36 protein-coding genes, 1 pseudogene and 1 riboswitch are annotated in these 40,762 nt (G+C 50.9%); of the genes and pseudogenes, 13 read left to right on the plus strand and 24 right to left on the minus strand.

All coding sequences use genetic code 11. The annotated features are described in order from the left end of the window. The first annotated feature begins 46 nt into the window (after positions 1 to 46). Positions 47 to 313 (plus strand): type II toxin-antitoxin system TacA family antitoxin, encoded by a 267-nt coding sequence (locus AC4PME_RS17005; protein ID WP_491044744.1) that lies wholly within the window; start codon positions 47 to 49, stop codon positions 311 to 313. Continuing rightward, entirely contained in the window at positions 313 to 837 is a 525-nt protein-coding gene (locus AC4PME_RS17010; protein ID WP_491044745.1) for a GNAT family N-acetyltransferase, read from the plus strand. The genes AC4PME_RS17005 and AC4PME_RS17010 overlap by 1 nt, the downstream gene beginning before the upstream one ends. Before the next feature lie 34 nt (positions 838 to 871). On the opposite strand, the gene AC4PME_RS17015 is transcribed toward AC4PME_RS17010, so the two are convergent. The 11 genes from AC4PME_RS17015 to AC4PME_RS17065 form a co-directional block, all read right to left on the minus strand. Beyond that, positions 872 to 1,789 carry a sugar kinase gene (locus AC4PME_RS17015; protein ID WP_491044746.1) on the minus strand — a complete coding sequence of 306 codons (918 nt, stop codon included), beginning with the start codon at positions 1,787 to 1,789 and terminating at the stop codon, positions 872 to 874. Beyond that, positions 1,786 to 2,424, minus strand: a complete 639-nt coding sequence (gene eda / locus AC4PME_RS17020) for a bifunctional 4-hydroxy-2-oxoglutarate aldolase/2-dehydro-3-deoxy-phosphogluconate aldolase (protein WP_119499736.1) — start codon at positions 2,422 to 2,424, stop codon at positions 1,786 to 1,788. Before eda ends, AC4PME_RS17015 begins: the two co-directional genes overlap by 4 nt. After that, complete coding sequence (locus AC4PME_RS17025; RefSeq protein ID WP_491044747.1) at positions 2,424 to 3,884, minus strand: mannitol dehydrogenase family protein; 1,461 nt, start codon at positions 3,882 to 3,884, stop codon at positions 2,424 to 2,426. Before AC4PME_RS17025 ends, eda begins: the two co-directional genes overlap by 1 nt. A 4-nt stretch (positions 3,885 to 3,888) precedes the next feature. Next, positions 3,889 to 5,304 (minus strand): glucuronate isomerase, encoded by a 1,416-nt coding sequence (gene uxaC, locus AC4PME_RS17030; protein ID WP_490709887.1) that lies wholly within the window; start codon positions 5,302 to 5,304, stop codon positions 3,889 to 3,891. A 13-nt stretch (positions 5,305 to 5,317) separates the two neighbouring features. Beyond that, on the minus strand, positions 5,318 to 6,805 hold the full coding sequence (locus tag AC4PME_RS17035) for a UxaA family hydrolase (RefSeq protein WP_119499739.1): 1,488 nt from the start codon (positions 6,803 to 6,805) through the stop codon (positions 5,318 to 5,320). A gap of 132 nt (positions 6,806 to 6,937) precedes the next feature. Beyond that, positions 6,938 to 7,960 carry a LacI family DNA-binding transcriptional regulator gene (locus tag AC4PME_RS17040; RefSeq protein ID WP_119499740.1) on the minus strand — a complete coding sequence of 341 codons (1,023 nt, stop codon included), beginning with the start codon at positions 7,958 to 7,960 and terminating at the stop codon, positions 6,938 to 6,940. A gap of 201 nt (positions 7,961 to 8,161) precedes the next feature. Beyond that, positions 8,162 to 9,457 carry a TRAP transporter large permease gene (locus AC4PME_RS17045; protein ID WP_474843735.1) on the minus strand — a complete coding sequence of 432 codons (1,296 nt, stop codon included), beginning with the start codon at positions 9,455 to 9,457 and terminating at the stop codon, positions 8,162 to 8,164. Continuing rightward, positions 9,457 to 9,945, minus strand: coding sequence for a TRAP transporter small permease (locus tag AC4PME_RS17050; protein ID WP_490709885.1), 489 nt, complete (start codon positions 9,943 to 9,945; stop codon positions 9,457 to 9,459). The genes AC4PME_RS17045 and AC4PME_RS17050 overlap by 1 nt, the downstream gene beginning before the upstream one ends. Positions 9,946 to 9,947: 2 nt before the next feature. Then, complete coding sequence (locus tag AC4PME_RS17055) at positions 9,948 to 10,934, minus strand: TRAP transporter substrate-binding protein (RefSeq protein ID WP_491044748.1); 987 nt, start codon at positions 10,932 to 10,934, stop codon at positions 9,948 to 9,950. Positions 10,935 to 10,948: 14 nt separating this feature from the next. After that, positions 10,949 to 11,794 (minus strand): 5-dehydro-4-deoxy-D-glucuronate isomerase, encoded by an 846-nt coding sequence (kduI, locus tag AC4PME_RS17060; protein WP_119499744.1) that lies wholly within the window; start codon positions 11,792 to 11,794, stop codon positions 10,949 to 10,951. Between the two features lie 30 nt (positions 11,795 to 11,824). Continuing rightward, complete coding sequence (locus AC4PME_RS17065; RefSeq protein WP_474866302.1) at positions 11,825 to 12,586, minus strand: SDR family oxidoreductase; 762 nt, start codon at positions 12,584 to 12,586, stop codon at positions 11,825 to 11,827. 210 nt (positions 12,587 to 12,796) lie between these two features. On the opposite strand from AC4PME_RS17065, the gene AC4PME_RS17070 reads away from it, so the two are divergent. Next, a complete protein-coding gene (locus tag AC4PME_RS17070) occupies positions 12,797 to 14,041 on the plus strand; it encodes a DUF4861 family protein (RefSeq protein ID WP_491044749.1) in 1,245 nt (414 codons plus the stop codon). A 329-nt stretch (positions 14,042 to 14,370) separates the two neighbouring features. On the opposite strand, the gene thiH is transcribed toward AC4PME_RS17070, so the two are convergent. The 6 genes from thiH to thiC are packed head-to-tail and all read right to left on the minus strand — an operon-like array spanning position 14,371 to position 20,618. After that, entirely contained in the window at positions 14,371 to 15,486 is a 1,116-nt protein-coding gene (gene thiH, locus AC4PME_RS17075) for a 2-iminoacetate synthase ThiH (RefSeq protein WP_491044750.1), read from the minus strand. Next, positions 15,483 to 16,253, minus strand: a complete 771-nt coding sequence (locus tag AC4PME_RS17080) for a thiazole synthase (RefSeq protein WP_491044777.1) — start codon at positions 16,251 to 16,253, stop codon at positions 15,483 to 15,485. The genes thiH and AC4PME_RS17080 overlap by 4 nt, the downstream gene beginning before the upstream one ends. Positions 16,254 to 16,255: 2 nt before the next feature. Next, positions 16,256 to 16,456 (minus strand): sulfur carrier protein ThiS, encoded by a 201-nt coding sequence (thiS, locus tag AC4PME_RS17085; protein ID WP_491044751.1) that lies wholly within the window; start codon positions 16,454 to 16,456, stop codon positions 16,256 to 16,258. Beyond that, positions 16,440 to 17,210: a HesA/MoeB/ThiF family protein gene (locus AC4PME_RS17090; RefSeq protein ID WP_491044752.1), complete on the minus strand. Its 771-nt coding sequence runs from the start codon at positions 17,208 to 17,210 to the stop codon at positions 16,440 to 16,442. The genes thiS and AC4PME_RS17090 overlap by 17 nt, the downstream gene beginning before the upstream one ends. Next, positions 17,197 to 18,735 (minus strand): thiamine phosphate synthase, encoded by a 1,539-nt coding sequence (gene thiE, locus AC4PME_RS17095; RefSeq protein WP_491044753.1) that lies wholly within the window; start codon positions 18,733 to 18,735, stop codon positions 17,197 to 17,199. Before thiE ends, AC4PME_RS17090 begins: the two co-directional genes overlap by 14 nt. Beyond that, on the minus strand, positions 18,735 to 20,618 hold the full coding sequence (gene thiC, locus AC4PME_RS17100; RefSeq protein ID WP_491044754.1) for a phosphomethylpyrimidine synthase ThiC: 1,884 nt from the start codon (positions 20,616 to 20,618) through the stop codon (positions 18,735 to 18,737). The genes thiE and thiC overlap by 1 nt, the downstream gene beginning before the upstream one ends. 94 nt (positions 20,619 to 20,712) lie before the next feature. Then, positions 20,713 to 20,826, minus strand: a riboswitch (TPP riboswitch). Between the two features lie 203 nt (positions 20,827 to 21,029). Between thiC and AC4PME_RS17105 the strand changes: the two genes are divergently transcribed. Both AC4PME_RS17105 and feoB read left to right on the plus strand, forming a co-directional pair. After that, positions 21,030 to 21,263: a FeoA family protein gene (locus AC4PME_RS17105; protein ID WP_119499751.1), complete on the plus strand. Its 234-nt coding sequence runs from the start codon at positions 21,030 to 21,032 to the stop codon at positions 21,261 to 21,263. Between the two features lie 44 nt (positions 21,264 to 21,307). After that, positions 21,308 to 23,121 (plus strand): annotated as a pseudogene (gene feoB, locus AC4PME_RS17110) (ferrous iron transporter B). Positions 23,122 to 23,198: 77 nt separating this feature from the next. Here feoB and AC4PME_RS17115 read toward each other — a convergent pair. Together AC4PME_RS17115 and AC4PME_RS17120 are read right to left on the minus strand one after the other, a co-directional pair. Continuing rightward, complete coding sequence (locus AC4PME_RS17115; protein ID WP_491044755.1) at positions 23,199 to 24,338, minus strand: FecR family protein; 1,140 nt, start codon at positions 24,336 to 24,338, stop codon at positions 23,199 to 23,201. Further along, positions 24,335 to 24,877, minus strand: a complete 543-nt coding sequence (locus AC4PME_RS17120; RefSeq protein ID WP_491044756.1) for an RNA polymerase sigma factor — start codon at positions 24,875 to 24,877, stop codon at positions 24,335 to 24,337. Before AC4PME_RS17120 ends, AC4PME_RS17115 begins: the two co-directional genes overlap by 4 nt. A 220-nt stretch (positions 24,878 to 25,097) precedes the next feature. Between AC4PME_RS17120 and AC4PME_RS17125 the strand changes: the two genes are divergently transcribed. Both AC4PME_RS17125 and AC4PME_RS17130 read left to right on the plus strand, forming a co-directional pair. After that, positions 25,098 to 27,701, plus strand: coding sequence for a TonB-dependent receptor (locus tag AC4PME_RS17125; RefSeq protein ID WP_491044757.1), 2,604 nt, complete (start codon positions 25,098 to 25,100; stop codon positions 27,699 to 27,701). Between the two features lie 87 nt (positions 27,702 to 27,788). Beyond that, positions 27,789 to 29,189 carry an amidohydrolase gene (locus AC4PME_RS17130; RefSeq protein ID WP_491044758.1) on the plus strand — a complete coding sequence of 467 codons (1,401 nt, stop codon included), beginning with the start codon at positions 27,789 to 27,791 and terminating at the stop codon, positions 29,187 to 29,189. An 86-nt stretch (positions 29,190 to 29,275) separates the two neighbouring features. Here the strand turns inward: AC4PME_RS17130 and AC4PME_RS17135 are convergent, their stop codons facing one another. Genes AC4PME_RS17135 through AC4PME_RS17155 form a run of 5 tightly spaced genes read right to left on the minus strand, consistent with a single transcriptional unit; the run spans position 29,276 to position 33,978 of the window. Beyond that, a complete protein-coding gene (locus AC4PME_RS17135) occupies positions 29,276 to 30,460 on the minus strand; it encodes a heme biosynthesis HemY N-terminal domain-containing protein (RefSeq protein ID WP_491044759.1) in 1,185 nt (394 codons plus the stop codon). Next, positions 30,457 to 31,620: a uroporphyrinogen-III C-methyltransferase gene (locus tag AC4PME_RS17140; protein WP_491044760.1), complete on the minus strand. Its 1,164-nt coding sequence runs from the start codon at positions 31,618 to 31,620 to the stop codon at positions 30,457 to 30,459. The genes AC4PME_RS17135 and AC4PME_RS17140 overlap by 4 nt, the downstream gene beginning before the upstream one ends. A gap of 3 nt (positions 31,621 to 31,623) precedes the next feature. Beyond that, positions 31,624 to 32,334 (minus strand): uroporphyrinogen-III synthase, encoded by a 711-nt coding sequence (locus tag AC4PME_RS17145; RefSeq protein ID WP_491044761.1) that lies wholly within the window; start codon positions 32,332 to 32,334, stop codon positions 31,624 to 31,626. Between the two features lie 12 nt (positions 32,335 to 32,346). Further along, positions 32,347 to 33,288 (minus strand): hydroxymethylbilane synthase, encoded by a 942-nt coding sequence (hemC, locus tag AC4PME_RS17150; protein ID WP_491044762.1) that lies wholly within the window; start codon positions 33,286 to 33,288, stop codon positions 32,347 to 32,349. Positions 33,289 to 33,306: 18 nt separating this feature from the next. Next, entirely contained in the window at positions 33,307 to 33,978 is a 672-nt protein-coding gene (locus AC4PME_RS17155; RefSeq protein WP_491044763.1) for an alpha/beta hydrolase, read from the minus strand. A gap of 85 nt (positions 33,979 to 34,063) precedes the next feature. On the opposite strand from AC4PME_RS17155, the gene gmk reads away from it, so the two are divergent. The 6 genes from gmk to recG all read left to right on the plus strand — a co-directional run bounded on the left by gmk (position 34,064) and on the right by recG (position 40,691). Continuing rightward, complete coding sequence (gmk, locus tag AC4PME_RS17160; RefSeq protein ID WP_491044764.1) at positions 34,064 to 34,702, plus strand: guanylate kinase; 639 nt, start codon at positions 34,064 to 34,066, stop codon at positions 34,700 to 34,702. Between the two features lie 108 nt (positions 34,703 to 34,810). Next, positions 34,811 to 35,083, plus strand: coding sequence for a DNA-directed RNA polymerase subunit omega (rpoZ, locus tag AC4PME_RS17165; RefSeq protein ID WP_119499763.1), 273 nt, complete (start codon positions 34,811 to 34,813; stop codon positions 35,081 to 35,083). 143 nt (positions 35,084 to 35,226) lie between these two features. Then, a complete protein-coding gene (spoT, locus tag AC4PME_RS17170; RefSeq protein WP_474849004.1) occupies positions 35,227 to 37,335 on the plus strand; it encodes a bifunctional GTP diphosphokinase/guanosine-3',5'-bis pyrophosphate 3'-pyrophosphohydrolase in 2,109 nt (702 codons plus the stop codon). 17 nt (positions 37,336 to 37,352) lie between these two features. Then, entirely contained in the window at positions 37,353 to 37,739 is a 387-nt protein-coding gene (locus AC4PME_RS17175) for a RidA family protein (RefSeq protein ID WP_119499765.1), read from the plus strand. A gap of 155 nt (positions 37,740 to 37,894) precedes the next feature. Beyond that, positions 37,895 to 38,509 (plus strand): peroxiredoxin-like family protein, encoded by a 615-nt coding sequence (locus tag AC4PME_RS17180; RefSeq protein ID WP_491044765.1) that lies wholly within the window; start codon positions 37,895 to 37,897, stop codon positions 38,507 to 38,509. A gap of 109 nt (positions 38,510 to 38,618) precedes the next feature. After that, entirely contained in the window at positions 38,619 to 40,691 is a 2,073-nt protein-coding gene (gene recG / locus AC4PME_RS17185; protein ID WP_491044766.1) for an ATP-dependent DNA helicase RecG, read from the plus strand. Positions 40,692 to 40,762 lie beyond the last annotated feature (71 nt).

Raw genomic sequence — 40,762 nt, forward strand, 5'->3', positions numbered from 1 at the left:
GGTGTGTATGATAGGCTTTGTTCTCTGTACAGAGAGGTAAACGATCATGGCGACGTCACGCATAGATATGAGAATCGACGAGGTTCTTAAAAGCTCGGCAGAGAAAGCTGCGGCTCTGAAAGGTATGAAAAGTTTGACAGAGTACGTAGTACGTTTAATCGAGGAAGATGCAAAAAAAGTTATTCGCGAACATGAAAGTATGGTTATTGCGGATGATGTTTTTGATCGATTTATTGCTGCATGTGATAAAGCTGAACAACCCAACAAGAAGCTTCAGGACGCCGTTGCGTTCACCCGACGTGAGCGTGTTTAATGGTTCCGGCATTGCCTTTTGTCGAGCTTGATAAGGTTGCCCATAATCGAAAAGGCTTTGATTGTGGACAGCCGGATCTTAATACATTTCTTCAGTTGTTTGCGCAACGACACCGTGATGCCGGAATTAGTAAAACCATGGTTTTACAGGATCACTCAGATTATTCGCAAATCTGCGCTTATTACACGCTTTCGCATACCGAAATTAAAAGGCAAAGTTTACCCCAATCCCTTGCCAAAAAACTTCCTTACTATCCCATTCCCGTAATGTTGATTGCTCAACTTGCGGTGGACGCCCGATTACATAGTCAGGGGCTGGGTAAAATCACCCTCGTAAGTGCGCTTGAGCATGCTTACAATATCAATATTCATCTTCCATCTTACGCTGTAGTCGTTGATGCAATAGACAAGCAGGTTCAAAGCTTTTACGAACAATACGGCTTTAAATTGTTAAATCATGATGCGTATCGCACGCGTCTTTTCCTGCCGATGAAAACTGTGTCTCAGTTATTCGAAAGTAAATAGGCGCTGCCGGGAAAAATATTGCCACGCCCTCCAATCAGGAGAGCGCTGCTATATGCTTATAAAACGCGTCTTTTTCCACAATCGCGCCGGGATAGCTGATGACTGTGGCGGCGACTTTTGCGCCGAAGCTGGCAGAGTCGGTAACATCGTTACCCGATAAGCGTGCTGACAGGTAGCCGCCATTAAACGCATCACCGGCTGCGGTGGTATCGACAACGGTCTCTACACGCTCAACCGGTACGATGCAATGGCAGTCCTGTTCGTAGATGTGCACGCCGACAGCGCCGTTTTTCACAATGATTTCTTTAACGCCCAGGTCAGCAACATGCTGGTGGATAGCATCCACGTCAGTGTGGCCATATAACGCCAGATGATCATCACCGCCCGGAAAGGCGATATCTGAATGAGAATAGGCTTTGTCTGTCCATAACTGAGCGTGCTCAGGACCCGGCCAGAGGCGTGGGCGATAATTGGGGTCAAAGACCACTTTGCCGCCTTTCGCACGAAAACCATCAATTAAATCGAACAGCTTCAGGCGCTGTACTTCATCCAGAATGGCCAGTGAAATGCCGCTGAAATAAAACACATCCGCGTTGCTTAAATCGCCGCGCATGAGGTTCAGTGTTTGTGTTGCCGCTGAGTTTGCCCGCCAGTAGGCGAAAGTACGTTCGCCGTGCTTATCCGTGCGCACCATGTAAAGGCCGAGATTCCGGTCTTCGCTGCGGTATACCTGGTCGGTATTAATTTCCTCGTCACCCATTTTAAACAGCAACTCGTCACTTAAGAAGTCCGCGCCGATAGCGGTTAAGTAGCTTACTGAAATATCACGGGCGCAGCGCTTCAGGTACACAGCGGTGTTGTAGGTGTCGCCGGCGTAACCCTTAGACAGTGTGTCGGCACCACGGTTAACCAGCTCAACCATGCACTCGCCGAAAATGACAATGCGGCTCATGGTCTTAACCCTTCAAATGCCTCCAGCGCCTGCTTGCAGGTGTCTGTGATGCCTTGCCAGTTTTCTGCTTTTACCATATCAGACGGGATCATCCACGACCCGCCTACGGCAAACACATTTTTCAGGCTCAGATAGTCGTTCAGGTTACTGCCGGAAATACCGCCGGTGGGGCAGAACGAGATATTCTGAAAGATACCGCCCAGTGCTTTAAGCATTGGCGCGCCGCCGCTTAAGTGTGCCGGGAAGAATTTAAGTTCGGTAAGGCCGTATTCACTGGCCATCAGAATGTCTGCAGGATTGCTGGTGCCGGGAATAAACGGCACCCCTGACGACATTAATCCGTCCAGTAAACGGGGGCTGACGGTGGGCGTCACCAGAAACTGGCTGCCGGCTTCTACCGCTTCCTTTGCGTGCTCAGGGCTGAGCACAGTACCCATGCCTACAACCATATCCGGAAATGCTTCACGGATAGCGGTTACAGAAGCCGCCGCAGCGTCTGTACGGCGCACCACTTCCAGGTTTTTTAGTCCGCTGGCTTCTACTGCCTTTGCAATATTCAGGGCTTGTTCAACCGAATCTGCCTGCAAAATTGGCAAGATCGGGGCGCCTTTCACAATGTGTTTAATGCCTTTCATTATAACTCTCCCAGGCATGCAGCCATTGTTTCAGGTGTAATGTTGCTGAGTTTTTCAACCTGACCGTGCACAGTGTCACGAAATGCCTGGTTGTCAGACAATTCAGCAAACACGTCACGTTCATTCAGTACTGCATCTGTCAGTGCTTTCGTATCGCCGCTGTGTTTTTCAGCCAGCGACAATAAACGCTCAGCCATCGGGTCGGTAATGGTTTCACCCGCCGCCTGACGCTTAGCGATAAACAGAATCCACGCAGCAACAGGCACGCTCAGCAGGTTAAAGCTGGCTTTGGCTTTAATGCGGTCTCGTACGGTATTCAGAATGCGGAAAGGCAGCTTTTGTGAGCCGTCCCAGGCAATCTGCGCCAGTAAATGACGGATATGTTTGTTGTGATAGCGGTTCAGAATGTCATCGGCGTAGGCTGATAAATCCATTTTGTCACCGGCATCAATAGTCGGCAGTATTTCTTCTTTCAGCAGGCGGCGGATGAAGGCTTCCATATCAGGCTTGCTGATGGCTTCAAATACCGTGTCGATACCACATAATGTGCCGGTGTAGGCCAGCGTGGAGTGGGTGCCGTTAAGCACACGCAGTTTGGCTTTTTCAAACAGATGCACATCGTCGGTGAAGGTCACGCCTACTTTGTCCCAGGCAGGGCGGGGACCGCTGAATTTGTCTTCTACGACCCACTGGGTGAAGGCCTCGCGCTGAATCGGCCACTCGTCGGTAACACCCAGAGCAGCAGCCGTCTGGCTTACCAACGCATCGTCGGTAGCCGGCGTAATGCTGTCTACCATGGTGTTAGGGAAACAAATATTCTTGCTGATCCACGCTGCCAGTTCGCTGTCGAGTAACTGTGCGAATGCCACGACGGCCGCGCCCAGTTTGCTGCCGTTATCAGACAGGTTGTCGCAACTGACGATGGTGATTTCGCTGGCGCCGTTTTCTTTGCGTACTTTAAGTGCAGCAACCAGTAATCCGATTGCCGATACCGGCTCTCCCGGAAAATCTTTATCGTGCAGGATATCCGGATGGGCGGCATCGAGCTTGCCCTGGTTGTCCAGGCAATAGCCTTTCTCAGTGATGGTCAGCGTAACGATATGTGTTGCAGGTGCAGTCAGCGAGGCCATGATGGCATCGCGGTCTTCACCTAACACATACACGTTATTCATTGCGCCGATGATCTGGGTGTACGGCTGATTATCCAGTACAACCAGTGTATACAGATTATCCTGGCCGGACAGTTTTTCTTTCAGGCTTTTACTGCGCATAGACACGCCGTCAATACGCCAGTTGCCGCCGTGGGCCATGGCCAGATCGGTATACACTGCCTGGTGGGCGCGGTGAAATGCGCCCGGGCCAATATGCACAATGCCGCTGGTGGTGGCATTCACATCGTATTGAGGCTGTTTTACCTCTGACGGCAAGTCCGCCAGCGTAGAGAAATTCAGACGTGCCATGCGGTTACCCCAGTTTGTAAGCGTTTTTCGCCAGATTATAAGACAGCTGCTGTGCCAGTTCGGCGGCTTCCCAGTCGGCAACGCGGTGTTCAACCACCAGTTGCGCCAGGAAACGGCAGTCGATACGACGGGCCACATCGTGACGGGCCGGAATAGACAGGAACGCGCGGGTATCGTCATTAAAGCCAACGGTGTTATAGAAACCGGCAGTTTCGGTAACGTTGTGACGGAAACGCAGCATGCCTTCCGGGCTGTCGTGGAACCACCACGCCGGACCCAGCTTCAGGCACGGATAGTGACCGGCCAGCGGTGCGAGTTCACGGGCATACACGGTTTCATCCAGGGTAAACAGGATGATATTCAGATTCGCTTCGTTACCGTACTTGTTCAGCAATGGCTTCAGTGCGTTAACGTAGTCAGTCTGCATAGGAATATCGTGGCCTTTATCGCGGCCGAATTTCTTAAACAGGCTTTCGTTATGGTTACGGAATGAACCCGGGTGGATTTGCATCACCATGCCGTCTTCCACACTCATGCCGGCCAGTTCGGTAAGCATCTGTGCACGGAACAGTTCCTGCTCTGCGGCTGAGGAATCCCCTGACAGCACTTTCGCAAACAGGCTTTCGCATTCAGCGACAGATAAATCTGCGGTGGCGGCAGTCGGGTGGCCGTGGTCTGTCGCGGTAGCGCCGTGTTCACGGAATACCTGACGGCGCTGACGCAATGCGGCCAGATAACCCTGCCAGCTGGTAGTGTCTTCGCCGGTGATATCACCCAGTTTAGCGATGTTATCAACGAAGTCTTCGCGGGAAGCATCTACCACGTCGTCAGGACGGAAGGTGGTGATAACGCGCTTGTCCCAGCCGGTGCCTTTAATCGCGCCGTGATGAGTCAGCGGATCCAGTGCACCTTCAGTGGTGGCAATTAACTCAATGTTAAAGCGGTCCATCAGTGCACGGGGTTTGTATTCAGGCTTCGCCAGCTCTTTGGTGATGAACTCGTAGTAGTCCATGGCGTTGTCTGAGCACAGCATGTCGGTAAGACCGAACACGTTTTTAAATACGGTGTCGAGCCACATGCGCGACGGTGTACCCGGAAACAGATAGTAGTGGTCAGCGAACAGCTGCCAGATTTTACGCGGATCTGCTTCAGACTCACCGCCATCCCAGCGGCGGATGCCTAACTGCTCAAGGGTGATACCCTGAGAATACAACATACGAAACACGTAGTGATCAGGCAGAATAAACAGTTCGGTAGCGTTACCGAAGTTTTCGTCGTAGGCAAACCAGCGCGGATCAGTATGTCCATGAGGGCTGATAATAGGCAGGTCCCTGACAGACTGATACAACTCACGGGCAATGCCGCGGGTCTTTTCATCAACCGGAAAAAGCCTGTCTTCATGAAGTAAAATCGGTTTCATAACATTCTCTTTTTTAAAGGGTTACGCCTCGTTTCCAAATAGCAATTTCATGACTGCCATTCTTCTCATTACAGGTAAGTTGTCCTGACGCTGTAGTGAGACAAAGTTGGTACAACTGTGCTGCGCAGTCGTCAATACTGACGCCTTGCAGCACTTGTCCCGCATTGAAGTCAATCCAGTGTGGTTTTTGTTCTGCTATTCTGGAATTTGACGATATTTTTATTGTGGGTACAGGGAACCCGAGCGGTGTACCGCGCCCGGTGGTGAATAAAACGATATGAGCGCCACTGGCGGCCAGAGCCGTTGAGCTGACAGCGTCGTTACCCGGCGCCTGCAACAGTGACAAACCTTTCTGGTGAACAGGTTCACCGTATTTCAGTACGCCGCCGACAGCCGCCTGGCCGCCTTTCTGCACCGCACCGAGGGATTTTTCTTCCAGTGTCGTTAAACCGCCGGCTTTGTTACCCGGGGACGGATTTTCGTAAACTGGCTGATTATGGTCGAGGAAGTATTGTTTGAATTCGTTGACCAGTGAAACAATGTCGTTGAACACGGGCTCAGACACCGCGCGGTCCATCAGCAACTGCTCTGCACCGAACATTTCCGGGGTTTCTGTTTGCAGTACAGTACCGCCGATGCCGGTTAAAATGTCGGTCATGCGGCCAACCAGCGGGTTAGCGGTAATACCGCTGAACGCATCGCTGCCGCCGCATTTTACGCCCAGAACCAGTTCCGAGGCGGGGATCAGTTCCCGTTTATCGGCACCCACCGGTTTCAGCATTTCGTAAACCAGGCGGATCCCTTCTTCAATTTCGTCGCCTACCTGCTGTGAATTGTAATAACGCAGGCGGTCTTCAGGTTTATCTACCAGCTCCAGCATGGCTGAAAGCTGGTTGTTCTCGCAGCCAAGACCAACGATTAAAACAGCACCGGCATTAGGGTGGGAAGCCAGTGCTGCCAGAATTGCGCGGGTATCTGTTAAATCGTCGCCCAGCTGCGAGCAACCAAAGGGGTGAGTAAAAGCGCGGAATCCGTCACATTCGTTGGCAAAACGGCGCTCACACTCTGAAGCAATGCGCTCTGCAGTGCGGTTTACGCAGCCAACGGTATTGATAATCCATATTTCGTTGCGGATCCCAACCTTGCCATTTTCTCTGCGATAGCCCATAAACGTGCCATCTGTGGCATTGCTCCCGGTGGCACTTTTCTTCAGGTCTTTCCACGTGTATGCTTCCTGACCGCTGAGATTGGTTTTCAGGTTGTGGCTGTGAATATGGGCACCGGCGGCAACATCTTCTGTTAAATGACCAATGGGAAAGCCATATTTAACAATGTTTTCACCGGCCTTCATGGCCTTCAGGGCAACCTTATGTCCCGCAGGGATAGCATCAGCCAGGGTAAGCTCAAGATCATTGTTTTGGATACCCGCCTCTAAGTCCATTGTTGCTACAGCAACATTGTCCTGCGGATGAACCTGAATCAATTGGGTTTGGTCTTGCATACTTACACTCCTGCTGGCGAAAGGCACCGTTAATTCTGTTAAGACAATGGGAACAGTTTCTTAACATGAATGCCACCGGTGGCATTGTAGGTCAGAATAAACAGCGGATCAATCTTCATCAGCGAAATTCTTTTACTTTTCTGCTTTGCGGGTGGACTCACGAATGATCAGGTGAGGTTTCACCAGATAACTTTCCATGTCGTCCGTCGGTTTGTTCTCGATCATCGCAATAATTTTCTTCGCAGCCAGTGATGCCATGGCCGTTACCGGGCGCTTCACTGTGGTCAGTGACGGGATCACTCTGGCAGCCAGCAAGTTATCATCGAATCCGGCAATAGACAGTTCTTCCGGCACGCGTATACCCATTTCGTGAGCGACTTTCAGTACGCCGGCGGCCATTTCGTCGTTGTTGGCAAAAATGACTGCAGGGCGGGATGACTGAATAAGCAAACTGCGGGCACATTCGATACCGCTTTCGTAACTGTTTTTACCTTCGATAACGCGGTTGTCGGGTAAATCGATGCCCAGCTCGCGCAGGGTATCGCGGAAACCTTCAAGACGCTCAATGGAAGAGTAGTAAGCCTGCGGACCACTGATGATGGCAATGTCGCGGTGTCCCAGAGACACCAGATAACGGGCGAGATCGCTGATGGCAGCACGGTCGTCAGACACCACAATGTTCGCGTGGTCGTCTAAATCCACTGACGCCATACGCACATAATTGATAGCCTGGTCGCGCAGGGCGGCAGCCAGTTCTTTGGCTTCAGATACCGGCGGCAGGATCACCACGCCGTCGATATTCGAGCGTTTGACGAACTTAATACAGTTGTCGATGAAATCCGGTGAGTTGTAGTGGCAGGGATGAACAACCAGTTCATAGCCTTTTTCTGAGCAGACGTTCAGAACGCCCCGTTGCACCTGGTCGATATACAGGGCATCCGGGTTATCGTAAATCATACCGAGCAGAAATGAGCGGGAGGCAGCGAGGCCACGGGCCTGCTTATCCGGAGAAAAGCCTAACTCATCAATGACTTTCTGGATTTTTTCCCGGGTGGCCGCACCCACATTGGTGGCGCCGTTGATCACGCGGGAAACCGTACGTTTAGACACCCCTGAAAGGCGGGCTACATCATTGATAGTCGGACGTTTATCCATGTTTTTCACTTATTATTATTAGCGTTATCGCTGCTCGTTTTATTTAATCATTGTTGCTCTTTGCACCTCTGACACCAGCTGTTCCCCCTGTAGGGTATCCTGCGGAACGGTCAGGTCGGGTAAGTTTAGCCTTTTACACTGCGGATTCACAATCTTAATACGTACAAGCCCTACCAGTGGCAGGGCTTGTTAAAGCGCATATCAGAATCCCAGTGCTGCGGGCAGTGCTTCTGAGAACCACGCCACATAGGTGACTAACATCAGTACCACAAACATCGCGGCATAAAGTGGCAACAATGGCCGGATTATATTTTCCAGTTTAGTTTTTGCGATGGCACAGGTGATAAACAGTACTGCACCTACCGGCGGTGAACACAAACCAATAGATAAATTAAGCACAATCATAATGCCGAACTGCAACGGAGACATACCCAGCTGCATGGCAACCGGCAGAAAGATTGGCGTAAAAATAAGAACGGCCGGTGTCATATCCAAAAATGCACCCACCACAATCAACAACAGGTTGATGAGCAGTAAGATGACAATAGGATTGTCACTGAGTTCCAGTAATGCGGCACTGAGCGTTTGCGGAATATTCTCAAACGACAGTAACCATGACATCGCCGTAGACGCTGCAATCAGCAACATAACAATAGCGGTGGTCTCTGCAGACTTAAGCAGAATGCCGGGCAGTTCTCTGGTTTTTACCTCGCCGTAAACACCCACAGACAGAATGAGTGAATACACCACAGCAATGGCGCCGGCTTCCGTTGCGGTAAATACGCCGCCGACGATACCACCGATCACCAGCACGATAAGAAACAAGCTGGGAATAGCGGCCAGTAGTTTTTCGGCTACTACTTTCATGGGTAAGCGGTCTGAAAGCGGGTAGCCTTTTATTTTTGCCCAGATGTAGCACACCACCATGAGTGCCAGGCCCACCATGATGCCCGGAATGTAACCAGCCATGAACAATGCAGCAATAGACACACCGCCGCTGGCAATCGCATAAACAATCAGGATATTACTTGGCGGGATAAGCATGCCGGTCGTTGCAGCCGCTGCGGTAACCGCCGCTGAAAAATTAGGGTCATAGCCTTTTTTCTTCATTTCCGGCAGCATGAAGCTACCGATAGCTGAACAGGCCGCAACTGCAGAGCCTGAGATGGCACCAAACAGCATGCAGGACACTACGTTCACCAGTGCCAGTCCACCCGGCAGCGCACCGATAAGTGCCATGGCACATTCAATCAGCCGTTTGGCAATTCCACCGCGCCCCATGATCAGACCTGACATTACGAAAAAGGGTATTGCAAGCAGCGCAAAGCTGTCCAGTCCGCCAGCCATACGCTGAGCCATCGTAGTCACTGCCGGTTCAAACTCGATATTTATCAGCATGGCTACCATGGTTGCGAGACCAATGCTGATAGAAACGGGCACATTAATCAGTAAAAAGAAAAAGAAGCCAACGATGAGGATTATTGCAGTCATTTCCATTACAGCGGCTCCTGTGACTCGTCTATCCAGAGGTTATAAATATTGATGATGCTGTAGAACACCATGATGACGCCGGAAACAGGCAGAACGGTGTAAATCCAGCCCATTTTTACGCCAAGTGCTGCAGAAATCTGATTAAGATCCAGAGTCAGGCTGACCAGTGCGTTACCGCCGACAATGAGTACCAGCACACAAAAGGTAACAACCAGCAGTTCAACGAAGGTCATAATGAGTCTGCGCATAGTTTCAGACTGACGGTTTACGATGAGATTAAAGCCCAGATGGACTTTCTGACGGTATGCGTAAGCAGAACCTAAAATGCCAATCCAGATAAGCAGGAAGCGGGATAGCTCTTCAGTTACCGAAGCGGGATCTTTCAGCAGGTAGCGGGAAATAACCTGCCACACCACCACCAGAAGGATAGCGGCCATGGCAGCAATCAGCGACGCTGCAAGACTCTTATCAATTAACTTTACTAACTGTCGCATGATCACATCGCCTTAATTTTATCTAGCAGGTTGCCCACTTCCGAGCCGGCATAGCTGTCGTGGAAAGGTTTTACTGCATCCACAAAGGGTTGCTTGTCGGGATAAATCACTTCCACGCCATCAGCAATCACTTTTTCCAGAGACTCTTCTGTAGACGCCTGCCACAATTTACGCTGATAAACCACAGAGTCGGCCATGGCCTGATTGAGCCAGCCCTGCTGCTGAGGTGTAAGATTGTTCCAGGTACGCAGCGACATCAGCATGACGTCAGGTACAGAGGTGTGCTCATCCAGCGAATAGTAACGGGCGATTTCGTAGTGGCGGGACAGGTAATAGCTGGGCGGATTGTTTTCCGCACCGTCAACAACACCCTGCTGTAAAGCTGTGTACAGTTCGCCCCAGGAGACCGGTGTGGCTGCTCCGCCCAGCGCACGTACGGTTTTCACCGCTGTAGGGCTGTTCAGTACACGGATCTTTAATCCTTTTAGATCTTCCGGCGTGTGGATAGGGCGGTCAGTAGTATAGAAGCTTCGGCTGCCGGCATCGTAGTAACCCAGACCTTTCAGCTTGAACGCTTCCACACCGGAGAGCAAATCTTTACCCACGTCACTGTTTAGTACGTTCCAGTAGTGCTCATTGTCACGGAACACATAGGGAATACTGAAAATCTGCATTTCCGGCGCGAAGCCTTCCAGCGGACTGGCAGACACTTTGGTCATATCCAGCGAGCCGATTTGCAGCAGTTCAATCATTTCCCGTTCGGTGCCTAACTGGCTGCCGGGATAAATGGCTACCTGCATGGTGCCGCCGGAATATTCATCCAGACGTTCACCTAAAAATACCATGGCTTTGTGCACAGAATGCTGGGGATCCAGAGAATGCCCCAATCTGAGTACCACCACGTCACTGTCCTGCTTACTGCCACAGCCGGCAATCAGGCTTGTGATGAATACAAGCAGCAGTACCGGCACAACTTTAAGGCGCAACATACTTACCTCAATACTTATCTGAGCTGGTCTGGCGGGAACTTGTCCATATCGTCATAGTCGAGGTTTTCCCCGGCCATGCCCCAGATGAACGCATAGTTCGCAGTGCCCACACCGCAGTGAATTGACCAGGGCGGTGACAGCACAGCCTGCTCATTAGAAACAAAGATATGACGGGTTTCCTGTGGCTCACCCATAAAGTGACAGACTGCCTGTCCGTCGGCTAAGTCGAAGTAGAAGTACACTTCGTTACGACGGTCGTGCTGGTGGGCCGGCATGGTATTCCACACACTGCCCGGTGCCAGACGGGTTAACCCCATTTGTAACTGACAGGTATCAACCACGGTGTTGATAAGCAACTGATTGATATCACGTTCGTTACTGGTTTCCTGACTGCCAAGATGCAGCACATTGGCATCGCCTTTACCCACTTTTTTGCATGGGTAAACATGGTGCGCCGGTGCAGAATTCAGGTAGAACTTCGCCGGATTAGCCGCATCGTCTGAAGCAAACACAACGGATTCGTTATCTTTACCGATATACAGGGCTTCTTCTTTTTCCAGTGTGTAGGTGGTGTCGCCTACAGTGACTGTGCCGGTGCCGCCGATGTTAATAACACCCACTTCACGACGGGCGGTGAAGTAACTCATTTTCAGCTGGTCATCCAGTGTTTCCAGTTTCAGCGGCGCAGAAGTTGGTACTGCGCTGCCCACCATGAAACGCTCATAGTGGCTGTAGACCCAGTAAATTTTGCCGTGCTGCATGAGTTTGTCAGCCAGAAAGGCTTCACGCAGTTCATTGGTGTCGTAAGACTTAACTTCCCGTTGTCCTACGGCGTAACGGATTTCGTGTTCAGTAGTCATGGTGCCTGTCTCTTGTAGGGTTTGTGAGGATCAGCGGGCAAGGAAGCCGCCGTCGACGGCTAACACATGGCCGTTCACGTAATTGCTTGCATCACTGGCCAGAAACACCAGTGCGCCTTTTAAGTCTTCCGTTTCGCCCCAGCGTCCGGCCGGGATCCTTGAAATAATTTCCTTGCTGCGGCCTGCATCGTCCTGCAGAGCCTGCGTGTTATCGGTGCGGATATAGCCGGGCGCAATAGCGTTCACCTGAACGTTGTGCTTGCCCCATTCATTAGCCAGTGCTTTGGTTAATCCGGCAATGGCGTGCTTGCTGGCAGTGTAGGCAGGCACTGTGATGCCGCCGCTGTAACTGAGCATAGATGCAGTATTAATGATTTTGCCGTAACCCTGCTCAATCATGTTGCGGCCGATTTTCTGGCTGAGCAGAAACGCTGAGTCTGTATTTACGCGCAACACGTTCTGCCATTCCTCCAGCGGGAAATCTACGGCCGGGCTGCGGAAAATCGTGCCGCCGTTATTCACCAGAATATCGATACCACCCCAAACAGCCTGTGCGTCATCAGCCAGCTTCTGAACCGCTGCCATGTCTGACAGATCGGCATGCAGGGCGGTAACTTCCACGTTGCTGACGGCGCGGATTTTGGCGAGGGTTTCTTCACATCCGCCTTCACGGGAACTGGCACAAATAACACTGGCGCCGGATTCGGCCAGAGCGACGGCCATGGCTTGTCCGATACCGCGGCTGGCACCGGTGACCAGCGCACGTTTTCCCGTCAAACTGAAGTTAGGCATGACATTTCCTTTTAGCGTAAAAACGATGAATTTTGCGGGTGTTGTAAATGAACCGGAAACGCATTTTCCGGATAAGCGATGAAACACCACACACAGTTTACAATGTTAACAATATTTAAAATAATTGCCACCGGTGGCAATTGTCAATATATTAGTGCAAAGTATTTCCCCGAATAACGACCACTAAACGACGAAATCACGGAGCGCAATATGAAGAAATCAACCCTGCCACTGAGTATCATTCTGGCGTTATCCGCTGCCGCATGCAGCCCTGATAAAACCCCGTCTTCTAATCAGGAAAGTCAGGAAAAACAATCATCTGCAGAATCTGTTGTCAGTAAGGTCAGCGTGAGTAATCCGGCCGGCGGCGCAGCGCTTCCGCAACTTCTGCGTTTTCCGGCAAGCGCATTTGATGACGACAATGCAGTGACAAAAAAAGTGACAAACTTTCCTTCTGAGTGGACAAAAGATCAGCAGGGAAATGATGTTCTTAACGTTTTAGTCACATTGGATGCCGGTGAAAAAGCCACAATTGCTCTGTCAGATTCAGCCCCGGATGCACCGGATGTTGCTTACACTGAATTGTCAGTTCGTCAGGGCGGTGAATGGGATGGCAAAGAATATAAAGCAGATGGTTTCAGCTTTGAGAATGTAGATTCTTTTACTGCGCCTCCGCAACTGACTGATCACTCATACTATTTGCGTTATGAAGGACCAGGCTGGGAAAATGACCTTGTTGGATACCGCTTATATCTGGACTGGCGTAACGGCACGGATATCTTCGTAAAAACCGGTAATGAACCCGTGCTGCATCAGGTAGGGCAGGATGGTTACGACAGCTATCATGATCTGTCTGACTGGGGCGGCGATGTGCTGAAAGTGGGTAAGGCGCTGGGTCTTGGTTCTTTTGGCCGTATGGAAGGCGACACGGTAATGCATATGCAGAACGTGGACGAGATGTCCTGGGCACTGGGCCATGACGACAAGCTGTCAGCTGGCTTCACTGTGAATTACGATGGCTGGGATGTGAATGGTAAGAAGCTCAATGCCAGTGCAGATTACGAAATTCATGCCGGTGACCCGTCAACTACGGTAACGGTGTCGTTAAGCGAAACAGCAGATGACCTGGTGACTGGTATTGTTAAGCATGACAACACTCAATACATCGAACTGGAAATGAACGGCTGGGGTGTCATTGCCACTTACGGTAAGCAAAGCTTGCTGGGCGAAGATGACGAGCTGGGCATGGCACTGTTCTACAAGGTTGACGATATCTCCCGCAAGTTTGAAGCGGAATATGACTATTTAATTCAGTTCAAGCCGGCAACAACCATGGAATATCAGTTCATGGCAGTATGGCCTTCACACCCTGACAGCCCGGATGACGAAAGCGGCTTCACAGAACTGCTGAAAACCAAACTCAAAGCACTGGCAAGCCCTGTAACTGCGGGGTAGGTTGATTCGGGCCAGGTTCGGAAGCAACCCTGGGGAAGCAAACCCCGGGGAAACAAAGCCCGGGGAAGCAAGCCGGACGCCCGGGCGGGGAATCTTTAATGCGTTTCAAACACGCTGTGAACCCATCCATGGGAGCTCCACAGCCGCATCCCTGCGGCTGAGGGTTTGAAACGCATTAAAAGCTTCCCTTTTGCCCGGGCTTGACCAGCTTGCTTCTCCTCCGGTTCCTACCCGTGCATCCGAACTCTTCTCTTACTTTTGATGACTTGAAAGCGGCGTGTTTGAAGCGAACTTCTTTCCCCACGTCTCCTCCCCGGGCACCCGCCAACTTAACGACCGAATGCATTCAGCCAGTCTGTCCATACCGGGTCGAGTCCGCGGGCGGTTAGGCTGTTTGCCACTGCACTGGCTGAGCGGGTGTCTTCGGTTGAGAATTGCTCCAGTGCTGTTGTGGGAGCGCTGTATCCGCCAGGTTGAGTTTGCGATGCGGCAGACAATTGATTAATGGCCAGTGGCACTACGTTGTCGCGAAATGCCGGGGATTCCCTGGTGGAAAGGCTTAATTCCACTTCCGGAAAACACAGTCGGTAAGCGCAAATCAGTTGTATGAGCTGCTTATCTAATACCTGACTTTTCTGCGTTGCCCGGTCACCGGCGCAGGGCTTGATGCGGGGGAACGCAACGGAGTAGCGACTTTTCCAGTAGCGTTGTTGTAACAGGCAGAGATGTAATGCGGTAAATGCGCTGTCCGTCCGCCATTCGGATAGCCCGAGCAACGCGCCCAGACCGATTTTGTTCATACCAGCTTCGCCAAGCCTGTCCGGTGTTGATAACCGCCAGTCGAAATCCTGCTTTTTGCCCCGCAGGTGATACTCCGCATAGTGAGCGCGATGATAAGTTTCCTGATAAACCAGCACACTGTCAGTTCCGGCTGCTGCAAGGGCACGGTACTCATCTGTGGAAAGCGGTTGTACCTCCATAGCAACATGGCTGAAGTGAGCTCTTACTAACTCTATTGCCTCTAGAAAATAATCCATGCCTGCTTTTGTTTCGTGCTCGCCGGTAACCAGCAACACGGAATCAAAACCCATTTTCTTAATGGCATTAACTTCCTCTGATATTTCAGCCATGGTCAGTTTCGTGCGCTTAATTTTATTGCTCATGGTAAAGCCACAATAGGTGCATTCGTTGGCGCACAGGTTCGACAGATACAATGGCACGAACAAAGACACGGTATGGCCGAAACGCTGGCGTGTGAGGGCCTGTGCCTTAATTGCCATATCCGGCAGAAATGCCTCTGCGGCAGGGGATATCAGCGCAAGAAAATCCTGCCAGTGCCGGACGGGGCGTTGTAGTGCCGACATCACATCTGCCGCGGTTTTGCTGTAAAGCGCAAGCCTGACATCGTCCCAGTCTGTGCTGGACAGCTCTTCTGCCACCGTCATGATAAGCCAGCCAGAAACTGTGTGAACGGGCTGGTGGCAGAAGCCCGGGAGTTAACCGGTGCAGTACCGGCCAGCCAGGCCTGGCGACCGGCTTCCACGGCCTTAGCAAACGCGGCGGCCATGGCAACAGGTTGTGCAGCGGCGGCAATGGCGGTATTTACCAATACTGCATCAGCCCCCATTTCCATGGCTTCGCAGGCATGAGAGGGAGCGCCAATTCCGGCATCAACCACCACCGGCACTCCGGCCTGTTCAATGATAATGTGCAGGAAATCGCGGGTTTGCAGGCCCTTATTGGAGCCGATAGGCGCGCCTAGTGGCATCACGGCAGCGCATCCGGCTTCTTCTAAACGCTTGCAGAGGACAGGATCCGCATGACAATAGGGCAGTACATTGAAGCCTTCTTTACATAACACTTCAGCGGCTTTGAGAGTTTCCACGGGGTCGGGAAGTAAGAAGCGCTGATCGGGATGAATTTCCAGTTTCAGCCAGCTGGTTCCCAATAGCTCTCTGGCCAGACGGGCCGCATAAACTGCTTCTTCCGCTGTCGCCGCCCCGGAGGTGTTCGGCAGCAGTGTAACCGGCAGCGAACGCAAAACGCTGAGGGTAGGGTCGGGCACGTCGCCTTTTGAGAGCCGCTTGAGTGCCAGCGTAACAAGACCGGTCTGGCTGGCGACCAGGGCATCTTTCATGATGTCAGGGTGACTGAATTTCCCAGTACCGGTGAATAATCTGGATGTAAAAGTGGTGCCGGCAATTGTCAGCATCATTAACCTCCCGCTACCAGAGTAAAGAGTTCAACGGCATCGTCAGGTTGCAGCGTATGATGTTGCCACTGGCTGGCCGGTATGATTGTCTGGTTTACCGCCACAGCCACTGACGGAGTTTGCTGCAGATAATCACTGATCGCATCGGCGAGCAGGCTGCCTTCTGGCAGAGTAAGCTTGTCACCGTTACACAATATGTTCATGATGTTCCCCGATATTGTTTGAGCATGCCGGACACGCCGGATTTTTATTTACCCTGAAGTGGCGAAGAGTGAGAGCGCGGCCGTCATAGACGTGAAGTTGTCCGAAATCCACAGGCTGAATACCGCACAGGTAACTGAGTGCAAGGCTGGCCTGAAACTGACCGGCAATGGCTACTACAGGACTGAATATTCCCTGCTCCATGCATGTTTGTGAGTGCTCACCAATCTGTTCCATGCATTCATAACAGGCCGAGCCGGATGCAGGGTTCAGCGCCAGCGCCGTGGCGGAAAAGCCTGCAGCACTGGCGGAAATGAGCGGCAGCTTATGTTCAAGGGCCAGTCCATTGACAAATTTTCTGCTGGACACGCTGTCTGTGCAATCCAGCAGCAACGAACAGTACGGCAGGTGGGTGGCAAGTCTGACGGGATCGGCCGGGTCATCAATGCATCTAATCTGACACCCGCCATGCATGGCTGCCAGTCGCGACCGCGCAGCATAGACTTTCTTTTGTCCCGCATCGGCTTCGGTAAACAGCCACTGGCGGGGTAAATTGCTGAGTTCTACGGTGTCGTGATCGACCAGCACAATTTCGCCAACACCGGCAGATACCAGCGCCATGGCTACCTGACAGCCCAGTCCGCCGCAGCCGAACAGCATGACTTTTGATTGCATGAGTTGGAGTTGGGCTTCCTCATCAAAATTATCCAGCAGTAAATGACGACTGTAGCGTGAATACAGTTCAGTGGTCAGCACGGCGGCACCTCCCGCGCAATGCGTTGACGGCGTCTTCCGGGTTATCGCTTTCTGTAATGGCCGTCACCACGGCAATGGCATCTGTGCCTGTGGCAGCCACGGTGTCGATATTGCTTAACTTAATGCCGCCGATGGCCACAGTGGGAATGCCGTGATATTTGCAAAGTGACACGTAGTCCGCCAGCCGCGCCGGTCCTTGTGGTGCAGAGGGCATATCTTTCGTTCTGGTAGGAAAAATATGACCTAGTGCTATGTAAGAAGGCCGGATTTGAATGGCGCGGCAGAGCTCAGCATATCCGTGAGTGGAAATGCCCAGCCGCAACCCTGCACGGGCAATGGCACTCAGATCGGCAGATGCGAGATCTTCTTGCCCGAGATGAACACCATACGCCCCGTGTTCGATAGCCAGTTGCCAGTGGTCGTTGATGAAAAGCTGGGTGTTGTATCCGGCAGCCATGGTTACTGCCTCGCGGATGATTTCACTCAGTTCTGCACCTTTGGATTTAATCCGCAACTGGATGATCTTAAGATTTAAAGGGAGAAGGCGCTGCAGCCATTTAATGCTGTCCACCACGGGATAAAGCCCGGGCGCAGAGTCCAGTAATTCCGGTAAAAAATAATCATTCTCTACTGGTAACAAGCCTTCGAAAACCGCAGGGAAGTGAGGAAGCAGTGAGGCGGGAAGCAACGGTGTCTGTTGTTCAGCGTGCCCCTCACGTTCAGACGGCGGGCGACGAAGGACAGCCGTTTCAGGTAAAACCAACTCTGCCTGTTGCCAGGCTGCGGCAACCACAGCTTCGGCCAGCGAAACTGCATCTTCTGTGATGTACTGCTCAGCCATTGCTCCGGCGATGGCCGATGCCAGCAGACAACCGGAACCCCGTAAGTTAAAAGGCTGCCGGGCTTTGTGCACAAAGCGCCGGACGTTTTCTTTGCTGTACAGCACATCACAGATTTCCGACGTGTTCCCGGAGTCGGGCCGGAGCGATGAGTCTGGTCTGTGACCGCCTTTTACCAGCACCTGATCGCAGCCGGAAGCGATAAGCTGATGGGCGGCAGCCAGTTCATCCCTGGCTTGCCGTAACGTAAAGCCTGTCAGCCAGGCCAGCTCATCATAGTTCGGCGTGATAAGCGTGATGTAGGGCAATAGCCCGGCGATAGCATCAAACGACAAGTCACCGAGTTTACTCTTTGATGATGTCTGTAATACAGGGTCCCAAATCACCGGAATTTGCGGATATTCAGACAGTTTCTTAATGAGCACATGGATCTGTTCATCATTCGCCAGCGCACCCACTTTTATTACCGCAGGGATCTGCGGCTGAAAAGCGACTTGCAGCTGTGCCGAAAATGACGCCGGCGATACCGGAGAAACGTGCAGCACACTGTCATGAGTTTGCGCGCTGACCAGCGAGACCACACTAATCTGGTGGACAGCAAAACATTGCAGCGCACGCTGGTCCTGCTGTAAACCGGCGGCGCCGGAGCTGTCGGTGCCGCCAATGGTTAAAACACGGGGTAACATTATTCGCCCTCAGCAACGGCAGCATCAACGTAGAGAGCGCGGCCGGAGGCTGAAAACTTCTTCGCCATATCGGCCATGCCCTGTTGCTTCGCTTCTTCCGCCTGTGCATGGTCACGGACTTCCTGAGAAATCTTCATGGAGCAGAATTTCGGACCGCACATGGAGCAGAAGTGCGCCACCTTGCTTGAAGCCTGTGGCAGGGTTTCGTCGTGATAGGCGCGGGCGGTAAACGGATCCAGTGCCAGATTAAACTGGTCTTCCCAGCGAAACTCAAAGCGGGCTTTCGACATGGCATTGTCGCGTATTTGTGCGCCCGGGTGACCTTTTGCCAGGTCTGCTGCGTGGGCGGCAATTTTGTAAGTAATCAGGCCCTGCTTCACATCTTCTTTATCCGGCAGGCCAAGATGCTCTTTGGGGGTGACGTAGCAAAGCATGGCACAGCCATACCAGCCAATCAGTGCTGCGCCGATCCCGGACGTGAAATGGTCATACCCCGGGGCGATATCCGTTGTCAGCGGACCGAGGGTGTAAAACGGTGCGCCATGACAATGAGATAACTGCTCATCCATGTTCTCTTTGATCAGGTGCATAGGCACGTGGCCCGGGCCTTCTATCATCACCTGAACATCATATTCCCACGCGATAGCTGTGAGTTCGCCTAAGGTGCGCAGTTCGGCAAATTGTGCTTCATCGTTGGCGTCAGCAACGGAACCGGGGCGCAGACCGTCACCCAGTGACAGGCTTACGTCATATTGAGCGCAGATTTCACAGATTTCGCGGAAATGTTCATACAGAAAACTTTCCTGATGATGATACAAACACCATTTCGCCATAATAGCACCACCACGGGACACGATGCCCGTAACACGCTTAGCGGTTAACGGTACGAAGGGTAAGCGAACGCCGGCGTGGATAGTAAAATAGTCCACCCCTTGCTCAGCCTGTTCAATCAGGGTGTCACGAAAAACCGGCCAGTCGAGATTTTCAGCGACACCATTGACCTTTTCCAGCGCCTGATAAATGGGCACTGTGCCAATGGGCACCGGACTGTTACGCAGTAACCATTCACGGGTTTCGTGAATATTGCGGCCGGTAGATAAGTCCATGATGGTGTCTGCGCCCCAGCGTGTGGCCCAGACCAGCTTTTCCACTTCCTCTTCAATGGACGAGGTCACCGCGGAATTACCGATGTTGGCATTCACTTTGACCAGGAAGTTTCGCCCGATAATCATCGGCTCAGCTTCAGGGTGGTTGATGTTGGCCGGAATAATCGCCCGGCCTTCTGCGACTTCGCGGCGTACGAACTCACCGGTGATTTCCGGTGGTATGTTTGCACCGAAGGCTTCCCCTTTGTGCTGCTGGTTCAACAGTTCATTTTTGATCGCAGCGCGACCCATATTTTCGCGGATGGCGATGTATTCCATCTCCGGCGTCACTATGCCCAGGCGGGCATAGTGCAATTGCGTTACTACCTTGCCGGAAGCGGCTTTACGGATAGTATTTTTCGCCTGAAAACGAATGGATTCTGAGGTGATGTCTGCATCCCGCGCCTGCGTATAGGATGATTCAGATGCAGCAATGGCTTGCGTATCGTTTCGTGCGTTAATCCACAAAGCGCGGCAATGCGGAATGCCTCTGGTCACATCGACTTCACAGGCCGGGTCGCCAAATACGCCGGAGGCGTCGTATACGGGAATATCCGGATTAATTTCTTCTTCCTGCTCGCTGATGCGGGTAGGAGACTGGGCAATCATCCGCATGGGCACACGGATTGACGGGTCTGACCCTTCTTCGTACTGGCGGAAAGAATTAGGAAAAGCTTCACCTTTCAGTGATTGTATAAATGTTTGTGCCTGCTGGCGTTTCTCGCGTCGTGTTGACATAGCATTTTTTCCTTTACGGGTGATAAATGCTTGTCAGGAGTGAGTATACAAGGGCAATACCGGCAAGCAGACGGTTGTCTGTTGTGATGGTGGAACGGTGTTGCTGCTTGTTCCCTTCGCAGGTATTAGCCTGATCAGGTTCTACGGATCCCGCAATGCGGTCTCAGCTTGCTTTCATGTGAAAGACGAAGCACTCCGACAAGTTCTGTTTTTACTATAATCATGGATTAGAAAAGAAAACAAGCCTTGTCTTAACGCGCTGATAAGTATCTTTAGCGAGTTTGCTGCCAGATCGCTGGTCGGTTTGTGAAGTTTCTGGTAGGCTGAATAGTAATTATTGTCATTAGGCTCTTCAATGTAGCCGAACACTCAACACCAGGTGTAACACGTTGAGTAATTAGAGATTTTTGTATGACATTGTGGGATTTACCAAGCAAACAACAAGCAATTATTATCTCTGTAAAAGAGAGTTTATGTGTCAACGTAAAGGAACGTTTATCTGAAATGGGCGTTCAGAATGGACGTGAAGTTCAGTGTGTCAGAAAAGGCCCGCTGGGTGGACCTATCGTGATGCAACTGGGTGGCAGCGTGTTTGCTATCGAAGAAAATCTCGCCGCACAAATCGAAGTTGAAGTGCGTAACTAACGCTCACTTTTCCGCTGTCGCCAGTAACAGGATACCCTTTTTTCATGCAACGCATTTTAATGGTCGGAAAGCCCAATTCCGGTAAGAGTCTTTTATTCAATCAATTAACCGGTCTGCGACAAAAAGTCGCTAACTATCCCGGTGTTACCGTGGAAGTTAAACGGGGTCAGTGTCAGGATTTTGAAGTGGTAGATTTGCCGGGCACTTACACGCTTCGTGGTCTTAGCCGTGATGAAGAAATCGCAATTAAAGAAATCACCGCATCGGTAGAACGTGACGATACCTCTCTGGTGGTTTGTGTACTTGATGCCACCCGTTTAGAGCGCAGTTTAGTGCTGGGTCTGCAGGTGCAGAAACTGGCAAAAGCCAACAATAAAGCTGTACTCTTTGCCCTCAACTTCATCGACGAAGTCCGCAGGATCGGCGAAGATATCGACACAGAGGCGCTGAGTAAAGAATTGGGCAGTCCGGTAATGGCACTGTCGGCAAGAACCCTGGACGGGTTACACGAATTTAAGCAGACCATGCTGTCTGTTGCCAAAGCGCCGTCAGGTCATGTCCCGACGACATCCCTGGCAGAAGGGGAGTCTGCGGTAAACCAGAGTCAGGCACTGGCTTCAAAGTACGGTCTGCAACTGGATGTTGTGCTGAAAAATCAGAACAGCGTCGACCGCTTCCTGTTAAACAGCTGGACCGGCTCTCTGGTATTCCTCGGCGTCATGTTCGTACTCTTCCAGAGTATTTTTACCCTCGCAGCCCCCCTGATGGACGGCGTGGAAACGCTGATCGGCAGCGTTGCTGAAGGTGTCAGTGCCATTACGCCGGAAGGTATCGTTACCGACTTTTTTAACGACGCCATATTCGGCGGTTTAGGCTCTTTCCTGGTGTTTGTACCGCAAATTATGGTACTGACATTCATTATCGGCTTGCTGGAAGACAGCGGTTATCTTGCCCGTGCCGCGCTGATGTGTCACCGCCCGTTGAGCGCAGTGGGTTTATCAGGCAGAAGTTTTATTCCTTATCTTTCGGGTCATGCCTGCGCCATTCCTGCCATCATGGCGGCCCGTACCATCGAGTCGCCGCACAAGCGCCTTATCACTATGCTGACCATCCCGCTGATGTCCTGTTCAGCCCGTTTGCCGGTTTATGCCTTGCTGGTTGCGGTACTGGTGCCGGAAGACGGTACTTTCCTGGGCATTTTTGGTCTGCAGGGTGCTGCCTTCTTCGGCCTGTATTTCTTCGGCATTATCACAGCCCTGATTGTCAGCCAGTTTCTGTCACGATTCTTACCGAGAGATCTGGAAGAGTCAGACATGCCGTTCATTCTTGAATTACCCACTTACCGTTTACCACACTGGAAGCCGTTAACCTTCCGGGTTATCGACAGTGGTATGCAGTTTGTCCGCCGTGCTGCACCGATTATTTTCGTGGTGTCGGTGGGGATCTGGATCCTGGGTTATTTCCCGATGGGTTCTACTCTTGAAAACAGCTGGCTCGGGCAAATCGGCCATGTTATCCAGCCTGTATTCGAGCCGATGGGTCTGGACTGGCGTTACGGCGTGGCAATACTGATGTCGTTTCTCGCCCGTGAAGTATTCGTCGGTGCGCTGGGTACACTGTTCGGTATGGATGACGCTGAAGACAATGTGAATGGCTGGCCGAACGTATTCAGGCTGACGGACTGACAACCGGCGCCGGCCTTGGCCTGGTGCTGTTCTACGTTGTGGCGCTGCAATGTGTGGCAACCGTTGCCATGCTGAAAGGTGAAACCGGCAGTAATAAGCTCGCCTGGGGCCTGTACGTCGGATACGGTATCCTGGCCTACGTTATCGCCGTACTGGTGAATATGTTGTTCTGATAACGGGTAAACAGCACTTCGTTGAGTAAGCTAATCAAAGAGCCGGGAGCTTGATGAGGTGCTGTTTACAACAACCACTAACGGTCATACACCGTTACTTTGTTTATATCCGTTTTTTCAATTCTTGCTTTGCCTGAACTTTCCAAAAAATTCAGCAGAGACATCGGGTCATTGGTTTCAAATACACCGGTTACAGACATACCTGATAAGTCCGCAGAGGCGATGGTGACCTGCAATGCATTATAGCGATTAAATTCGCGAACTACGTTATCTAAACGGTCGTTCCGGAAAATCATTTCTCTGGATTTCCACGACGTCTCTCTGGCTACATCTACCGATGCTTCTGTATGAATATTACCATTGTCCTGAAGCACAGCTTTTTGTCCCACAGTCACCAGCAGAGGCCTGTCTTTGGTTAAGTCCGGTGCAGTAAAGTCAGTCAGTTTGATACCGGTGGAGCGAAACGGAATCAGCTGTTCTTTTTTCGCTTCTCTTGCCAGTGCGACTTCTCCGGTAAGCACCGTCAATGCAACACTTCCAGGCTCACTTCGGACGTTAAATTCGGTTCCCAGCGCCTGAAACATTGTGTTGTTAACCCAGACCCTGAAGGGCTTTTGAGGATTATGTGCAACTTTGAAAATTGCTTCTCCCTGATGCAGGACGATGTTTCTGTATTTCTGCGTATAGTTAATATCTACAGCAGTCAGCGTGTTCAGGTAGATAATCGAGCCATCTTCCAGCGTGATGCTTCTTTGCTCACCCAGTGATGTTTTGTATTGTACAGGCTGATTTTGCGCTACAGGCGTTTCGCCGGCGCTTTCAACCGGCAGCATCTGATAAGCGAAAATAGCGCCTGCCAGCAGACAGGCAGCAACCGGAAGCCAGCGGGTTTTCCGGGGGCGCCCGGAGCTTTCGTGATCCGAATTATTACCGGTCAGCTTCTGATGTTGAGTGATAGGAGTCACCTTACTGCCCGCTGCTGATTCTACCTGAGCAAGTAATTTGTCGACGGATAGCTTTTTACCCTGATCAACATCTGACATCAGATCCAGCAACACGCATGCGTGGATAAATTCCTCCACGTGAGCAGGTCCCATCAGCAGCCAGTGCGTCAGTTCACGGCGATCTTTTTCGCTCAGTTCGCCATCGTCCAGCAACACCGCCCAGTAGCTAGCTTGTTCAATGATCAGAGAATTAGATTGTTTAACCATATTCATGATGCATCACTCGCAATTTGCGCTTTGCGACATTCTGTCACAGCACGGGTTAAGTATTTTCTGACGGTGTGAATAGAAATTCCCAGTTTTTCTGCAATTTCCGCATGATTAAGGCCATCGCGCTTCCTCAGTAGTAACACTGACTGATAAACAGGTGGAAGTGTAACTAGTATTTTCTCCAGTTCTTGTATAGCTTTCTGCCGCTCAAGTTGCAGGAGAGGGTCTTCATTGCCGGGAAAATTTTCCAGACCTTCAGTAAACGGTGTTTCATTTTGAGCAATCCGCTCATTCTTTGAACGCATTTCATGCACAAGATTTGCGGCAATACGAAATAAGTAGGCTTTGGGTTGTTCTATGAGATCTTTTCTGTCTACATTCATCAGCCGCAGGTAAGTCTCCTGCGAAAAATCCTGAGCCTGCTGATTGTTATTCGATCGACGCATGAAGAAGGCAAACAGTTCCTTATAAGAACTGTCGTAGAGCCCTTTTACAAAGCTGCTGCATTTACTCTTTTTATTCGTCGCAGTGTGGTTGCCCATAGAGAAAGATGTCTTGTGCCGGAATTCTGAGGGGAAGATGAATTAATACTTATCAAAATCAGATTAAAACTTCGCGGAAGTTTCAAGATAAAAAAAATAAGTACCTAAATCCAGCACTTTCACACTCTTTATTTATTAGTGGGTTTTCGGCCCGCATAAATAAAGGCTCGCAACGAAGCCAATGATAATTATATGTAGTACGGATATAGGAAATACAAGCATGAGAACTCGTGTCCCCAAATTTAAGAAGAAGCCAGTCGTCTTGTCAGTGATGCTGTCACTGGCCGGCAGCTTTGGCGTTGCTGCAGAGAATATTGAAAATCACGAGCAGTTACAGGTTACGGTGGGGCAGGTTCCGCTGGACCGGGCTTTGCAGAGCATCGCAAAACAATATGGAAAGCAGATTGTTTTCTTCTCCAATGTTGCAGACGGCCTGACAACTGAAGCGTTTTCCGGAACGTATAGCGAAGAAGCTGCTTTTAATAAGCTCCTGGAAGGGACTGCGCTTAGTTATCGCTATATCAATAAGAAAACCATCGCTATTGAAAAGAAAAATGTGGATGAAACCGTTGAGGGAAAAAAGCCCGCAGCGTCTACTGACGCCTCTGCGCAGCCAGCCAAAGCGAATAGCGGGGCCGTTAGCAAAACAAGTAAGGGGAAGGTTGAGAACATTACCGTTACCGCACAACGCCGTACTCAAAATTTACAGGAAGTACCCGTTTCCGTTTCTGTCATGAAACGTGACCTGCTTGAAAGTGCGTCGACCGCCGGTGACGATATCCGTTTCATGTCAGCCCGCATTCCAAGTCTGAAAATTGAATCTTCGTTTGGCCGTTCTTTCCCCCGTTTTTATATTCGCGGTCTGGGCAATCAGGATTATGATGTAAATGCCTCTCAGCCGGTATCATTGATCACTGATGATGTGGTTCAGGAGAACCCGCTTTTAAAAGGTTTCCCCGTCTTTGATGTGGAGAGTGTTGAAGTGTTACGGGGTCCTCAGGGTACGTTGTTTGGCCGTAACACACCTGCAGGACTGGTAAAGTTCACTTCGAACCGTCCTACGCAGGATTTCGAAGGTTATATCAGCGCGTCTTATTCGTCTCTGGACACATTGTCTACTCATGGTGCTATTAGCGGTGGCCTGACTGACACCGTGTCTGTGCGTGTGTCTCTACTTAACCAGACGCGTTCAGACTATATTGATACCCGTGCGCCGGGTTTTGAACAAAACGATATTCTGGGCGGTTATGACGATCGAGCCGCCAAAGTGCAGGTGCTCTACGAACCGAACAGTCAGTTTTCGGCATTGTTTAACTACCACACCCGTGATTTAGACGGTACGCCCACGGTGTTCAGAGCCAGTGCAATAAAGCCCGGAACCAACGACTTCGTTGATGGTTTCGACCGCAATGTGGTTTACCACGATGCCGCGCAACGTGCTACGCAAACGGTGAAAACCGAGGGCGGAAGTATGAAATTGGAATATTTCACGACTGATTACACGTTTACCTCTGTAACGGGCTATGAAACTGTGGAAATGTACTCACAGGCCGATGTCGATGGTGGTTACCGGGTAAGTAGTTTTGCTGATCCTTCCGGCTACACCGGCGAATTGGGCACTGTTCCTTCTTTCTCAGTTGAAAGTGCCGACGGTATTCCTGACCACAGCCAGTTCACTCAGGAGTTGAGAATGGCTTCAAACGAGTTGGGTGCGTTTGATTATCAGGCTGGTGTGTTCTTCTTCACAGAAGATCTGGATATCGACACCTTCCACTACAACGAAGACGGCAGCTTAAAGCGGTATCTGACCCAGAACCAGAAAACTGATGCATGGGCTGTGTTCGCCTCCGGTGATTACGAAGTCAATGACAGAACCAGCGTGACTGCGGGTATCCGGTACTCGAAAGATAAGAAAGATTATTTCTCTCAGCGAATTATCTCTACCGCCAGCGACGGTGAGTTTTTTGACCCTATGTATGCTGATACGAAAGATTCTGCTATCAGCTGGGACTTGAGCGCAATGTATCAGTATTCAGATGACACTAATCTGTATACCAGGCTGGCAAAGGGGTTCAGAGCACCAAGTATTCAGGGCCGTGTTGTCAGTGGCAGCGACCCTAAACTCAGCGTTGCAGACTCAGAAGTTATTCACTCGGTAGAAGTGGGTGCTAAATCAGACCTGCTGGACAATGCCGCACGGGTAAACTTCAATCTGTTTTACTTCCAGATGAATGATCAACAGTTAACGGCTCAATCGTCTTTTGATGAAGGGGCTGCCAAAGAGTTAGTTAATGTTGATAAGACAGTAGGCTACGGGTTTGAATTTGAGGGCGAATACGCTATCACTTCTGACCTGCTTACAACGTTAGGGGTCAGCTACAACAACACTGAAATTAAGGATGAAAACGTAGCTATCTCAACCTGTAGTTTCTGTACAGTGTTGAACCCGGTGGATGAAAACGGGCTGATTAGTGTTGACGGTCTTTCTCTTCCGCGGGCACCTGAGTGGATTGGTAATTTCACTATGCGCTACAGCACCGAACTTGGCGATGGTGAATTGTATTTCTACACCGACTGGTCCTATGCAAGTGAAGTGCGGTTCTCACTTATTGATGCACTGGAAATGAGACAGGACCCTTACCTTGAAGGCGGCGTGCGGGTTGGCTACCTGTTCATGGTCGACAATTATGATGTGGAAGTTGCAGGTTACGGTCGTAACATCACAGATGAAACCGCGTTAATTGGTGGCGTGACGATCAATAACCTTGCCGGTGTGGTGAATCAGGGCAGAACCTGGGGAGCCGACGTTAAGGTGAAATTCTAATCTGTTGCTCACTCTCTGATGGTTGTACTGCCGGGTCAGCCCCCGTAGCGGTACAACCTTTTTCATCTCCCCGTAAGGTGTTTTCTTATGAAATTTACCCGCGTTATTACACTTGTCTCACTTATCGGCGCTTCATTGTCTGCATCAGCGGCGCAATCAGTCGATATTCTTATTACCCGTGGGCATATCCTCTCTATGGACAGTACTTTGACAGAGTATGAATCCGGTTTTGTGGCCGTTAAAGACGGCCGTATCGTGGCTGTCGGTCCACAAGAAAAAGCATCAGATTACCGTGCCGGCACTCTCCTTGATGTTGACGGTGATCTGGTTTTGCCCGGGTTTATCAACACACATACTCATGCCTCAATGTCCTTATTGCGTTCACTCGGTGATGATGTGCCTGACCGGCTGCACAAGTATATGTTTCCTCTTGAGAAGCAATTCGTTTCCCGTGAAATGGTAAGGTTGGGGGCTGAGCTCGGTAATGTTGAAATGCTTAAAGGTGGCGTGACCACTTATGCGGATATGTACTATTTTGAAGATGAAGTCGCAAAGGCAGTCGACGAAATTGGTATGCGTGCTGTTTTAGGACAAACCGTGATCCAATATCCTCAGGCCGATGCTAAAACCGCAGAAGAAGGGATTGATTATGCGGTTAATTTTATTAAAAGCTATGCGGAGCATCCGCGCATTACTCCCGCTTTTGCGCCTCACGCTCCATACACGAATACCACCGGCACTTTGCAGAAGATTTCAGCACTTTCTGAAGAATTCGGTGTGCCTGTGCTGACGCATCTTGCTGAGTCTGAAAGGGAGGAGGAGGTGATTGCTGAGCGCAGTGGCGGATTATCCCCGGTGGCCTATTTAGAAAGTATCGGTGTGCTTAACAATAATCTGATAGGGGCCCACGTTATCAGAGTGAGCAATCAGGATATTGCCCTTCTTAAAAAGCATCATGTTGGTGTAGCGCATAATATGAGTGCAAACATCAAATCAGCAAAAGGCGTGGCGCCGGTGACAGAAATGTTGAAGCAGGGCGTTGATGTTGGTCTGGGCACTGACGGCCCGATGTCAGGTAATACACTGAGCTTAATTGATGAGTTTAATCAGGTAGCAAAACTTCACAAGTTATGGACGAATGACCGGACTAATATGCCAGCCGTCGAAGTGATAAAAATGGCAACTTCAGGCAGTGCGAAAGTGCTGAATATGGAAAATGAGATCGGCTCTCTGGAGGAAAGCAAACGGGCAGATATCATAGTCATTGATACTAAATCGCCCAATATGACGCCTGTTTACAATCCTTACTCTGTGCTTGTGTATTCAGCTTACGCGACTAATGTAAGGCACAGCATTGTGGAAGGTAAACTGCTGATGAAAGACAGGAATCTTCTCACTGTAGACGAGAGCGATATCGTTAAAAGGGCAACTGAATTTAGCAACAAAATAAAGCAGGCTTTAAAGGCACAGAATAAGCCTGTTTTATAGACTGCCAGCTTCTGTTTACATCTCTTATATTGCCCCGCCGGAATCAAAAGACTGCAGCGGGGCTTTTATTTTCCGGTACAAATTATTTATACCAGCGCGTTCTGGCTGACTTCCATACTACGTTTATACATAGCAAGGGCGCCGGTGGCATCCTGCTTGCGCTCGCGGATTTCTGCCAGTGCGATAAGATCCTGCTGGTTTTCATGTAGTTTGATAGCTTTTAGCAGCACTTTCTCGGCAAGTATGTCGTCGCCGGCGTTCAGTGCTAACTGACCCAGGCAGGAAAACAGAACAGGATTTGTGTCGTCCTGTTTTATCCACTGTTCCAGTGCGCGGATAGCATTTGCCGGATTGGGAATACTGATTTGCGCCATGTAGGGAAGCAAGATTGGATCCGGGCCTTTCTTCTGCCACTCAACCAGACAGGTTTCTGCTTCTTTGTGCATGCCCTGTTCCAGCAATTGCTGAGCGTAAGCAGCACGGTACGCGTTATCTGCTCGGGCTTTGCGGGGCATGTTTTCCCAGTGTTGCTTCAGTGCATTGGCACCTTGCTTACTGGCAATTTCAGCAAACTTTCCTTTCGCTATTTTCTGCGCCCACAGTACGTAATCGTCTTTTAATGGTTTGCGCCATTGCGGCAAAACTTCTTCCAGTGACTGCCACTGACCCAGTTCGCCCATGGCGCGGGCCTTAAGCCGGATCACCTGCGGGTTCTTCTGCGCTTTTTCATCCAGTTCGTTCAGCTTGTCCAGTGCATCCTGCTGGTGTCCCTGTTCGAGATCGAGCCTTGCCAGCGCAACATGGGCGGCTACTTTAGCGTTATTAAACTCTGCAGCGCGGTCCAGTAAATATCGTACCCGTTCCGGTTCGTTCAGCGCCTTGGCCACCTGTGCAGCAGCCAGAAAATTCACGCCGTCGAAATCGCCGTCAGTGGTATCCTGCAGTGCTTTTTTCGCCGCGATGAAATCGCCTTCAACCATTAACTGAAGACCATTGTAAAAGCGTCGCTGGCGCTTACGGCGGGAAAGGCCGCCAAACCATTGTCTTGAGCCTTTAAATAACCCGAGCGTGCGGGAAAGTAACCGCCAGATGATCCACAAAGCCAGCAGACTGAAAAATACGGTAATACACAGGCTGACAACTGACATTTCAATGTGTAACTGACCCATGGAAATCAGCACATAGCCTTTGTCGCCAATAACCTGCGGCGCAATTAACATTGCGGCAAGTACCGCTATAACCAGCAGAATTGCATACACTAACCGTTTCATTGTGCTGCTTCTCCTTTGCCGTAAGCGGCTTTAACGCGGGATTCCAGCAAGCGTTGAAGCGGTGCCATAGCACTGAGTTCTTCCGGCAGATTTTCTTGCACATTGACTTCACCAAGGGCATCCAGGGTAGACAGTGCGCCGTTAATTTCCGGTGCATCAGTATCAAATTTATCATTCAGCAGGGCTTTAGCGTTTGCAACAGACTGTTGATACAGATTGTCTTCACCGCTCATCGCAGCAGACTGTGCCTGCATGATTTGCAGTTTAAGCTGCTCTTTGTACAGCCACATTTCTTCAGCAGTCATCATAGGTGCAACAGGCGCATCAGTGCGTCGTACTGAAATAAAATCGTCAACAATAGAATGCCAGACTTTCGCCAGATTACTTTTCCAGTCGTCTACCGATTCAGACAGCGCTTCCTTGCCTGTATTTTCATCCGGACGGGTGAAGGTTTTTAACGGCAACGCGTCTACCTGAGACAGGAAACCTGACAGGGTTAATGCAAGTTTAACGGTGTCCGTGCGGTTAACCTGACGCAATGTCTGAATGTCCTGTGCAATCAGTCCTCGCACAGGGATCACTGACGGATCGGAAAGCTCTTTTAAACGCTGGTCGGCATTTTCAAGCAGCAGCACTGCGGTATCTGTATCCTGTTCAAGCCACACTTTACGGCCGGCCATGCGCACCAGATAATCCGCTTCAGCCAGCAACCAGTCTGACGGGCGGCGGCCTTCCATTTCACCTAATTGTGATAGTAGTTGCTCGGTTTGCAGTTGCAGGGACTCTGTTTTTTCCGTCAGGCTGTTCACCGTGCCGGCAAGTGCCTGCTTACTTTTTTCCAGTTCGATGAGCTTTCGCTGGAGTTGCGCATTTTCATCGTTCAGGTTGCCCAGTATTGCCTTTTGCGCCGACTGCTCGTCTGCCAGTGCGCTCTGACCACTGTCTTTTTGCCACAGAAACCAGTAGCCCGCCGCTGCGGTACCGGCTGCAATCAACAAGGTGAGGATAATGACAATCCATAAGCCGGAGTGGGACGGATGTTTGGAAGTAGTTTCAGCGCCGGCCTTGTCTTTGCCGGATGCCGTTGACGACGGCGTGATGTCTTTTTCTTCAGGCAACACCAGTGTGGAATCCGTATTGTGTTTATCGTTGTCAGCCATTGTTTACTCCCAATTTTCCTTTATCCACGCACATAGCGTGTTGTCACTGGCGTCACTGCAAACGGCAACCTGCGTTGCACCTGAGGCGCTGATTTGTGCTGCTACTCTGTCGCTGACGGTCAGCCAGCGTTGCTTTCGCAACATGTTAGTATCATAAACGCGAAACAGCTGCTCTGCCATTTCGCCGCTGGTTGCCACTATGCCTGTAATCTGTGGCCACTGCCAATTATCTGTTTGTATAGGTTTTTCCAGCAACAGGCGCTGGTAGACCGCAAATTCTTCTACGTGGTTTTGCTGCAATAAGAGCGTGTCCCGCAAAGTGGTTCGACCACCTTGCCCTTTAATAATAACGATTTGTCGCCGGTTTGCACTATTGAGTTGTGATAACGCCAATAAACCTTCTGAATTTTGCTGCTCCGGGACTGCTACAGACAGGCCATATTCCTCAAGTACCTGCGCGGTTGATGTGCCTACCGCAAACCAGCGGGAGGGCAATGCTGACAGCGGTAATGCAGATAATAACTGCGCGGCAAAAGCACTGGTAACGATGATGTAATCTGCAGGCTGCGTTGCAAGATGATGTGCAAGACGGCTAAGTTCTTCTTCGCACGCAGTGATGGTCAGCGGGGCGACACCAGAACATGAAATACCCGCCAGGCGAAAGGCTGCGACACTTTTCGCCAGCTTCTGCTCAGGGCGGGTAATTAATATCATAGGTTAAAATGATTAGTCGTGCAGGGCGCTTAAGATCTCGCCGGCACCCTGTGACAGTAACGATTCTGCCACTTCCACACCCAGCGCCTCTGCCCGTTCGCGGTGTCCGGTTGCAGATGCATACAGTAAGGTTGCGCCGTCGACGCTGCCGACCATACCGGTCAGTGTGATGGTGTCGTTGGCCAGTGTGGCAAAACTGCCGATGGGTACCTGACAGCCGCCTTCCAGACGGGTATTCATGGCCCGCTCGGCGTAAACCCGGTCTGCGGTATCTGCGTGGTTGAGCGCACCGAGCAGGGCAATCAGTTCGATATCGTCGTTACGGCATTCTATGCCGACAGCGCCCTGGCCTACCGCCGGTAAAGACAGTTCAGGAGACAATTCATGGTTTATGCGGTCCTGCATACCCAGGCGGATAAGTCCGGCGGCGGCGAGAATGATGGCATCGTATTCGCCGTTATCCAGCTTCGCGAGGCGGGTATTCACGTTGCCCCGTAAGTCTTTAATCTTTATGTCAGGACGATATTTACGTAACTGGCACTGCCGGCGCAGGCTGGACGTGCCCACGACCGCGCCGTGAGGCAAATCATCAATACTGGCAGCAGTATTCGACACAAAAGCGTCGAAGGGATTTTCCCTGGGACAAATAGCGTGTAAACCAAAGCCTTCGGGAAATTCTACCGGCACATCTTTCATGCTGTGTACCGCAATGTCTGCACGGCCTTCCAGCATGGCCACTTCCAGCTCTTTGATAAACAGGCCTTTACCGCCAATTTTGGCCAGTGGCGTATCGAGAATTTTATCGCCCTGGGTGCTCATGGGCACCAGTTCTACATGCAGGCCGGGGTGGGCCATCAGCAGTTGTTCTTTGACATAATCAGCCTGCCATAAGGCCAGCGCACTTTTGCGGGTGGCAATACGGATGGTAGTTCGGGAAACGGGTTGTTCACTCATGGGTAAATCCTGAAAAGCTTAGTCGAGCACAGTTTGCAGCCAGCGGCTGATATCCTGAATTTCCTGTACACATACATTATGTTGCATAGGATAGGTTTGCCAGGTCGCTGAAAAACCATTGTCTTCAAGTGCGGTATGAGCCATTTTGCCCAGCGCAGCCGGCACCACTTCGTCATGGGTGCCATGGGCCATCATCACCGGCGTAGACTTGTTGACGTCACTGGCTTCTTCCGCCAGCTTGCCCGGTTTGCACATGTAGGTAGACAGCGCCATGATGCCTGCAATTTTATGCCGCAGACGGGTGCCCAGGTGCAGCGCAATCACACCGCCCTGAGAAAAGCCGGCCAGCACCATTTTTTCATACGGGAAGCCGGCTTCATGCTGGGCTTCAAGTAGTGCATTTACCATCTCTGCAGATTCGATGACGCCGGCTTCATCAGCGCGGTTATCGAGATCCATGGTTTTAATGTCGTACCAGGCACGCATACGCATACCGCCGTTGATGGTTACCGGACGCTCCGGCGCATGAGGAAACAGAAAACGCACTGGTAAAGCCGCCGGTATCTGCAGTTCGGGGACAATTGGGGCAAAGCCGTGTCCGGAGTCACCTAAACCGTGCAGCCAGATAACACAAGCCTGCGGGTTGTCACCCGTATTTGCTTCTACGTAGGGTAATAAGGCTTCTTTCATAATGTCGCTTCTGTTACTCAATTCTTAGCGCTATGCTACCATTGCCGTCTGAAATCACCACAACATGATGACAAAAAGCAAGATTATGGCTTCTCTACTTGGTAATTTGTTTATTCTCGCAGCCCCTTCAGGTGCGGGAAAGTCCAGTTTAATTAAAGCATTGCTGGAAAAGCATGACGAAAATCAACAATATCCCATGCAGGTGTCAGTTTCTCACACCACCCGTAAGCCACGGCCCGGAGAAGTTGACGGCGTACATTATCATTTTGTCAGTCATGAGCAGTTTGAAGCGCTCATCGAGCAGGGCGTGTTCTTCGAATATGCTGAGGTGTTCGGTAACTACTACGGCACGTCCCGTGTGACCATTGAGCAAACTTTGCACCGCGGTATTGATGTGTTCTTAGATATCGACTGGCAGGGTGCCCGTCAGGTGAAAAAAATCATGCCGGATACCTGTGGCATTTTCATCCTGCCGCCTTCTACGGAAGTGCTGCGCCAGCGGCTGACAAGCCGCGGTCAGGACTCAGACAGCGTTATTGAAGGACGTATGCAGGAAGCAGTATCTGAGATGTCTCATTATGCTGAATTTGACTACGTACTGGTGAATGATGATTTTTCCGTCGCGCTGGCAGAATTAGAAGCCATTGTGTGTGCCCAGCGCCAGCGTACTGTTAAGCAGCAATTGCGTCACAAAGCACTGATTGCTGATCTGGTGGGATCGTAAAAAGATCTTGCTGATTAAACCTACAAAATACTAGGACTTGAAAGGCATGTGTTGTATACTGCGCGGCCATTTTGAGTTTTACGCTTTTATTCATTTTCGGAGAGATACATGGCACGCGTAACCGTAGAAGACGCCGTTGATAAAGTTGGTAACCGCTTTGACCTCGTACTGGTTGCAGCACGACGTGCTCGCCAGCTGGCAACCGAAGGTAAAGAAGCACAGGTTGATGTGCAAAACGATAAGCCGACGGTAACCGCTTTACGCGAAATCGAAGAAGGCCTGGTTACTGCCGATACGCTGGATCAAGATGATCTGCGTGATCAGGAAAGACAAGAAAGCGCGGATTTCGCTTCTGTAGCGAACATCCTGTCTGAGCAATAATCAGCGGATCGCTGCTGTCATTCAGACTATACAAACGCCAGTGAGCTTTTAATCGGGTTCACTGGCGTTTTGCTATTGGCATTCCCTACAATACTTCATTATTCTGTTTCTATTGGCTTTATTCGCAGGAAAGTTGTCTACACGTGTATTTATTCGAGGGTTTAAAACAAAAAATCTCTGAGTATCTGTCAGCAGAACGGGTTCAGCTGGTACAGGACAGCTTTGTTTTAGCTCATGAAGCCCATGACGGACAGATGCGATCCAGTGGCGATCCCTACATTACTCACCCTGTTGCTGTGGCCGGTATTCTGGCTGATATGCATCTTGATCACGAAACGCTGATGGCTGCGCTGCTGCACGACGTGATTGAGGACACCCACTACAACCAGGAAGATCTGGCTGAAGCCTTTGGCGATACCGTTGCCGAGCTGGTGGAAGGGGTAAGCAAGCTGGACAAAATTGCGTTCAGCAGCAAGCAGGAAGCACAGGCAGAGAACTTCCGTAAGATGATGATGGCGATGGTGCAGGACATCCGCGTGATCCTCATCAAGCTGGCCGATCGCACTCACAATATGCGTACGTTAGGGGCGCTGCGTCCTGATAAGCGACGCCGTATTGCCCGCGAGACGCTGGAAATCTATGCGCCGATTGCCCATCGTCTGGGTATCCACGACATTAAGAACGAGCTGGAAGACCTTGGTTTTCAGGCCATGTATCCCATGCGTCACCGTGCCCTGAAGTCTGCAGTGAAACAAGCCCGTGGTAACCGCAAAGAAATTATCGATAACATCCGTCAGGAACTGGCTACCCGTCTCGGCGAGCACAAAATTGAAGGCGATGTTATCGGCCGCGAAAAGCATCTGTATTCAATTTACCGCAAAATGAAGAACAAGGAGCTGATGTTCAACGAAGTAATGGACATTTATGCCTTCCGTATTGTGGTTGAAAGCGTGGACAACTGTTATCGCTCGCTGGGTGCTATGCACAGCCTGTACAAGCCCATCGAAACCCGCTTCAAAGATTACATCGCGATCCCGCGCACCAACGGTTATCAGTCGCTGCACACCTCGTTAATTGGTCCTCACGGTATTCCGGTTGAAGTACAGATACGTACACTGGCCATGGATCAGATGGCAGATAAAGGGGTCGCAGCCCACTGGCTGTATAAAGAACCGGGTGACAGTGACACAACTGCCCAGCTTCGTGCCCGTAAATGGATGCAGTCGTTACTTGAACTGCAGCAGAGCGCCAGTTCCAGTTTTGAATTTATCGAGTCGGTGAAAACAGACTTATTCCCGGAAGAGATTTACGTATTCACGCCGGACGGCCGTATTATCGAGCTGCCCATGGGCGCCACTGCCGTAGATTTTGCCTATGCCGTTCACTCGGACATTGGTAATACCTGCGTAGGTGTACGGGTAGAACGTCGTAACTACAGCCTGAGTAAGCCGCTGGAAAACGGCCAGACGGTAGAAATTATTACCTCGCCGAAAGCCAAGCCGAATGCTAACTGGCTGAACTTTGTGGTCAGTGCCCGTGCCCGTACCCGCATCCGCCAGTATTTACGCAGACAGCATTCGCAGGAAGCGGTGAATATGGGTAACCGTCTGCTTCGTCATGCGCTGGGAACAGTGAAGCTGGACGATATCAGTCAGGAAGATATCGACCGGGTAGTTGCGGAAACCAAACATCAAACCTTCGAAGATTTGCTGACAGACATTGGTCTGGGTAATGAACTGAGTGCCATTGTTGCCCGGCGCCTGCTGGGTGAATCGGCAGAGATCCCTGATAAGAAAGGCAATGTGGCTATCCGCGGTACAGAAGGTCTGCTGGTGCATTATGCCCGCTGCTGCCATCCTATTCCTGATGATGAAATTGTGGCGGTACTCAGCCCGGGCCGTGGCATGACGATTCACCAGACGGGTTGTAAAAATATCCGTAAACTGGCGAAAGAAGAGCCTCAGCGTGTGCTTCCCATGCAGTGGGACGATACACCGCAGGGCGAATTTAAGGCTTCGCTGCGTATTGAACTGTACAATCACCAGGGTACACTGGCGAATCTGACCAATATGATTTCCAGCTGCGATTCCAACATTATTGGGCTCCAGACAGAAGAAAAAGAAAGTAATATTTATTTCATCGATATTGAATTGACGACACATAACCGCGTGCATCTGGCGCGAATTATGAAGAAGATCAGAACCATGTCAGAAGTGCAGAAGGTCTCGCGTCACAGTCAATCCCGACACTAATTTACACAGGATTCAACATGGCTAAAGCAATTATTCAGACCGATAAAGCGCCACAGGCGATCGGCACTTACAGTCAGGCAGTTAAAGCAGGCACCACCGTTTATTTGTCTGGCCAGATCCCGCTGAACCCGGAAACCATGGAAATCGTATCTGACGATTTTTCCGAACAGGCTAAACAGGTTTTTGAAAACGTGAAAGCGGTTTGTGAAGCTGCCGGCGGTACTATCAACGATTTGGTTAAGGTCAATATCTTCCTGCCGGATCTGTCTCATTTCGCCACGGTAAACGAAATCATGGCGCAATATTTCACTAAGCCTTATCCGGCCCGTGCCGCCATTGGCGTGAAAGAACTGCCAAAAGCGTCGCAAATTGAAATCGACGGCATCATGGAATTGCCTGAGTGATTTCACCCGGATAGTTATGAAAACCGCACATAGTTGCGGTTTTTTTATGCCTGAAGGACGGACGATTTCACTGTTTATCTCCGGAAATGAAAATAGTTTGAAAGATAACGCTACAGGCGCAGGTCTCTTTAAATTCAAAACCTGAGGAGAGTGTTATGCGCTTAATTTTTATGTTGTTATTTATTGTTGCCGGCGGGCAGGTGTTCGCGGCATCAATGCCGTCAAAGGCCCCGGATGAAGTTCGTCCTTTACTGGAAGGCATGACAGTGCCCGATGTCGTGGTATCTGATACAGATGGTGCGCCGTTCAGTTTAAAAGCGCTGCTGATGCAAAAGCCGTCAGTGGTGTTGTTCTATCGCGGCGGCTGGTGCCCGTATTGTAACCGTCAACTGGCGGGCCTGAAGGATATCGAAAAGCCATTGTCAGATCTCGGCTATCAGATCCTGGCAATTTCGCCCCAGTCATTAGAGCAGTTAACGTCACAAAAGCTTGAAAGTGAATTTGCTGCAAGGCTGTTGTCTGATGCAAAACTGAACGCCCTGAATGCGTTCGGGATCAGCTACTATGTGGATGATGAAACAGCAAAGCGTTACAAGGGCCATGGCATCGCCCTGACAACCGATGAGACAGGAAAGCCCGTCTTGCCGGCACCTGCTGTGTTCATTGTCGATACTGAAGGTAAAATTCAGTTCAGCTACGTTAACCCTGATTATAAAGTACGGCCGTCTCCGGCATTGATCCTCGCTGCAGCAGAGGCAATTGCCAAATAAACCTGTCTTTTCTGACCAGGGCTGCCGGACCTGAACCTGCAGCCCCTCGCAAACCTGCTATGAATGGCTTACACTGCGCCTATCCGCAAATAAATATGCCTTAATTATCATGCAGTCACTCGCTCAAACACCCATCACCACGTTGAAAGGCGTCGGCGCAAAGGTGGCTGAGAAGTTAACAAAAATAGGTCTGCACACCGTACAGGATGTCCTTTTTCATCTGCCATCCCGTTATGAAGACCGCACTCAGGTTTACGAGATTGAAGATTGTAAGCCGTTTACTCACGTGAGTATTCAGGGTGAGGTAAAAACCGCCGACATTCAGTACGGCAAAAAACGTATGTTCGTGGTGAAGGTGTCTGACGGTACCGGCACCATCACGCTTCGTTTTTTCCATTTCGGCGCGGTTCAGCGCACCATGATGACGCCCGGCAACGAAGTGCGATGTTTTGGCGAAATCCGGACGGGTAAATGGGGGCTGGAGATGATGCACCCTGAATTTGCTCTCATCGGCGAAGATGACGGCGAAACAGAAGATACTCTGACCCCGGTTTATCCCACCACAGAAGGTGTTAAGCAGCTCACGCTGCGCAGCCTTACCGACCAGGCGCTGAAGCTGCTTGATAAAGGCGCATTAAGCGATCTGCTCCCGCAAGGCATGTATGAAGGACAGGTGTTGCTGGCAGATGCTCTGAAGCTCGTTCACCGTCCGCCACCGGATGTTCCGCTGGAAATGATGGAAGAAGGCCGGCACCCCGCGCAGAAGCGTCTTATTCTCGAGGAATTGCTGGCACATCACCTGAGCGTACTGAAGGTGCGTCAGCAGGCACAGGCCCAGCCGGGTATTGCCATTCAGATTAATCAGTCTCTTATTGACCAGTTATTGGGTAACCTGCCGTTTTCGCCCACCGGCGCACAGCAGCGGGTAGTCAACGACATTCAGAAAGACATGGCCAAGAATTGCCCGATGATGCGGCTGGTGCAGGGAGATGTGGGCTCAGGGAAAACCCTGGTGGCTGCGCTTGCTGCATTATCTGCTATCGGCGCCGGTTATCAGGTTGCCCTGATGGCACCTACAGAACTGCTGGCTGAGCAGCATGCCAGCAACTTCCGTGACTGGCTGTCACCACTGGGCATCGAAGTGGGCTGGCTGGCCGGTAAATTGAAAGGCAAGGCCCGGCAGGAAGTACTGACACGTCTGGCGTCGGGTGAAATACAAATGCTGGTGGGCACTCATGCCATATTCCAGGAGCAGGTGGAATATCAGCAACTGGCACTGGTCATCGTGGATGAACAACACCGCTTTGGTGTGCATCAGCGTCTGGCGTTAAGGGAGAAAGGTGAAAAGCAGGGGCGCTTCCCCCATCAGTTGATTATGACGGCTACGCCTATTCCCAGAACGTTGGCGATGACGGCCTATGCAGATCTTGATACCTCCGTGATTGATGAGCTGCCCCCCGGCCGTTCACCCGTAACCACGGTTGTACTTCCGGATACCCGCAGAGGGGATGTGATTGCCAGAGTCTATGAAGCATGCCATAACCAGGGGCGTCAGGCTTACTGGGTGTGTACGTTGATTGACGAGTCTGAAGTGTTGCAGTGTCAGGCGGCTGAAGATGCTGCTATTACCCTGAGAACCGCTTTGCCGGATTTACGGGTCGGGCTGGTACACGGCCGCCTCAAGCCGGCAGAAAAGCAGGCGGTCATGGATGAATTCAAACGCGGTGAGCTGGATTTGCTGGTGGCTACCACGGTCATCGAAGTGGGCGTGGATGTGCCCAACGCCAGTATTATGATCATCGAGAATCCTGAACGCCTTGGTCTGGCACAATTGCACCAGCTTCGCGGCAGGGTGGGGCGCGGTGCGGTAGAGAGTCAGTGTGTGCTGATGTACTCAGCCCCGTTATCCAAAACGGCAACGCAGCGTCTGGGCGTGCTCCGTGAATCAAACGACGGCTTTTACATTGCCCAGAAAGATTTAGAAATCCGTGGTCCGGGAGAATTAATGGGGACAAAGCAAACCGGTATTGCAGAAATGCGTATTGCCGATCTCGTCCGCGACGCGCAATTGGTACCTCAGGTACAATCTATAGCAGAAAAATTGTGGCAGGACTATCCAAGCCATGCTCAGGCGATAATTAACCGCTGGATTGGCTTTAAGGAACAGTATGGTAATGCATAACATTCCGGTGTTTATTGACGAAACGCAAAGCGAAGAACAACAGAACCAGTTAAAAAGGGTTGCAGAGCACT

It is taken from the genome of Alteromonas sp., from assembly GCF_984505615.1.

Bases quoted from the DNA above. Each gene is read 5' to 3' on its own strand.
- AC4PME_RS17005 (WP_491044744.1), top strand. From the start codon at position 47: ATGGCGACGTCACGCATAGATATGAGAATCGACGAGGTTCTTAAAAGC.
- AC4PME_RS17010 (WP_491044745.1), top strand. From the start codon at position 313: ATGGTTCCGGCATTGCCTTTTGTCGAGCTTGATAAGGTTGCCCATAAT.
- AC4PME_RS17015 (WP_491044746.1), bottom strand. From the start codon at position 1,789: ATGAGCCGCATTGTCATTTTCGGCGAGTGCATGGTTGAGCTGGTTAAC.
- eda (WP_119499736.1), bottom strand. From the start codon at position 2,424: ATGAAAGGCATTAAACACATTGTGAAAGGCGCCCCGATCTTGCCAATT.
- AC4PME_RS17025 (WP_491044747.1), bottom strand. From the start codon at position 3,884: ATGGCACGTCTGAATTTCTCTACGCTGGCGGACTTGCCGTCAGAGGTA.
- uxaC (WP_490709887.1), bottom strand. From the start codon at position 5,304: ATGAAACCGATTTTACTTCATGAAGACAGGCTTTTTCCGGTTGATGAA.
- AC4PME_RS17035 (WP_119499739.1), bottom strand. From the start codon at position 6,805: ATGCAAGACCAAACCCAATTGATTCAGGTTCATCCGCAGGACAATGTT.
- AC4PME_RS17040 (WP_119499740.1), bottom strand. From the start codon at position 7,960: ATGGATAAACGTCCGACTATCAATGATGTAGCCCGCCTTTCAGGGGTG.
- AC4PME_RS17045 (WP_474843735.1), bottom strand. From the start codon at position 9,457: ATGGAAATGACTGCAATAATCCTCATCGTTGGCTTCTTTTTCTTTTTA.
- AC4PME_RS17050 (WP_490709885.1), bottom strand. From the start codon at position 9,945: ATGCGACAGTTAGTAAAGTTAATTGATAAGAGTCTTGCAGCGTCGCTG.
- AC4PME_RS17055 (WP_491044748.1), bottom strand. From the start codon at position 10,934: ATGTTGCGCCTTAAAGTTGTGCCGGTACTGCTGCTTGTATTCATCACA.
- kduI (WP_119499744.1), bottom strand. From the start codon at position 11,794: ATGACTACTGAACACGAAATCCGTTACGCCGTAGGACAACGGGAAGTT.
- AC4PME_RS17065 (WP_474866302.1), bottom strand. From the start codon at position 12,586: ATGCCTAACTTCAGTTTGACGGGAAAACGTGCGCTGGTCACCGGTGCC.
- AC4PME_RS17070 (WP_491044749.1), top strand. From the start codon at position 12,797: ATGAAGAAATCAACCCTGCCACTGAGTATCATTCTGGCGTTATCCGCT.
- thiH (WP_491044750.1), bottom strand. From the start codon at position 15,486: ATGACGGTGGCAGAAGAGCTGTCCAGCACAGACTGGGACGATGTCAGG.
- AC4PME_RS17080 (WP_491044777.1), bottom strand. From the start codon at position 16,253: ATGCTGACAATTGCCGGCACCACTTTTACATCCAGATTATTCACCGGT.
- thiS (WP_491044751.1), bottom strand. From the start codon at position 16,456: ATGAACATATTGTGTAACGGTGACAAGCTTACTCTGCCAGAAGGCAGC.
- thiE (WP_491044753.1), bottom strand. From the start codon at position 18,735: ATGTTACCCCGTGTTTTAACCATTGGCGGCACCGACAGCTCCGGCGCC.
- thiC (WP_491044754.1), bottom strand. From the start codon at position 20,618: ATGTCAACACGACGCGAGAAACGCCAGCAGGCACAAACATTTATACAA.
- AC4PME_RS17105 (WP_119499751.1), top strand. From the start codon at position 21,030: ATGACATTGTGGGATTTACCAAGCAAACAACAAGCAATTATTATCTCT.
- AC4PME_RS17115 (WP_491044755.1), bottom strand. From the start codon at position 24,338: ATGAATATGGTTAAACAATCTAATTCTCTGATCATTGAACAAGCTAGC.
- AC4PME_RS17120 (WP_491044756.1), bottom strand. From the start codon at position 24,877: ATGGGCAACCACACTGCGACGAATAAAAAGAGTAAATGCAGCAGCTTT.
- AC4PME_RS17125 (WP_491044757.1), top strand. From the start codon at position 25,098: ATGAGAACTCGTGTCCCCAAATTTAAGAAGAAGCCAGTCGTCTTGTCA.
- AC4PME_RS17130 (WP_491044758.1), top strand. From the start codon at position 27,789: ATGAAATTTACCCGCGTTATTACACTTGTCTCACTTATCGGCGCTTCA.
- AC4PME_RS17135 (WP_491044759.1), bottom strand. From the start codon at position 30,460: ATGAAACGGTTAGTGTATGCAATTCTGCTGGTTATAGCGGTACTTGCC.
- AC4PME_RS17140 (WP_491044760.1), bottom strand. From the start codon at position 31,620: ATGGCTGACAACGATAAACACAATACGGATTCCACACTGGTGTTGCCT.
- AC4PME_RS17145 (WP_491044761.1), bottom strand. From the start codon at position 32,334: ATGATATTAATTACCCGCCCTGAGCAGAAGCTGGCGAAAAGTGTCGCA.
- hemC (WP_491044762.1), bottom strand. From the start codon at position 33,288: ATGAGTGAACAACCCGTTTCCCGAACTACCATCCGTATTGCCACCCGC.
- AC4PME_RS17155 (WP_491044763.1), bottom strand. From the start codon at position 33,978: ATGAAAGAAGCCTTATTACCCTACGTAGAAGCAAATACGGGTGACAAC.
- gmk (WP_491044764.1), top strand. From the start codon at position 34,064: ATGGCTTCTCTACTTGGTAATTTGTTTATTCTCGCAGCCCCTTCAGGT.
- rpoZ (WP_119499763.1), top strand. From the start codon at position 34,811: ATGGCACGCGTAACCGTAGAAGACGCCGTTGATAAAGTTGGTAACCGC.
- AC4PME_RS17175 (WP_119499765.1), top strand. From the start codon at position 37,353: ATGGCTAAAGCAATTATTCAGACCGATAAAGCGCCACAGGCGATCGGC.
- AC4PME_RS17180 (WP_491044765.1), top strand. From the start codon at position 37,895: ATGCGCTTAATTTTTATGTTGTTATTTATTGTTGCCGGCGGGCAGGTG.
- recG (WP_491044766.1), top strand. From the start codon at position 38,619: ATGCAGTCACTCGCTCAAACACCCATCACCACGTTGAAAGGCGTCGGC.